Origin of the sequence: Pseudomonas chlororaphis subsp. piscium (assembly GCF_003850345.1) — a bacterium.
Lineage (GTDB): Bacteria > Pseudomonadota > Gammaproteobacteria > Pseudomonadales > Pseudomonadaceae > Aquipseudomonas > Aquipseudomonas piscium.
Genome location: NZ_CP027707.1, coordinates 5,817,740 through 5,874,817, shown reverse-complemented (window position 1 = coordinate 5,874,817; position 57,078 = coordinate 5,817,740). Strand labels below are relative to the sequence as shown.

Genomic DNA, 57,078 nt, shown 5'->3' with positions numbered 1-57,078 from the left:
TTGCCTTGCGCTACTGCCTGTCGTTCGGCGCCAGCGCCACGGCGATTCCGTTGATTGCCTTTGTCGAGCCGCGCCAGGGGCTGGCCGGGTTGTATCTGATCCTGGGCGGTTTCGCCGCGCTGACCTTCGCCGCGGCGTTGATCTTCCCGCGTACCCCGGCGGAGGCCGCGGCGGGGCAGGCAGCTTGAGGGGCATATGAGTGTCTTCGCGTGAATCCCCGGTCGCACGAATGCTGGCTTGGAGCTAGCATTCGTACGGCTCTGCAAATCATTCCTTTGGCTGATTTGGCAGAGCCAGCGGCGCTCTAGAGTGAGCGTTCTTCAGCCACGACCGTGCAGTCACGAAAAGGGATGCTTATGTTGCAGACTCGCGTTATTCCGCCAGCCGAAGGCGCCTATCAATACCCGCTATTGATCAAACGGCTGCTGATGTCCGGCACCCGTTACGAGAAGACCCGTGAAATCGTTTACCGGGACAAACTGCGTTACAGCTACCCAACCCTGATCGAGCGCGTGGCCAGGCTGGCGAACGTGTTGACGGCTGCCGGGGTCAAGGCCGGGGATACCGTGGCGGTGATGGACTGGGACAGCCATCGCTACCTGGAGTGCATGTTCGCCATCCCGATGATCGGCGCGGTGATCCACACCATCAACGTGCGCCTGTCGCCGGAGCAGATCCTGTACACCATGAACCACGCCGAGGACCGCTTCGTGCTGGTCAACAGTGAGTTCGTCGGGCTCTACCAGGCAATCGCCGGGCAACTGACCACGGTAGAGAAAACCCTGCTGCTGACCGACGGCCCGGATAAGAGCGCCGACCTGCCGAACCTGGTGGGCGAATACGAGCAGCTTCTGGCGGCTGCCAGCACCCAGTACGCCTTCGAGGACTTCGACGAAAACTCGGTGGCCACCACTTTCTACACCACCGGCACCACCGGCAATCCGAAGGGCGTGTACTTCACCCACCGCCAGCTGGTGCTGCACACCATGGGCGTGGCGGTGATCATGGGCAGCATCGACAGCGTGCGCCTGCTGGGCACCAGCGATGTGTACATGCCCATTACACCGATGTTCCACGTGCATGCCTGGGGCCTGCCTTATGTGGCGACCATGCTCGGCCTCAAGCAGGTCTATCCCGGCCGTTACGACCCGGAACTGCTGGTGGAGCTGTGGCGCAAGGAAAAGGTCACCTTCTCCCATTGCGTGCCGACTATCCTGCAGATGCTGCTCAATGCCAAGGCGGCCCAGGGCACGGATTTCGGTGGCTGGAAGATCGTCATCGGCGGCAGCGCGCTCAACCGCGCACTGTATGAAGCCTCCAAGGCCAAGGGCATTCAACTGACGGCGGCCTATGGTATGTCGGAAACCGGGCCGCTGGTGTCCTGCGCCCACCTCAACGAAGAGCTGCTGGCGGGTACCGAGGATGAGCGCACCTCCTACCGGATCAAGGCCGGCGTGCCCGGGCCTCTGGTGGAGGCGGCGATTGTCGATGGCGACGGCAACTTCCTGCCGGCCGATGGCGAGACCCAGGGTGAGCTGGTGCTGCGCGCGCCCTGGCTGACCGAAGGCTATTTCAACGAGCCGCAGAAGGGCGCGGAGCTGTGGGAGGGCGGCTGGCTGCACACCGGCGACGTGGCAACCCTCGACGGCATGGGCGTGATCGATATTCGCGACCGGATCAAGGATGTGATCAAGACCGGAGGCGAGTGGGTATCGTCCCTGGCCCTGGAGGACCTGATCAGCCGCCACCCGGCGGTACGCGAAGTAGCAGTGGTGGGTATCCCCGATCCGCAATGGGGCGAGCGCCCGTTTGCCTTGCTGGTGGTCCGCGAGGGGCGTGCGATCGAGGCCAAGGAGCTCAAGGAGCATCTCAAGCCGTTTGTCGAACAGGGGCACTTGAGCAAGTGGGCGATTCCCAGCCAGATCGCCCTTGTTACTGAAATTCCCAAGACCAGTGTCGGCAAGCTCGACAAGAAGCGCATCCGCCTCGACATCACCGAATGGCAGGCCAACAACAGCACCTTTCTTTCGACGCTGTAAACACCTCCTACCGTGCCCGAAAGGGCACGGTAGAGCCCACCAAGCAAGCGCTTGCCTTGTCAAATCCGAATTTTCAGCCATCCTTGCCGTGCCGGCATTTGCCGGACTGGCGAAAGGACCGTTCCAGAGTGGTTGGAGGCTGCAAATCACACTTTAGAGGGATCAAGCCGTACCACCTGCTGGCTATAGTCCGCCCAAGGATTTTTAAGAACGGGGCAACCGCACAACATGGGGCGATGCAACTTTGAACGACTTCGGGGCTGACTGGGTTCCGCCCGTTCAGAGCGTTTTTAAAAGTGCTCACTGCCATAACAATAAAGCACATGGAGTAGCGTCGATGACATCAGTAAACCAGTTCTGGCGCCGGGCGAAACTGCCTCTGGCCGTCAGTCTCGCCTCTACGCTCGCCGGACCTGCCTTCGGCGTCAGTTTCAACATCGGTGAAATCGAAGGTCAGTTCGACTCTTCTCTATCGCTGGGTGCGAGCTGGTCTACCCAGAGCCCCAACAAGAATCTGATTGGTGTCAACAACGGCGGTCATGGCCTGTCCCAGACCTCCGACGATGGCCACGCTAACTTCAAGAGCGGCGAAACCTTCTCCAAGATCTTCAAGGGCATCCATGACCTTGAACTGAAATACGGCGACACCGGGGTCTTCGTCCGCGGCAAATACTGGTATGACTTCGAGCTCAAGGACGAAAGCCGCGAGTTCAAGGACATCAGCGACAGCAACCGCAAGGAAGGCGCCAAGTCCTCCGGCGGGCAGATCCTCGACGCCTTCGTCTACCACAACTACTCGATCGCCGAGCAGCCGGGTTCCGTGCGTCTGGGCAAGCAAGTCGTGAGCTGGGGTGAAAGTACCTTCATTGGCGGCGGCATCAACTCGATCAACCCGATCGACGTGTCCGCTTTCCGCCGTCCTGGTGCGGAGATCAAGGAAGGTCTGATCCCGGTCAACATGTTCTACGTCTCCCAGAGCTTGACCGAGAACCTCTCGGCCGAAGCCTTCTATCAGCTGGAATGGGACCAGACCGTCGTCGACAACTGCGGCACCTTCTTCTCCCAGCCGGACATCATCGCCGACGGTTGCAGCGACAACCTGCGGGTGCTGAACAAACGCTCGACCATTCCATCGATTGCCCTGGGGCCACTGGCCGCCGCGGGCGTCGACGTCAACCAGGAAGGCGTGCTGGTACGTCGTGGCCCGGACCGCGATGCACGGGACAGCGGGCAGTGGGGCGTGTCCTTCAAGTACATGTACGAGCCGCTCGACACCGAGTTCGGCGCGTACTTCATGAACTACCACAGCCGTGCGCCGATCTTCAGCGCCACCGGTGCTCCGCAGGCGGTCTTCGACCGTGTCGCGGCCTTGCCAGCGGCGTTCCGCGCCCTGGGCCCACTGGTAGTGGCAGGCAGCTCCGAGTACTTCGTCGAGTACCCTGAGGACATCCGCCTCTACGGCCTGAGCTTCTCCACCACCTTGCCTACCGGTACCGCGTGGAGCGGTGAGATCAGCTATCGCCCGAACGCTCCGGTGCAGTTGAACTCCACCGATATCCTGTTCGCCGGTGTTCGCCCACTGGGCGGCACCCTGGCCAATGCATCGCTGCTCGACGGCGCTCCGGGTCAGGACCTGCATGGCTATCGCCGTAAAGAGATCACCCAGCTGCAGACCACCTTCACCCACTTCTTCGATCAGGTCATGGGCGCCAGCCGCCTGACCCTGGTCGGTGAAGTCGGCCTGACCTACGTGGGCGGCCTGGAAAGCACCTCCAAGGTTCGTTACGGCCGCGATCCGGTTTATGGCCCGGGCGAACTGCCTGCCACCGGCAGCCTGGACACCTGCTCGCAGATCCTCAACACCAGCACCATCAACGGCGCGGGGGCGGGCGCGGCGACCAACAATCGCAGCCGCAACTGTAACGACGACGGCTTCACCACCTCGACTTCCTGGGGTTATCGCGGTCGTGCCATCTGGGAATACAACGACGTGTTCGCCGGTGTGAACCTCAAGCCGAACGTGGCATGGTCCCATGACGTCAGCGGTTACTCGCCTGGCCCTGGCGGCAACTTCGAGGAAGGTCGCAAGGCCATCAGCCTGGGCGTGGATGCCGAGTACCAGAACACCTACACCGCGAGCCTGGCGTACACCAACTTCTTCGACGGCAAGTACACCACCGTGGATGACCGTGACTTCGTGGCCCTCAGTTTCGGCGTGAACTTCTAAGCACTGCATTTTCAGGAAGAACAAGAATATGAAAGTAACCAAGAGTCTGTTGCAGGTCGGTGTCCTCGGGCTGTCGCTGCTGGCGACCGGGGTCATGGCCGCGGTCTCGGCCGATGAAGCGGCCAAGCTGGGTACCTCCTTGACGCCGATGGGCGCGGAAATGGCCGGTAACTCCGCCGGTACCATTCCAGCCTGGAAAGCCTTGCCGACCAACGCCGGCAGTGTGGACAGCAAGGGCTTCCTGTCCAACCCGTACGCCAGCGAGCAGCCGCAGTTCACCATCACCGCGCAGAACGTCGAGCAGTACAAGGACAAGCTGGCGCCGGGGCAGTACGCGATGTTCAAGCGTTACCCGGAAACTTTCAAAATGCCGGTCTACCCGTCCCACCGCGGGGCTACGGTACCTGCTGACGTGTTCGCCGCGATCAAGGAAAACGCCACCAAGACCAACCTGGTCAGCGGCGGCAACGGCCTGGAAAACTTCAAGACCGCCATTCCGTTCCCGATTCCGAAAAGCGGTGTGGAAGTCATCTGGAACCACATCACCCGCTATCGCGGCGGCAGTGTGACCCGTCTGGTGACCCAGGCGACGCCACAGGCCAACGGCTCGTTCAGCCTGGTGTACTTCCAGGACCAGTTCGTGTTCCGCGACAAGATGAAGGACTACGATCCGGCGAACCCGGGCAACATCCTGTTCTACTTCAAGCAGAAAGTGACCGCGCCGGCGCGTCTGGCCGGTGGTGTGCTGCTGGTGCACGAAACCCTCGACCAGGTGAAGGAACCGCGTTCGGCGTGGGTCTACAACGCCGGCCAGCGCCGTGTGCGTCGCGCCCCGCAAGTGTCGTATGACGGTCCGGGTACCGCGGCCGACGGCCTGCGTACCTCCGACAACCTCGACATGTACAACGGCGCGCCGGACCGCTACGACTGGAAGCTGGAAGGCAAGAAGGAGATGTACATCGCCTCCAACAGCTACAAGCTCGACTCGCCGCAACTGAAGTACGCCGAGATCATCAAGGCCGGCCACATCAACCAGGACCTGGCTCGCTACGAGCTGCGCCGTGTCTGGCACGTGGTCGCGACCCTGAAGGAAGGTCAGCGTCATATCTACGCCAAGCGTGACTTCTACATCGATGAAGACACCTGGCAGGCCGCGGTGATCGACCACTACGACGGTCGTGGCCAGCTGTGGCGCGTGGCCGAGGCGCATGCCGAGAACTACTACGACAAGCAAGTGCCGTGGTACGCCCTGGAAACCCTCTACGACCTGCAGTCCGGCCGTTACCTGGCACTGGGCATGAAGAACGAAGAGAAATCGGCCTATGACTTCGGCTTCACCGCCACCACCAGCGACTTCACCCCGGCGGCCCTGCGCCAGGATGGCGTTCGTTAACCCGCGGTAAATCGAGGCGCATCCTCGATCGACGCCCCGACTGGTTCGGGGCGTTTTTTATTGTCTGGATTTTTCTACAAAACACGGGTTGGCCCCTGTAGGAGCGAGCTCGCTCGCGAAAAATACGCCAGATAATGCCTCTTCCCGGTAAAACCGCGCTGCCCTGATCGTGAGCAAGCTCGCTCCTGCAGGTACGTGGGGAGCACTGACAAACCTGGTTGTATTCTTTTTCTAGCCATCTGTAGCAAAAATCTTCAACAGGGGGCTTTTTACCGATAGTCTGCCGACATCTGTATTGCCGACAACAGCACTTCAATAAGAGTTGGCCATGACTGATCTGTCCCGTATCCAGGGGCCTGCCGGTGCGCTCATTGCCGCGCCGGAAGGGCGCTTCTACCGACCACCCTTGCCCGACGGCTACGTACTGCGGCCGCGTCTGTGCGAGCGCTTGAGCGCAGGCCTCAATGGCCGGTTGCTGTTGGTCAGCGCACCGGCCGGTTTTGGCAAGAGTTCGCTGGCGGTGGAGTTCTGCCAGAGCCTGCCGCCGCACTGGCGCAGCCTGTGGCTGGGGCTCAGTCGTCGGGACAGCGATCCGGGTCGTTTTCTCGAACGCCTGCTCGAGGGGCTGCAACAATATTTCGCCCAGTTGGGCAGCCAATCCCTCGGGCTGCTGAAGATGCGCCAGCGCCACCAGCCCTTCGCCTTCGAGGAGTGGTTGGACGGCCTGCTCGATGAATTGGCGACCCACCTTTCCAGTGCTTCTCCCTTGTTGCTGGTGCTGGACGATTACCACCTGGCCCAGGGGCCGGTGCTCGATCGTTGCCTGCAGTTCTTCCTCAATCATTTACCCGACGGCCTGCTGGTGCTGGTGACCAGCCGTCAGCGCCCGGACTGGCACCTGGCGCGTCTGCGCCTGTCGCGGCAGTTGCTGGAACTGCACGAGCAGGACCTGCGCCTGACCTACGACGAATCCCTGACCCTGCTCGACCGGCACAGCAGTTCGCTGCGTGGCGAGGCGCTGGAAAGTCTGATCCTGCGTAGCGAAGGCTGGGTAGCGGGCCTGCGCTTCTGGTTGTTGGCGGCCTCGGAGGCAGGCAGCAGTGGAGCCTTGCCGCAGTCGCTGAATGGCGGCGAAGGCCTGATTCGCGATTATCTGCTGGAAGAAGTCATCGATTGCCTGCCTGCCGAAGTGCAGTCGTTTCTTTATGACACGGCGCCCCAGGAGCGTTTCTGCAGCGAACTGTGCGATGCGCTGCGCGAGTCCCACGACAGTGCCGAGATCCTGCGTTACCTGTTGGCCCACCAGGTGTTCCTGGTGCCGCTGGACGAGCAGGGGCACTGGTACCGTTATCACCATCTGTTTTCCGACCTGCTGCGCACCCGGCCCACCGCCAACGCGGTATTGCCGCCGGCCAGCCTGCACTTGCGGGCCTGTCGCTGGTTCAACGCCCAGGGGCTGCTGGACGAAGCGGTGGAGCAGGCGTTGCGCGCCGGGCACCTGGATGTGGCGGCGAACCTGGTACAAAACCTGTCCGAGGAACAGTTGCTGGCGGAACAGAACGTCGGCATGTTGCTGCGCTGGAAAATGGACTTGCCCGACAGCCTGCTGATCAGCACCCCGCGGCTGATCGTGCTGTACAGCTGGGCGCTGGGGCTGGCGTGCCAGCTGGATGCCGCCGAGGAACTGGCCAGCCATTTGAGTCGCTTCCTGCCGGCCCCCTCGGCCACCGCGCAGAAATCCATGCTGGCGCAATGGCTGGCCTTGAGCGGGATTGTCGCCCGTGGGCGGGGGAATCGCGAACTGACCCTGCTGTATTGCACCGAAGCCCTGGAAACCTTGCCCCAGAAACGTTACGGGCAGCGGCTGGTGTGCCTGTCGACCCTGTCCAACCTGGCGATCGCCGATGGCGATTTGTGGCGCGCCAGGGGGCTCAACCGCGAGTCCCTGGAACTGGCGCAGCGGGTCGGCAACCCCTTGTTCGAGGCCCTGGCCCATTACGACCGGGCCCGGGTGCTGCAAGCCCGCGGTGAGATCCTGCGGGCGCTGGATGAAGTCCGCCAGGGTTTGCAGCGCTTGTATGGCCTGTCCACGCAGCGTCTGTATGCGGTACGGGCGCGGCTGACGCTGTATGAGGGTTATCTGTTGATGTTGCGCTGCCAGCCCGAGACCGGGCTGGCCCGCTTGCGGGCGGGCCTGGTCGAGGCCCGGGCCTGTCGCGATATCAGCGTGCTGATCGGCCATTGCGTGATCGCCAACCTGGAAGGGCACAACGGTGAGTTTGCCAAGGCCTTTGCCGAGCTGGCCGAGGCCGAGCGCCTGATGCACATCTGGGACGTCCCGCCGATCTACTACCTGGCGATGATCACCCTGGTCAAATGCGAGCTCTGGCTGGCCCAGGGCCGCACCGACCTGGCGCAGGCCTGGCTGGCTCGCCTGGGGCAGACCTACACCGGCGACCAAGCCGCCGCGGCGCCGGAGTTTCATCCACAGCTGCCGCTGCATATCGAGTTGCAGCAGGCCTTGCTCGACAGTATCCAGGGCGCGCCGGCCCTGGCCGAACAGCGTCTGGACAAACTGGTGGAGCATGGCCGGGAGAGCGGGCGGCAGATGCTCAATGTGATGGCGTTGAATCAGAAGGTCGCGCTGTTGCTGGCCCAGGGGCGCGACCCCGAGGCCCGGCAGGCCTTTGCCCAGGCGCTGGAAGCTGCCGTGGGCGGGGCATTGCAACCGTTCGAATGGGCAGTACGGGCGCATCCGGCCTGGGTCCGCGAGCAACTTCAGCAGGGGCCGGCGACGCCATTGCGCCAGACCTTGCTCGAACGTCTGCCGGCCGCCGTGGCGCGCGAACCTCTGGAGCAGCATCACGGCGAAGCCCTCAGCTCCCGCGAACTGGCGGTGCTGCAACTGATCGCCCAGGGCTGTTCCAACCAGGAAATCAGCGATCAGTTGTTTATCTCGCTGCACACCGTGAAGACCCACGCCAGCCATATCAACAGCAAGCTGGGGGTGGAGCGTCGCACCCAGGCCGTGGCCCGGGCCCAGGAACTGGGCTTGCTGGGTTAATCGGGCTGTCGGTTGATCTCGCTGGCATCGCCCTCGGCGCGCTTCTGGGGCGAAGCTGGAGGCTCAGTGGTGGTGAAGTCCAGGGTCACCGTGAAGCGCTGCTGTTCGGTGACGACCTGGATTTTCCAGCCCAGCCTGGCGCACAGCTGGCGCATCAGTTCCAGGCCCAGGCCGTAGCCGAAGTCGCTGGATTCTTCCGGCTGGCTGGTATCACGGATGCGGTTGACGATGCGCAGTTGCAGCTGCTCGAAGGTGATTTCAATGCTGCCTTCGTCGGCATATTGCAGGGCATTGCGCAGAAAGTTACCGACCACGATCCGGCAGGCGGTCGGGGGCAGGCGACAGGGTTCGTTGCTGATGTCGAGGATCAGTTCGATGTCCCGCTTGCCGATCAGGTAGCGATGCTCCTGGATCAGTTCGTTGAACAACTCGACCATGTCGATGGCTTCTTCCGGCAAGGGTTCAAGGCGCTCGCGGCTCATCCACAGCAGAGTCTCGGCAATGCGTTGCATGTTCAGTACCGAGCGTTCGATACGTTGCAGGGGTGGGGGCAACGTGCCCCCGGACTGCAGGGCCAGCAGTTCCAGGTTGGCCTTGAGCACCGCCAGCGGCGTGCGCAACTCATGGCTGGTGTAGCGCAGCAGGCGTCCCTCGCGCAGGCTGGCGGCCTGCACCTGCTGCACGCTCTGGGCCAGGGAGTCGGCCAGTACATTGAATTCCTTGAAGCGGAAATTCGGGCGTTGGCTGGACACCGCATTCGGATCCTTCAGGGTGGTGGACCACTGGGCCAACCGGCCGAGAGGACGTACCAGCCACCAGACCAGCAGAACGATGATGATCAGTGCCGGGACGAATACCGCCAGACTGATGAAGTTGACGCTGTTCAGTTCGTGATCGAGATAGGCATCGGACAACGGGGTCTCGACCTCGCCGCCTTCTTCATGGTCGTGGTCGACATCGAACATATACAGGGTTTTGCCGTCACCCAGGGGTTGGGCCAGGATCGCTTTGACTTCATCCTGCCCATCGGCGTCCAGTTCACCGAACACCTGCACGGCACCGAAGGACAGGGTTGGCGGCGTATCCAGCAACTGGCGAATTTTCGGCGGCAACGCCTCCTTGCCGATAACGCTGCTGAAGAAATAGTTCTGCGGTGGGGGCAGGCTCGGGTCTTTCTTGTAATGCCTGACGAAGTACAGGGCTTCCTCTTCCATCATGGCGCTGGCGGTATAGAGCAGGCCACGGACGCTGTAGCTCGATAGCAGTTGGCTGTAGATCAGCAGCACCACGGCGATCAACAGCAGGAAACTGCCGCTGATCACCCATTTCAGACTCAGCCCCTTACGCATGGGGCCTCAGCTGTACGCCGATGCCGGAAATAGTGTGGATCAGCGGTTGGCTGAAATCCTTGTCCACTGCCTTGCGCAAGCGGTGCATATGCACCTTGAGGGTATTGCTGTCCGGTGGCTCGTCGCCCCAGACCGTGGCCTCGAGACGTTCGCGACCCACCGGCTCGGGACTGGCACGCATCAGGCACTCCAGCAAGGTCCAGCAGATGGGCGACAGGTGCAGTTCCTGTCCGGCGCGGCTGACCTTGCGGGTGGACAGATCCATGGTCAGGTCGGCCACCTGCAGGCGGCTGGCCTGGCCGCTGCGCCGCAGGCTCAGGGCGCGGATCCTGGCCACCAGTTCGGCCAGCTCGAAGGGCTTGACCAGATAGTCGTCGGCGCCCATGGCAAAGCTGGCGAGCTTGTCCGGCAGGGCATCCAGCGAGGTGAGCATCATGATCGGTGTCTGTTTGCCCTGTTCGCGCAGCTGTTTGCACAGCTGTTGGCCGTCCAGGCGCGGCAGCATGATGTCCAGCAGGATCACATCATAATGCTGGTCCAGCGCCAGGCTCAGGCCGGTCCGGCCATTGCTGGCGTGATCGCAGACGATCCCGCTGATCTCCAGGTATTCGATGACGGTGTTGGCCAGGTCGAGGTTGTCCTCGACCAGCAGCAGGTGGATATGCACGGGAACGTCCCCTTGGACCCTTGTCGCTCAGTGGCCCAGAGGATAGCGGAGTCGGGCGTTTTTTTACCGATGTTTACCTGGCGTTAACCTGTCGGACTCTAGGGTGGCGGCTTTTACAGCAAGAGAGCGCCACCATGAACCTGTCTCCTTTGATCAAAGACATTCTGCTGGTCTTGATTGTCATCGGCCTGATGACCTATGGCTTGCTGTCCAGAACGCCTGCGGTGCGCCTGGGCGAGGGTGGGCCGCGGGCAGGATTCTTGATCGGGTATGAGAGGGAGCTGACAGCAGGATCGGACGCTATTGCCTATGCATCCTGAAAAGGCCGGCGCGGGCTACACCGATCAGTTGGTGTTTTGCTTGTTGCTGATTCTTTGCGTGTCGCTTGCGCTGGGCATCTATATCGTCCGGCTCAATGCGCGCATCGATCAACAGCGTGAACTGTCGCCGGTGCATCTGCTCGAGTGCGGCAATGGGCGCGGCGCTTTTATCGTCTATCCCCACGGGCAGCGCAGCAGCAGTGACAATTGTTATCTGATCGAAGAGGATGAGTAGCCAGCGTAGCGGCACCCAGGAAGATCCGGCACTGAATTCAAGCACAAGAAACGTAGTTCTTGCGCTTGAATGTCGATCTACAGTGCAGGCGTACTGAGATGACGGCCAGGCCCGGCCTGATCTCCCTGGAAGATAAAGGAGGCTTACTATGTCCTGCGTATTCAAATTGATGAACTCGCCCGTCGGTCAACTGACCCTGGTTGCCAGAGGCACGAAGCTCGCCGCGATTCTCTGGGAGAACGAACGCGAAAACCGCGTGCGTCTCGGCCCGTTGCAGCCAGCCGAGGATCATCCGGTCTTGCTGGAAACCGAACGCCAGCTCAATGAGTACTTTGCCGGCAGCCGCGATTGCTTCGAGCTGGAACTGGACTTTGTCGGCACCGAGTTCCAGTGCAAGGTCTGGCAGGCGCTGCTGACCATTCCTTTCGGTGAAACCCGCAGCTACAGCCAGATTGCCGCGCAGGTGGGCAGTCCCAAGGCCGTGCGCGCGGTCGGCGCGGCCAACGGCCGGAACCCGATCTCGATCATTGCCCCTTGCCACCGGGTGATCGGCGCCTCGGGCAGCCTCACCGGTTTTGCCGGCGGGCTCCAGGCCAAGCAGTTCCTGCTGGCGCTGGAGGGTGAGGAAACCCTGCAGTTGGCGTTCTGACTGGGATGGCTGCCGCCCGGGACCTAGGGCGGCAGTCATTGTCTGCATTGAGCGGCAAAGCAGCGGCCGCAAGCTGTGCGAGAATGGCCCATCGTTTTTTCAGGAACATCCCATGGAAGCCGCCAAGCCCGCCCTTATTCGCGAAACCTTCCCCGTCGGCCCCTTGCAGTGCAACTGCACGATCATCGGCGACCCTGTTACAAAAAAGGCCATAGTCGTTGACCCGGGCGGCAATCCCGACCTGATCATGGCGCGGCTCGACGCGCTGGGGCTGAAGGTGGTGAGCATCATCCACACCCATGCCCACCTGGATCACTTCCTGGCGTCCGGGCAGATGAAGGAGAAAACCGGCGCGACCCTGCACCTGCACAAGGAGGATCAGTTCCTCTGGGACAACCTGGAGATGCAGTGCGGCATGTTCGGCGTGCCTTACACTCCAGTACCGGCGCCGGATCGCTGGCTGGCGGACGACGAAGAACTGGCCTGCGGCTGCGGCGTGGCCCTGCATACGCCGGGGCATACCCCAGGTTCCATGAGCTTCTGGTTCGCAGAGGCTAAGCTGCTGATTGCCGGCGACACGTTGTTCAAGCGCGGGGTAGGGCGCACGGATCTGTGGGGTGGCGACCAGGCCACCATCGTGCGTTCGATCAAGCAGCGTCTGTACACCCTCGATGAAGACGCGACCGTGGTGGCCGGGCATGGTCCGGACACCCGCCTGGGCGATGAAATGCGTGAGAATCCCTTTGTCAGGGCCTGACCTTTGCTGTCAAAAGTTTCACGGAATTTTTGTCATTGGCCGTGTTCAAACGCCTGCAAAGGTCTGTTGCCAACGTCCGCTGCATCACAGAATGAAAAAAGTAGGAGCTTCTCCATGTTCACCTCGCGTCGTTTGATCGTTGTTGCTACTGCTGTGGCCTTGTTGTCCGGCTGTGCTTCGCCTAACCCCTATGACAATCAGGGGCAGGCCGACGGCTCCACGGGCATGAGCAAAACTGCAAAATACGGTGGCCTGGGTGCCTTGGCCGGTGCGCTGGCCGGTGCCGCCATCGACCACAACAACCGTGGCAAAGGCGCGCTGATCGGCGCCGCGGTAGTTGGTGCTTCCGCCGCCGGTTACGGCTACTACGCCGACCAGCAGGAAAAGAAACTGCGTGCCAGCATGGCCAATACCGGGGTCGAAGTGCAGCGCCAGGGCGATCAGATCAAACTGATCATGCCGGGTAACATCACCTTCGCCACCGATTCGGCGAACATCGCCCCAAGCTTCTATCAGCCGCTGAACAACCTGGCCGGCTCCCTCAAGGAGTTCAGCCAGAACCAGATCGAAATCGTCGGCTACACCGACAGCACCGGCAGCCGTCAGCACAACATGGACCTGTCCCAGCGTCGCGCCCAGAGCGTGGCGAGCTACCTGACCTCGCAAGGTGTCAGCGGTGCCAACCTGTCGGCGCGTGGCGCTGGCCCGGATAACCCGATCGCCAGCAACGGCGACGTCAATGGCCGCGCGCAGAACCGTCGGGTGGAAGTCAACCTGAAGGCGATTCCGGGTCAGCAGTATGGTGGTCAGCAGCAACAGCCGGGTACGGTTCAGCAGTATCCGTAACTGATCGTTTGAATGAAGAAATGCCCGATCCTGTGATCGGGCATTTTTGTGTGTGGCCTTTGCCCGCGAAGAGGTCCGATCAGTCGCTATCCAATCACCAGATACAAAAAAGCCCCCGGACAACCGAGTTGTCCGGGGGCTTTTTATTGGGCGCGAAGCCTGATTACTTCTTCAGACCATAATGCTCGTCGAGCATGCCCGGCGCGTTAGGCGTCTTTGGCGCGTAGTCCCGTGGCGGTTCCTGGTCGCGCGGCGGCGTCAGGCGTTCCCGTGGAGCCTGCACCGAGTCGGAGTGCAGCGCGGCCAGCAGGCGTTGGCGGGTCAGTTCGTCCAGGGCCAGGCGGTTGGCGCCCTCGGCGAGATGGTCCTGCACTTCCTGATAGCTTTGAGTGAGTTTTTTCACCAGGGTGGCGGTGCTGTTGAAGTGGGTGACCACTTCGTTCTGATAGCTGTCAAAACGTTCCTGAATATCATCCAGCTGACGTTGCGTGCGGTTAGGCGCGGCATTCGGCAGCAGGCGAGCGACCAGAAATCCAATGGCGACACCCGCGATCAGGGCAAGAGTCGGCAACAACCAAACTAAGAGCGAGTGTTCCACGAGTCCTTCCTCTATAAACGGCTTTGCTTTACGTTAACGGCTCGAACCTGCGCTGTATACCGCGATTCACTCGCAATAGATTGGCACAGACAATTTGCTAGACGAGTCGACCCGATTCGAGGTCACGGAGTTCCTTCCTTGCTTATGCGTGAAACCCCCGTAGTGATTGCCGGCCCGGTCGGCCAACTGGAAGCCCTGTATCTGGATGTCGCCGACGCCCGTGGCGTGGCGCTGATCTGCCATCCGAACCCGGTGCAGGGCGGCACCATGCTCAACAAGGTGGTCTCGACCCTACAGCGTACGGCACGCGACGCCGGCCTGATCACTTTGCGTTTCAACTACCGTGGCGTCGGCGCCAGCGAAGGCAGCCACGACATGGGCAGCGGCGAAGTCGACGATGCGCAGGCGGCCGCAGAGTGGCTGCGGGCCAGGCACCCGGACCTGCCGATGACCCTGCTCGGTTTCTCCTTCGGCGGCTTCGTCGCCGCCAGCCTTGGCGGGCGCCTGGAAGCCCGCGGTGAACAACTCAAGCACCTGTTCATGGTCGCCGCCGCGGTGATGCGTTTGCGCGACACCGACCAGCTACCACAGAACTGCCCGCTGACCCTGATCCAACCGGAAACCGACGAAGTGGTCGACCCGCAACTGGTCTACGACTGGTCCGACGCGCTTGAGCGCCCCCATGAGCTGCTGAAAGTGGCAGAATGCGGACACTTTTTTCATGGCAAGCTCACCGATCTCAAGGATCTAGTGCTGCCACGACTCTCGAATTGATTGCAGTCTGATAAGCGATTACCCATGACTACTCGTACGCGCATCCTCACCGGCATCACCACCACCGGCACGCCGCACCTGGGCAACTACGCCGGCGCCATCCGTCCGGCGATTCTCGCCAGCCGCGACAGCAATGCCGATTCGTTCTACTTCCTGGCCGACTATCACGCCCTGATCAAGTGCGACGACCCGCTGCGTATCCAGCGCTCGCGCCTGGAAATCGCCGCGACCTGGCTGGCCGGTGGCCTGGATGTGGAGCGCGTGACGTTCTATCGCCAGTCGGACATCCCGGAAATCCCGGAACTGACCTGGTTGCTGACCTGCGTGGCGGCCAAGGGCCTGCTCAACCGCGCCCATGCCTACAAGGCTTCGGTGGATAAAAACGTCGAAACCGGTGAAGACCCGGATGCCGGCATCACCATGGGCCTGTACAGCTACCCGGTGCTGATGGCCGCGGACATCCTGATGTTCAACGCGCACAAGGTGCCGGTCGGCCGCGACCAGATCCAGCACGTGGAAATGGCTCGTGACATCGGTCAGCGCTTCAACCACCTGTTCGGCCAGGGCAAGGAGTTCTTCACCATGCCCGAGGCGCTGATCGAGGAAAGCGTCGCCACCTTGCCGGGCCTCGATGGCCGCAAGATGTCCAAGAGCTACGACAACACCATCCCGTTGTTCAGCAGCGCCAAGGACATGAAGGACGCGATCTCGCGCATCGTCACCGACTCCCGTGCTCCTGGCGAAGCCAAGGACCCGGACAACGCGCACCTGTTTACCCTGTTCCAGGCCTTCGCGACACAGGCCCAGGCTGACGAATTCCGCAGCGAACTGCTGCAGGGCCTGGGTTGGGGCGAGGCGAAGAGTCGTCTGTTCCAACTGCTGGACAACCAGCTGGGCGAGGCGCGCGAGCGTTATCACCAGTTGATCGAGCGCCCTTCGGACCTGGAAGACATCCTCCAGGCCGGCGCCAAGAAAGCCCGAACGGTGGCCACGCCCTTCCTCAACGAGCTGCGCGAGGCCGTGGGCCTGCGTTCGTTCGTCAACCAGGTGCAAGTGGCGGCGACCACCAAGAAGAAAGCAGCCAAGGCCGCGCGCTTCGTCAGCTTCCGCGAAGACGACGGCAGCTTCCGTTTCCGCCTGCTGGCCGCCGATGGCGAGCAACTGTTGCTGTCGCGCAACTTTGCCGACGGCAAGACCGCGGGTGCCGTGACCAAGCAACTGCAAGCCGGCCAGGCTCTGGATCTGCGCAGCGAAGCGCTGAGTTTCAGCCTGTGGCTGGAAGGTGAGTGCGTGGCCGACAGCCCGGCCTTTGCCGACGCGGCGGCCCGCGATGCGGCAATCGATGTGCTGCGCGTCGCCCTGACGCCTGTGCAGGACTAACCGCAATCTCCCGACCAAGGGCTGATTGCCATTCTCAAGGGCCGTCGCTACAGTGACGGCCCGTTTTTGTTGCCTTGCTAACGAATTATGACGCCCCTAGAACGATACCAAGCTGATCTGAAACGCCCGGAGTTCTTCCACGACGCTGCGCAGGAAACCGCCGTGCGTCATTTGCAGCGCCTGTACGACGATCTGATCGCCGCGTCGAACAACAAGCCGGGCCTGCTGGGCAAGCTGTTTGGCAAGAAAGACCAGGTGCCGGTCAAGGGCCTGTACTTCTGGGGCGGGGTAGGGCGTGGCAAGACCTATCTGGTCGATACCTTCTTTGAAGCCCTGCCGTTCAAGCAGAAGGTCCGTACTCACTTCCACCGCTTCATGAAGCGTGTGCACGAAGAGATGAAGACCCTGGGCGGCGAGAAGAACCCGCTGACCATCATCGCCAAGCGTTTCGCCGACGAGGCCCGGGTGATCTGCTTCGACGAGTTTTTCGTCTCCGACATTACCGACGCCATGATTCTCGGCACGCTGATGGAAGAGCTGTTCAAGAACGGCGTGACCCTGGTGGCCACCTCGAACATCGTGCCGGACGGTCTGTACAAGGACGGCTTGCAGCGTGCGCGTTTCCTGCCGGCCATTGCCCTGATCAAGCAGCACACCGAAATCGTCAACGTCGACAGTGGTGTGGATTACCGTCTGCGTCACCTGGAGCAGGCCGAACTGTTCCACTTCCCGATGGACGAAGCGGCCCACGAAAGCCTGCGCAAGAGCTTCCGCGCGCTGACGCCGGAGTGCACCCAGGCGGTGGAAAACGATGTGCTGATTGTCGAGAACCGTGAAATCCGTGCCCTGCGTACCTGCGATGACGTGGCCTGGTTCGACTTCCGCGAACTGTGCGACGGTCCGCGCAGCCAGAACGACTACATCGAACTGGGCAAGGTCTTCCACGCCGTGCTGGTCAGCGGTGTCGAGCAGATGAGCGTCGCCACCGACGACATCGCCCGTCGCTTCATCAACATGGTCGACGAGTTCTACGACCGTAACGTCAAGCTGATCATTTCCGCTGAAGTCGAGCTCAAGGATCTGTACACCGGCGGTCGCCTGACCTTCGAGTTCCAGCGCACCCTCAGCCGTCTGCTGGAAATGCAGTCCCACGAGTTCCTCTCGCGGGCGCACAAGCCTTAAGGGTTGTCCGGATAAAAGAAGGGCCTGCATTGCAGGCCCTTTTTCATTCACGCGGCTTGTTGGTGAAACTGTTGCCGGTACTGGTTCGGCGACAGCTCGGTGTGCTGGCGGAACAGACGGGCGAAGAAGCTCGCATCGTCATAGCCGACTTCATAACTGATGGTCTTGATGCTCTTGCGCGTCCCCGAAAGCAGGCCCTTGGCGGTTTCGATACGCAGGCGTTGCAGGTAATGCAGTGGCTTGTCGCCGGTGGCGGTCTGGAAGCGCCGCATGAAATTGCGAATGCTCATGCCATGTTCGCGGGCCACGTCCTCGAAGCGGAACTTGTCGGCGAAATGCTCTTCGAGCCAGTGCTGGATCTGCAGGATGATCACGTCCTGGTGCAGCTTCTGGCCGCCGAAGCCGATACGGCCCGGGGAATAGCTGCGCTGCACTTCATAGAGAATGTCACGGGCCACGGCCTGGGCGACGTTGGCGCCGCAGAAACGCTCGATCAGGTAGATGTATAGATCGCAGGCCGAGGTGGTGCCGCCGGCGCAATACAGGTTGTCGGCGTCGGTCAGGTGCTTGTCCTGATTGAGCTGAACCTTGGGGAAGCGCTCGCTGAAGGCATTGAAGAAGCGCCAGTAAGTGGTGGCTTCCTTGCCGTCGAGCAACCCGGCCTCGGCCAGCCAGAACACCCCGGTGGCCTCGCCGCAGAGCACCGCGCCGCGGGCATGTTGCTGGCGCAGCCAGGGCAGGATCTGTGGATAACGTTGGCAGAGGGTTTCGAAATCGTCCCAGAACGCCGGGAGGATGATCACGTCGGTATCTTCCAGGGCGCCGTCCACCGGCATGATCACGTTGCTGAAACTGCACACCGGTTTTCCGTCCGGGCTGACCAGGCGGGTTTCGAACGCCGGGGTCAGGCCCTGGCCCAGCTGCTTGCCGTAGCGCAGGCTGGCCAGATGGAAGAAATCCTTGGCTTGCATGAGGGTGGAGGCGAAAACCCGGTCGATAGCCAGGATGCTGACGCGCCGCAAGGGCGTGGAGGTTTGGTTAGACATAATTCAATTGTTCTTATAGGGGAAAGTGGTCACCAGACGGCTGGATCGTCTTATTTTTTGTCGGATGTGTCCAGTGTCCTGTGTCGTACGCGTGGGCTTAGGCTCTGTGGGCCAATCCCGGCTAACAATAACGACAGGTGGCCCCATGATCCCAAGAACCTTGTTCAGCTCCGAGCACGAACTCTTTCGTGACAGCGTACGTACCTTCCTGGAAAAGGAGGCCGTGCCGTTCCATGGGCAATGGGAAAAGCAGGGCTACATCGACCGCTCCTTGTGGAACAAGGCCGGTGAGGCGGGAATGCTCTGCTCCCATCTCCCTGAGGAGTACGGCGGACTGGGGGCTGACTTTCTCTATAGCGCGGTGGTGATCGAGGAGGTGGGGCGTCTTGGCCTGACCGGCATCGGCTTCTCCCTGCATTCTGATATCGTCGCGCCCTACATCCTGCATTACGGCAGCGAGGAGCTGAAGCACAAGTACCTGCCGAAACTGGTGTCCGGCGAGATGGTCACGGCCATTGCCATGACCGAGCCGGGCGCCGGTTCCGACCTGCAGGGGGTGAAGACCACCGCGGTGCTGGACGGTGACGAATATGTGATCAACGGCTCCAAGACCTTTATCACCAACGGTTATCTGGCCGATCTGGTGATCGTCGTGGCCAAGACCGATCCCAAGGCCGGCGCCAAGGGCACCAGCCTGTTCCTGGTGGAGGCGGATACGCCCGGTTTTTCCAAGGGCAAGCGCCTGGAAAAGGTCGGCATGAAGGCCCAGGACACGTCCGAGCTGTTCTTCCAGGACGTTCGCGTACCCAAGGAAAACCTGCTGGGGCAGGCCGGCGCGGGTTTTGCCTATCTGATGCAGGAGCTGCCCCAGGAGCGCCTGACGGTGGCTGTGGGTGGCCTGGCATCAGCCGAGGCGGCATTGCAGTGGACCCTGGAATACACCCGCGAGCGCAAGGCTTTCGGCAAATCGATCGCCGATTTCCAGAACACCCGCTTCAAGCTGGCGGAAATGGCGACCGAGATTCAGATCGGTCGGGTGTTCGTCGACCGCTGTCTGGAGTTGCACCTGCAAGGCAAACTCGATGTGCCGACCGCCGCGATGGCCAAGTACTGGGGCACGGACCTGCAGTGCAAGGTGCTCGACGAGTGCGTGCAGCTGCACGGCGGTTACGGCTTCATGTGGGAGTACCCGATAGCCCGGGCCTGGGCGGATGCGCGCGTGCAGCGGATCTATGCCGGGACCAACGAGATCATGAAGGAAATCATCGCGCGTTCCCTGTAACGCATTGTCTGTCGGGTAGGGGCGAGCCTGGCGGGCTCGCTCCCACAGGAGGATGGGTTACGGCGCCGGGTTCGGGTGATCCTTGTGGATCGCCTCGATGCCGGCCAGCACCTCATTCGACAGCTTCAGCTCGAGACTGGCGATGTTGCTGTCCAGTTGCTCGAGGGTGGTCGCGCCAATGATGTTGCTGGTGACGAACGGCTGCTGGGTGACGAACGCCAGGGCCATTTGCGCCGGGTCCAGGCCGTGCTCGCGGGCCAGGGCGACATAACGGCTGCAGGCCGCTTCCGACTGTGGATTGAAGTAGCGGCTGAAGCGGCTGTACAGGCTCAGGCGGCCTTTGGCCGGGCGCGCGCCACCTTCGTATTTACCGGAGAGGAAGCCGAACGCCAGGGGCGAATAGGCCAGCAACCCACATTGTTCGCGAATGGCGATTTCCGCCAGGCCCACTTCAAAGCTGCGGTTGAGCAGGTTGTAGGGGTTCTGGATCGATACTGCCCGTGGCCAACCGCGGCTCTCGGCCAGGGCCAGGAACTTCATGGTGCCCCAGGGCGTTTCGTTGGACAGGCCGATGTGGCGGATCTTGCCAGCCTTGACCTGTTCGTCCAGGGCTTCGAGGGTTTCTTCCAGCGGGGTGAAGTCTTCTTCCTTGTGCTTGTAGCCCAACTGGCCGAAGAAGTTGGTGCTGCGCTCCGGCCAATGCAACTGGTAGAGGTCGATCCAGTCGGTCTGCAGGCGCTTGAGGCTGGCGTCCACGGCTTGGACTATGTGCTTGCGGTTGTGTTTGAGCTGCTTGTCGCGGATGTAGTCGATGGTGTTGCCGGGGCCGGCGATCTTGCTGGCGAGGATCCAGTCGGCGCGATCGCCGCGAGCCTTGAACCAGTTACCGATGTAGCGCTCGGTGGTCGCGTAGGTTTCGGCCTTTGGCGGCACCGGGTACATCTCGGCGGTGTCGATGAAGTTGATCCCCGCAGCCTTGGCTCGTTCGATCTGGGCGAAGGCCTCGAACTCGCTGTTTTGCTCGCCCCAAGTCATGGTTCCCAGACATATTGCACTCACGTTCAGGTCGGTCCGGCCTAGCTGGCGATAGTCCATCGGGTGCTCCTTCGGCAAAACAATCATAAAAGCAGGTTGAATTTTTTTTCGCAATCTGCATAATTCCGCAGCTCTTTCTGCAGTGGAAGTGATGCGCCGCCTGCCGAAGAATCTTGCCGTATAACGGACGCGCTGACCCGAGCCCCCGATAGCGTCTGTATCCGGCTGCCTTTGACTTGTCAAAGTACGCACTATTCAGTAAGATCCGCCGTCTAATTTACAGGGCGGCCCCTGAGGCTATAAAGAATGAAAACTTTTACTGCTAAACCGGAAACAGTTAAGCGCGACTGGTTTGTCGTCGACGCTGCTGGTCAGACCCTGGGTCGTCTGGCCACCGAAATCGCGAGCCGTCTGCGTGGCAAGCACAAGCCTGAGTACACCCCTCACGTCGACACCGGTGACTACATCGTCGTGATCAACGCTGAGCAAGTACGTGTTACTGGCGCTAAAACCACTGACAAAATGTACTACTCCCACTCCGGTTTCCCGGGCGGCATCAAGTCGATCAACTTTGAAAAGCTGATCGCCAAGGCCCCTGAGCGCGTGATCGAGACCGCGGTAAAAGGCATGCTGCCTAAGAACCCGCTGGGTCGCGACATGTACCGTAAGCTGAAAGTCTATGCGGGCGCTGCACACCCTCATACTGCTCAGCAGCCCCAAGAACTGAAGATTTAACGGAATAGTTCATTATGTCGGCGACTCAAAATTACGGCACTGGCCGTCGCAAGACTGCAACCGCACGCGTTTTCCTGCGTCCGGGCACTGGCAACATCTCCATCAACAACCGCTCCCTGGATAACTTCTTCGGTCGCGAAACTGCCCGCATGGTAGTTCGTCAGCCGCTGGAACTGACCGAGACCGTCGAGAAGTTCGACATCTACGTCACCGTTATCGGCGGTGGTGTGAGTGGCCAAGCTGGCGCTATCCGCCACGGCATCACTCGCGCTCTGATGGATTACGACGAAACTCTGCGCAGCGCTCTGCGTAAAGCTGGCTTCGTAACCCGTGACGCACGTGAAGTTGAACGTAAGAAAGTTGGTCTGCGTAAAGCGCGTAAGCGTCCGCAGTACTCGAAGCGTTAATTCGCTTTCGCGTTCAAAAAACGCCCAGTCTCCTCGCGGAGCTGGGCGTTTTTTTATGGGCGATTATTTTGCGCTGTGACAACTTGCCACATCCGCAGAGCCCCTATACTACAGGGCTTGGGGCAGGGCCAAGTTGGTAATTACCTTGTCAGAGTAGGGGCTTTTCATTACCATTCGGCAAAATTTTTATAAGTTCAGATTTTTACTTAGTAGATGCCTGATTTAACAGGCCACAAAGCTGATGGGAGAGGACTGAATGAGCAATGACGGCGTGAATGCAGGCCGGCGTCGCTTCCTTGTAGCAGCCACATCCGTGGTGGGTGCTGCAGGAGCGGTGGGGGCTGCGGTCCCGTTCGTGGGGTCATGGTTTCCCAGTGCCAAGGCGAAAGCCGCAGGGGCACCGGTGAAAGTGAATATCAGCAAGATCGACCCAGGTCAGCAGATGATTGCTGAGTGGCGTGGTCAGCCGGTATTCATCGTCCGCCGTACACAGGAAATCCTGGGGAATCTCAAGAAGATCGAGGGTCAACTGTCCGACCCAGACTCCAAGAACTCTGTTCAACCAACCTACGTCGACCCGGAAGTGCGTTCGATCAAGCCAGAGATTCTGCTGCTGATCGGTATCTGCACCCACCTGGGTTGCTCACCGACTTTCCGCCCTGAAGTGGCGCCTGCGGATCTGGGCAAGGATTGGGTAGGTGGCTATTTCTGCCCTTGCCACGGTTCCCACTACGATCTGGCTGGCCGCGTCTACAAGTCGCAACCCGCGCCTTTGAACCTGCCAGTACCCCCGCATTCCTATGAGTCGGACGACCTTATTGTCATCGGCGTCGATACGGAGAAAGCGTGATGAGCAAGTTCATGGATTGGGTTGATGCGCGCTTCCCTGCGACCAAGATGTGGGAAGACCATCTCAGCAAGTATTACGCTCCGAAGAACTTCAACTTCTTCTATTTCTTTGGTTCCCTGGCTCTGCTGGTTCTGGTTAACCAGATCGTCACCGGTGTCTGGTTGACCATGAGCTACACCCCATCGGCTGAAGAAGCTTTCGCTTCCGTCGAATACATCATGCGCGACGTCGAGTACGGCTCGATCCTGCGTCTGCTGCACTCCACCGGCGCTTCGGCGTTCTTCATCGTGGTCTATCTGCACATGTTCCGTGGCCTGCTCTACGGTTCCTACCAGAAGCCGCGTGAGCTGGTGTGGCTGTTCGGCATGCTGATTTACCTGGCGCTGATGGCCGAAGCCTTCATGGGCTACCTGCTGCCTTGGGGGCAAATGTCCTACTGGGGCGCCCAGGTGATCATCTCGCTGTTTGGCGCGATCCCGGTCATCGGCAACGACCTGACCCAGTGGATTCGTGGTGACTACCTGATTTCCGGTATTACCCTGAACCGCTTCTTCGCCTTGCACGTAGTGGCCCTGCCGATCGTGATTCTCGGTCTGGTGGTGCTGCACATCCTGGCGCTGCACGAAGTGGGTTCGAACAACCCGGATGGCGTGGACATCAAGAAGCACAAAGACGAAAACGGCATACCGCTGGATGGCATCGCTTTCCACCCGTACTACACCGTGAAAGACATCGTCGGTGTGGTGGTGTTCCTGTTTATCTTCTGTTCGATCGTGTTCTTCTTCCCGGAAATGGGTGGTTATTTCCTCGAGAAGCCGAACTTCGAACAGGCCAACCCGTTCAAGACGCCTGAGCATATTGCCCCGGTTTGGTACTTCACCCCGTTCTACGCGATTCTGCGTGCGGTTCCGGACAAGCTGCTGGGTGTAATTGCGATGGGCGCGGCGATCGCTGTGCTGTTCGTGCTGCCATGGCTTGATCGTAGCCCGGTCAAATCCATGCGCTACAAGGGCTGGCTGAGCAAGATCTGGCTGGTGGTGTTCTGTATCTCGTTCGTGATCCTGGGGATCCTGGGCGTTCTGGCACCGACTCCGGGTCGTACGCTGCTGTCGCAGGTATGTACCTTCCTGTACTTCGCCTACTTCATTCTGATGCCGTTCTACACCAGGCTCGAGAAGACCAAACCGGTTCCGGAAAGGGTGACTGGCTGATGAAAAAGTTATTTGCTGTACTGATTCTTGCTGCTATGCCTGTATTGTCCTTCGCGGCTGAACACGGTGGCCCCGAGCTGGAAAAAGTCGACATCGACCTCTCCGACAAAGCCGCCATGCAGGATGGTGCGCGGACATTCGCCAACTACTGCATGGGCTGCCACAGCGCCAAGTTCCAGCGCTATGAGCGCGTTGCCGATGATCTGGGGATTCCTCACGATCTGATGATGAGCAAGCTGCTGTTCACCGGTGCGAAAATCGGTGATCACATGAACATCGGCATGCAGCCGGCTGACGCCAAGACCTGGTTCGGTGCGGCTCCGCCCGACCTGACCCTGGTGGCTCGTGTGCGTGGTACCGACTGGCTCTATGGCTACCTGCGCTCCTTCTACGAAGACCCTGCGCGCCCGTGGGGCGTGAACAACAAGGTCTTCCCGAACGTGGGCATGCCTAACGTTCTGGTCGGTCTGCAGGGCCGTCAGGTTGTGGGTTGCAAACAGGTGCAGATCGTCGAAGACGGCAAGAAGCAATACGATCCGCTGACCGGTACCGCCTTGACCCATGAAGCCTGCGACCAGCTGACCGTGCTGCCAAAAACCGGCACGCTCAACGAGGAGCAGTTCAACGAGAAGGTCAAGAATCTGGTGACCTTCCTGGCCTACTCGGCCAACCCGGTCAAGCTGGAGCATCAACGCATCGGCACCTATGTGTTACTGTATCTGGCCTTCTTCTTCGTGTTCGCCTATCTGCTCAAGCGCGAATACTGGAAAGACGTTCATTGATAAAGCTGTAATTCATTGCTGTTAATCGTGCGCGCCCAAGGGCGTCTCTGAAGGTGTAACGAGTCTGGATCATCCAGGCGTTACGGGAGGCGCCCTCTGGGCGCGCTCGTTTTTCTGCTTCCGATAATTTCAACAAGCGAGGAGGACCGCCATGGGCGTGACCAATCGGTTGGCCTGTTACTCCGACCCCGCCGACCACTATTCCCACCGGGTACGTATCGTGCTCGCAGAGAAGGGTGTCAGCGCCGAGATCATCAGTGTGGAGGCGGGGCGTCAGCCGCCGAAGCTGATCGAAGTGAACCCTTACGGCAGTCTGCCCACCCTGGTCGATCGTGACCTGGCGTTGTGGGAGTCGACCGTGGTGATGGAATATCTGGATGAGCGTTACCCGCACCCGCCACTACTGCCGGTTTACCCTGTGGCGCGTGCCAATAGCCGTCTGCTGATCCATCGGATCCAGCGTGACTGGTGTGGGCTGGTGGACTTGATCCTGGATTCCCGGACCAAGGAAGCGGCCCGCGCTCAGGCTCGTAAAGAGCTGCGCGAGAGCCTGACCGGCGTTTCGCCGCTGTTCGCGGAGAAGCCGTTTTTCCTCAGTGAGGAACAAAGTCTGGTGGATTGCTGCCTATTGCCAATACTCTGGAGATTACCGATTCTGGGTATTGAATTGCCACGGCAAGCCAAGCCGTTGCTTGATTATATGGAGCGCCAGTTCGCCCGTGAGACGTTCCAGGCGAGTCTGTCTGGTGTCGAACGCGACATGCGCTAAGGCTTAAGGAGCCGCTATGAACTCCAGTCGACCTTATCTGGTCCGCGCGCTCTACGAGTGGATTGTGGACAACGATTGCACCCCGCATATGCTGGTCAATTCCGAATACCCGGCGGTGCAGGTGCCTCAGGGTTTTGCCAGTGACGGACAGATCGTCCTGAATATTTCGCCGAGTGCCGTGCGTCATCTGCACATGGATAACGAGGTGGTGACTTTCGAGGGGCGCTTCGGTGGCGTTCCGCATAGTCTGTACGTCCCTGTACCAGCGATCCTGGGCATTTACGCCCGGGAGAATGGTCAGGGTATGGTGTTCGATCTGGAGTCGCCCGTGGATGATGAGGACGATGAAATCGAGCCGGATGATGATATTCCACCACCGGATAACGAGCCGCCGCGTCCAAGCGGTCGACCCAGTCTGAAGGTCGTGAAGTAATAAAAAAGGCGATCCATCCGGATCGCCTTTTTTGTGCCCGTACCTTTCGTCTACATCAGTCGATGTATTCGAACAGTTTGACGATTTTCTGCACGCCGGAAACGCCCTGTACCAGGTTGGTCGCCTGGGTGGCTTCCTGTTGGGTCAGCAGGCCCAGCAGGTAGACGATGCCGTTTTCCGTCACGACCTTGATGCGTGAGCCTGGAATACTGGCATCGGTCAGCATCTGGGTTTTGATCTTGGTGGTCAGCCAGGCATCGTTCTGCCGGGCCAGCAGGGAAGAGGGCGGCAGAACCTGCAGTTCGTTATGGACCTTCTTCACTCGTTGCACGGTGCTGGCGGCCTGTTCGGCGAGTGTCTTGAGGTCGGCGCGCGGGGTCTGGCCGGCCAGCAGGACGATGCCGTTGAAGCTGGTCACCACGATGTGCGAATTGTGGTCCAGGTCCGGACTGGCCTTGGCCACGTTCACTTCGACTTTGGTCTGGATCAGCGAGTCATCGATCTTGCTGCCGAAGGTGCGGGTGCCGCGGTCATCTTCGATCGGGCTTTCACGGGTGGCGGTAATCACCGAGCTGCAACCGCTGATGCTCAAGGCTAGGGTCAGGGCCAGTAGGCCAAGGCGATTAGGGGTCATTCTTCACTCCCGAACAGTTGGCTGTCGATCAAGTCGCAGAGGCAGTGGATCGCCAGCAGGTGGACTTCCTGGATACGTGCAGTGACATTGGCCGGTACGCGAATCTCGACATCTTCCGGCAATAGCAGGGATGCCATGCCGCCGCCATCGCGACCGGTCAATGCTACGACAATCATTTCGCGATCATGTGCGGCCTGGATCGCTTGAATAATGTTCGCCGAGTTGCCGCTGGTGGAAATCGCCAGCAGGACGTCGCCGGGCTGGCCCAGGGCGCGAATCTGCTTGGAAAAGACTTCGTTGTAGCTGTAGTCGTTGGCGATCGAGGTGATCGTCGAGCTATCGGTGGTCAACGCAATGGCTGGCAGGCTCGGGCGCTCGCGCTCGAAACGGTTGAGCAGCTCGGAAGAAAAGTGCTGGGCATCGCCGGCCGAGCCGCCGTTGCCGCAGGAAAGCATTTTCCCTTCGTTGAGCAGGGCGTTGACCATGACCTGGCTGGCTTGCTCGATGTGCGGTGCAAGTACGTCCATCGCCTGCTGCTTGGTGTCGATACTGGCCTGAAAAAGCTGGCGAATTCGGGATTGCATGTCCATCTGTGTGACCTTAAGTGGCGCGGCTTTCTGGCACGTGAATGTGCTGCCCGCAAAGCAAAGAGCAAAAATGTTGAGTGAAAATGTCCGGCTCGGCCCGAGAGCGTCGATCAGCTTTCAAAGGCATTCCGTAGCCAGTTCAAATGAGTTGTCGTGCCTGGGGCGCTGTCTATGGCGACCACATCGAAACGGCAAGGGTGGTTGGACCAGCGCGACTCGCGCTGCAGGAAAAACTGTGCGGCGAGTATCAGTTTCTGACGCTTGCGTGCGTCGATACTGCCCAGTGCGCCACCCCATTGCGTGTGTTGTCTGTAGCGGACTTCGACGAATACTACTGTATCGCCGTCAAGCATGACCAGATCAAGCTCGCCGCGTTTGCACAACCAGTTCTGCGCCAGCAGGCGCAGCCCCTGTTGTTCAAGATGCCGGAGCGCTTGGGCTTCGGCATCCTGACCGCTTTGCTGGCGTGATCGCTGTGGCATTAACGCTGGGTGTCAGGCAGGCGAGTGATCTGGCCGCTGACGAACTCGGCCCACGGCAACTGGCGTTGAACGCGTTGGCTCGGGCTCATGGTCAGGCTGCCCGACAGGCCTTCGATGCGGCTGTCCGGCAGTGCCTTGAGTTGCCCCAGGCGTGGCGCCAGTCGGTAGGCGTCGGCGCCCATCGCATACAGTCGGCCCAGGCTGCCACCGGCTTGTGGCCACTGCGCGGCGACCTGGCGACGCAGCGGGTCATTGGCGTCCAGCAGCCAAGGCGTTTCGCAGAAACGTACGCCGTTCATGTCGTTGTACTGGTTCTGGTCGCCGCTGGCGCTGAAGACATGGGAGGTGGCATAGACAGGTACGTCACCGGCGTACTGAAAGTTCAGGGTCGGCTTGATCTGCTGTGCCTGTTGCGGAGTGGAGGCCAGGAAAATGAATTCGATGTCCTGGCGACGCGAAGGTTGTGCGGCCACCTGAGTGCCGGCGGCGTTCTGCAGGCTCTTGGCGCGGGCTTCGCTCTGGCGCAGTTGGAACAGGTCGGCAATCTGTTGGGCCAGGGCTACCGGCTGATCGACGCGTTCGATACCGACTACGCTGCCGCCGTTGCTTTCCCAGTCCTGACGGAAAGCCTTGAGCACACGATCACCCCATTCGCCGCGTGGCACCAGGACAGCGGCCCGGTGCAGGCCGTCGGCGCGGGCGCGGCGGGAGACTTCGCGAGCTTCGTCTTCAGCGGCCAGGCCGAACTGGAACAGTTGCGCAGGGCCTTGTTCACCTTCGCTGTAGTTCAGTGCCAGGGTGGTGATAGGCAGTTGCGGGCGGGCGGCGAGCTGTTTGACCAGCGGTTTTTCCAGGGGGCCGACGACCAGTTGCACGCCATCTGCCTGGGCCTTGCGATAGAAGTCATCCAGCGAAGTCAGGCGCGAGCTGTCGTAGAACTCGATGCTGGGTGGTTTCTGCCCGGCTTGCTGGGCTTGATAGTGCGCGGCCATGAAGCCGTCGCGCAGGGCCTTGGAGACCGTGGCCAATGGGCCGTCCTGCGGCAACAGCAGGGCGATCTTGGACAGCGGCTGGCTGGCCAGTTCCTTGAGTTTGGTCAGTGGCAGCGGCAGCTGGATGGCGGCCGGATGCTTGGGGTTCTGTGCGCGCCAGTTGTCGATGGCGGCCTGCTGTTGTTCCAGGGTGCCGGCAGTCTTCACCGCCAGCGCCAGGCTCATCCAGCCGCCCAGGTCATCGTTGCTGACGGCTTGCAGTTGATCGCTCGGCAAGCTGGCAATCAATGCCCAGATGGCTTCATGGTTCTTGCTCGCGGCGTCGTCCTTGAGCAGTGGCGCAATGAAAATGCGTTCCCGCGCCGCGGCGAGGGCCTGGCCGTCGGCCTCGAGAGCACGAGCGTGGACAGTGCCGGTGCGGATCTGCTGGCCTTCCGGCAGTTCGCTCAGGCGTTGCAGGCTTGGGTGGCTCAGGGCAGTCAAAGCGGCCTTTGGCTGGTTGCGAGTCATGGCCAGTTCGGCGGCCAGGGTGCTGGCGAAAACCTGCTGGCCGGGCTTGAGTTGCTCCATCGGCACTTGTTGCAGGATTTGCGCGGCCTGGCCGGCGTTGCCCTGGCGGTAGGCCAGGTCGGCAGCGCTCAAGCGCAGCAGGGCTGCCTTGTCGGGTGTTTTGCTGTTGGCGGCCTGTTCGAGCAGTTGCTCGATGCTGGCATCCGGGGTCCGTGGAAGTTCGCCAAGGCTGGAGGAGGGCGAGCTGGCGCAAGCTGCCAGGAGGGCAGCAAGGCATAAGGCAGAGAACAGCCGCAGGCAAGCGATCATGTAGTGTTCCTGATACTCGATCAAATTAGCGTGGAATTGTACCCAAGCACTGGCCGGGGCGCGATGTTACTGGCAATAAACCGTCTATTTTAGGTCGTGCAAATGTTGCAGTGCTTTAGAACGGCTGGCGTTGTCACGGGCACAAGGTGCCTGTGACGCGCATTCCGGAGGCTTCTACGCGCTACAATGTCGCTTTTACCGATCAAGAGGTGTGCGCTTTGACTGCTCCAGGTCCTTTGAATTCCGCTGCTGGCTCGCTTTATGTGGTGGCGACGCCCATCGGCAACCTGGACGACATCAGTGCCCGGGCCTTGAAGATCTTGCGTGAGGTGGCGTTGATCGCCGCCGAGGACACGCGCCACTCGCAACGCTTGATGCAACACTTCGGGATTTCCACGCCGCTGGCCGCCTGCCATGAGCATAACGAACGGGATGAAGGCAGTCGCTTTCTCACGCGTCTGTTGGCAGGAGACAGCGTTGCGCTGATTTCCGACGCGGGCACACCGTTGATCTCCGATCCGGGTTACCACCTGGTGCGTCAGGCGCGGGCGGTGGGTATCAATGTCGTTCCGGTTCCTGGAGCCTGCGCTCTGATTGCCGCCTTGTCGGCGGCAGGGTTGCCTTCCGATCGTTTTATCTTCGAGGGTTTTCTGCCGGCCAAGGCGGTGGGGCGGCGCGGGCGTCTTGAGCTATTAAAGGAAGAACCGCGCACGCTGATTTTCTATGAGGCGCCACACCGCATTCTCGAGTGCCTGCAGGATATGGAATTGGTGTTCGGTGGCGAGCGTCCGGCATTGTTGGCTCGGGAGCTGACCAAGACCTTTGAAACCCTCAAGGGGCTGCCGCTTTCGGAGTTGCGGGCTTTCGTCGAGGCGGACAGCAATCAGCAGCGCGGCGAATGTGTGGTGCTGGTGGCGGGATGGTCGGCACCGGAAAGTGATGAGACCGTGAGCGGTGAGGTGATGCGGGTTCTCGACCTGCTGCTCAAGGAGATGCCACTCAAGCGGGCTGCGGCATTGGCGGCGGAAATTACCGGCGTGCGCAAGAATGTTCTCTATCAGGTGGCGCTGGATAAACAGAAAGGCGAGTAAACGCGATCGGCGGAATGGCAAAAGGCTTTTATCACTTGTTCTTCCGCCGCTCTGCCGTTAACCTGCGCGGCGGAGAGTCGATTGGACAGTCGCTGCCCTCTATGAAAATTAGAGGGGGGAGGAAAGTCCGGGCTCCATAGGGCGGAGTGCCAGGTAATGCCTGGGAGGCGCGAGCCTACGGAAAGTGCCACAGAAAATAACCGCCTAAGTACTTCGGTGCCGGTAAGGGTGAAAAGGTGCGGTAAGAGCGCACCGCACGTCTGGCAACAGTTCGTGGCTAGGTAAACCCCACTCGGAGCAAGACCAAATAGGGTTCCAAGGCGTGGCCCGCGCTGGAACCGGGTAGGTTGCTAAAGATGTCCAGTGATGGCCATCGTAGAGGAATGACTGTCCTCGACAGAACCCGGCTTACAGATCGACTCTCCACCTTTTCCCTCCCTGCTTGAATCAATAGCAGAAGCGCTTTTGTAATACCGAAAAGATCTTACTCTTAACAAATTACTTTAACTTCGCGATACAGCTTCTTGAGCTGATTGAAGTTATTGCGTCAAATCCCTCGCCAAATTCCCGTTACCCCTCCTTTTAGTCTCCTAAATCTCCGTTCTATAAGGCTTTTCCGTCGCTCCGTGCCTTGACGGTGTGGTGGGCGCATTCCTATAGTGTGCGCAAGTGGCGGAAAGTGGCATGAAGTGGGTTTTTTTGACGTAAAACGCTAAAATTTGGAGAAACGCTGACGTGTTTCGCGGAGCTAACGCTATCAGTCTCGACGCAAAGGGCCGTCTCGCCATGCCGAGCCGGTACCGTGACGAGCTCGTTTCGCGTAGTTCCGGGCAACTTATCGTCACTATTGATGCCGTTGATCCGTGTTTGTGTGTCTACCCCCTCGATGAGTGGGAAATTATTGAAACCAAGCTGCGTGCCCTGCCTTCGCTACGGGAAGAAAACCGTCGCTTGCAGCGTTTGCTGATTGGTAATGCCGTCGACCTCGAGCTCGATGGCAGTGGTCGTTTTCTGGTTCCGCCGCGTCTGCGCGAATACGCCAAATTGGATAAGCGCGCGATGTTGGTAGGCCAACTGAACAAGTTCCAACTGTGGGACGAGGATGCCTGGAATGCTGTTTCCGCAGCGGACCTGGCAGCTATTCAACAACCGGGCGCCATGCCTGATGAACTGCGTGATTTGATCCTGTGACTATTGATAGCGGCTTTAACCACATCACCGTACTGCTTGACGAAGCCGTCGAGGCTCTCGCCGTACGTCCTGATGGCTGCTATCTGGATGGCACCTTCGGTCGCGGCGGTCATAGTCGTCTGATCCTCAGCAAGCTCGGGCCGGATGGCCGGCTGCTCGGATTCGACAAAGATCCTCAAGCGATTGCCACCGGGCAAGCGCTAGCGGCCGAAGACGGCCGCTTTGTCGTTGTGCAGCGCAGCTTTGCCGAGCTGGGTTCGGAAGTGGCCGAGCGTGGCCTGGATGGCAAGGTCAGCGGCGTGTTGCTTGACCTGGGCGTGTCCTCGCCGCAGCTCGACGACCCTGAGCGCGGCTTCAGTTTTCTCAATGATGGTCCTCTGGACATGCGCATGGACCCGTCCCGCGGCATCAGCGCGGCGGAGTTCGTCAACACCGCGCCGGTGGAAGAAATCGCCCGTGTGTTCAAGGAATACGGCGAAGAGCGTTTCTCCGGTCGCATGGCTCGCGCCGTGGCTGAGCGCCGCGACATCAAGCCGTTCGAGCGCACCGCCGACCTGGCGGAAGTCTTGAAAGTCGCCAACCCGGCGTGGGAAAAGGGCAAGAACCCGGCTACCCGCGCATTCCAGGGGTTGCGCATTCACGTCAACAACGAGCTGGGCGATCTCGAGGCCGGCCTCGAAGCGGCGCTGGAATCTCTCGAAGTGGGCGGTCGCCTGGTGGTGATCAGCTTCCATTCCCTGGAAGATCGCATCGTCAAATTGTTCATGCGCAAGCTGGTGAAGGGCGAGGCGGACAACCTGCCTCGCAATCTGCCGGTGCGCCACGTGGCTTTCGAGCCGAAAATCAAAGTCCATGGCAAAGCGCAGACGGCCTCCGATGCCGAGCTCAAAGCCAACCCGCGTGCCCGGAGTGCTGTCATGCGCGTTGCGGAGAAGCTGCGGTGAGCAAGCTCTTCGCCAAGCCACTTCCAGGCGGAAGCTTTTTCATGCTTCTGCTGTTCATCGGCGTTCTTGTGTCCGCGATTGCGGTGTCCTACAGCGCCCACTGGAATCGTCAGCTGCTCAACACGCTGTACGGCGAGTTGAGTGTGCGCGACAAGGCGCAAGCGGAGTGGGGCCGGCTGATTCTCGAACAAAGCACTTGGACCGCCCATAGCCGGATCGAAGTGCTGGCCACCGAACAGCTGAAAATGCGTATTCCCGGTGCGGCGGAAGTCCAGATGGTGGCGCCATGATGAAGCTTGAAGGCGCACTCTTTCCCTGGCGGTTCCGCCTGGTGCTGGGTTTGCTCGGCATCATGGTGGCGGCGATTGCCTGGCGCATCATCGATCTGCAGGTGGTCGATCGCGACTTCCTCAAGGGGCAGGGCGATGCGCGTAGCGTTCGGCATATTCCGATCCCGGCTCACCGTGGCCTGATCACCGACCGTAACGGCGAGCCACTGGCCGTCAGTACGCCGGTGACCACCCTGTGGGCCAACGCCAAGGAAATGCAACTGGCCAAGGACAAGTGGCCAGCATTGGCTGCTGCCTTGGGACAAGATCCCAAAGCGCTGGCCGAGCGCCTTGAAGCTCAAGCCAATAAAGAGTTCATCTACCTGGTGCGCGGCCTGACGCCCGAGCAGGGCCAGCAGGTTCTCGATCTCAAGGTGCCGGGGGTTTATGGCATCGAAGAGTTCCGGCGTTTCTACCCGGCCGGCGAAGTGACCGCGCACATGGTCGGCTTTACCGACATCGACGACCGCGGTCGCGAGGGGGTCGAGCTGGCCTATGACGAGTGGCTGGCCGGGGTGCCGGGCAAGCGTCAGGTCATCAAGGACCGGCGCGGCAGACTGATCAAAGATGTCCAGGTCACCAAAAACGCCAAGGCCGGCAAGCCCTTGGCGTTGTCGATTGACCTGCGCCTGCAATACCTGGCCAACCGCGAATTGCGCAATGCCATCGTCGAGAACGGCGCCAAGGCCGGCAGCCTGGTCATCATGGACGTGAAGACCGGCGAGATCCTGGCCATGGTCAACCAGCCGACCTACAACCCGAACAACCGTCGCAACCTGCAACCGGCGATGATGCGCAACCGCGCCATGATCGACGTGTTCGAGCCGGGTTCGACCATGAAAGCCATCTCCATGAGCGCGGCGCTGGAAACCGGCCGCTGGAAACCGAGCGACACCGTCGAGGTTTATCCAGGCACGCTGCAGATCGGCAAATACACCATTCGCGACGTATCCAAGAGCGAAGGCGCGGTGCTTGACCTGACCGGGATTCTGATCAATTCCAGTAACGTCGGCATGAGCAAGATCGCCTTCGACATCGGCGGCGAAGCCATCTTCCGCCTGGCCCAGAAAATCGGCCTCGGCCAGGACACCGGTCTCGGTTTTCCTGGCGAACGTGTCGGCAACCTGCCGAACTACCGTGAATGGCGCAAGGCCGAGACGGCCACGCTGTCGTACGGCTACGGCATCTCGGTGACGGCGATCCAGTTGGTTCACGCCTTCTCGGCACTGGCCAACAACGGTCGCATCGCACCGCTGACTCTGATCAAAACCGACAAGACCCCGGAAACCACCCAAGTGATTCCGGAAAAGGTCGCCAAGACCATGCAAGGCATGTTGCAGCAGGTGATCGAGGCTCCGCGCGGCGTGTTCCGTGCCCAGGTGCCGGCGTATCACGTGGCCGGCAAGAGTGGTACCGCACGCAAGACTTCGGTCGGCACCAAGGGTTATGCCGAGAACTCCTACCGTTCGCTGTTCGCCGGTTTCGGCCCGATGAGCGATCCGCGCTACGCCATAGTCGTGGTGATCGACGAGCCGAGCAAGGCCGGCTACTTCGGTGGCCTGGTATCGGCACCGGTGTTCAGCAAAGTGATGTCCGGCACCCTGCGTCTGATGAATATCTCGCCGGACAACCTGCCACCTACCCAACAAGCCAATGCGGCACCAGCTAAAGGAGGGCGCGGCTGATGTCTCTTAGCCTGAACAAGATTTTCGCCCACGCTGGTCGTGATCTGCTGATTCGCGAACTGACCCTGGACAGCCGCAATGTGCGCGCCGGCGATTTGTTTCTCGCGGTGCCTGGCGGCAAGTTCGATGGCCGTGCGCACATCGCCGATGCCTTGCAGCGCGGTGCGGCTGCCGTGGCTTATGAAGTCGAAGGCGCGACCGTCCTGCCGATTACCGACGTGCCGCTGATTCCGGTCAAAGGCCTGGCGGCGCAGTTGTCGGATATCGCCGGGCGTTTTTACGGCGATCCGAGTTGCAACCTCAACCTGATTGGCGTGACCGGTACCAACGGTAAGACCAGCGTGACCCAGTTGGTGGCGCAAGCGCTCGACCTGCTGGGCCAGCATTGCGGCATTGTCGGCACCCTCGGCAGCGGTTTTTATGGCGCGCTGCAAAGCGGGATGCACACCACGCCGAACCCGATTGCCGTGCAGGCCACCCTGGCCGACCTGAAAAAGGCCGGTGCCAAGGCCGTGGCGATGGAAGTGTCGTCCCATGGTCTCGACCAGGGGCGGGTCAGTGCTCTGGCCTTCGATGTGGCGGTGCTGACCAACCTGTCGCGTGACCATCTGGATTATCACGGCACCATGGAAGCCTACGGCTCCACCAAGGCCAAGCTGTTCGGTTGGACCGACCTGGGTTGCCGAGTCATCAACCTCGACGATGAGTTCGGTCGGCTGTTGGCCAGTGACGAACAGGATTCGCGGCTGATTACCTACAGCCTCGAGGATCCGCGGGCCTATCTGTACTGCCGCGAAGCGCAATTCGACGACGAAGGCGTGCGTGCGACCCTGGTGACTCCGCAGGGCGAACATCATCTGCGCAGCACCTTGCTCGGCCGTTTCAACCTGAGCAACGTGCTGGCCGCTGTCGGCGCCTTGCTTGGCCTGGATTACGCCCTCGACGAAATCCTTCACGTGCTGCCGAAACTGGAAGGTCCGGCCGGTCGCATGCAGCGCCTGGGCGGCGGTTCGCAACCGCTGGTGGTGGTCGATTACGCCCATACCCCGGACGCCCTGGAAAAAGTATTGCTGGCCCTGCGTCCCCACGCCAAGGGCCGTTTGCTGTGCCTGTTCGGCTGCGGCGGCGATCGCGATCGCGGCAAGCGTCCGCTGATGGCGGAAGTGGTCGAGCGCCTGGCCGACGGTGTGCTGGTTACCGACGACAACCCGCGTACGGAAGATCCGGCGCAGATTTTCGACGACATTCGTGCCGGTTTCAGTGCAGTGGACAAGGTCGAATTCGTTTCCGGTCGCGGCCTGGCCATCGCCCAACTGGTCGCCGGTGCTTCGGCAGATGACGTCATTGTCCTGGCCGGTAAAGGCCACGAGGACTATCAGGAAATCAACGGCGTACGCCTCGACTTCTCCGACCTGGTGGAAGCCGATCGGGCGCTGACCGCGTGGGAGGTGGCCCATGCTTAAGGCCCTGAAACTCAGTGAACTGAGCGGACCGCTGGCGGGTCGCCTGCTGGCTGGCGATTGCAGTTTCGATGGCGTGAGCATCGACAGCCGGGCGATCAAGCCGGGCCAACTCTTTATTGCCCTGGCCGGCCCGCGTTTCGACGGGCATGACTACCTGAATGAAGTCGCCGCCAAAGGCGCCGTCGGAGCCTTGGTCGAACGCGAAGTGCCAGACAGTACGCTGCCGCAGTTGCTGGTCAGCGATACCCGGCAGGCACTTGGCCAACTGGGGGCGTTGAATCGTGCCGCTTTTACCAAACCTGTCGCGGCAATCACCGGCTCCAGCGGCAAGACCACGGTCAAGGAAATGCTGGCCAGCATCCTGCGTACGCGCGGGCCGGTGCTTGCCACGCGCGGCAATCTGAACAACGACCTGGGCGCACCCTTGACCCTGCTGGAACTGGCCCCGGAGCACACCGCGGCCGTGATCGAGCTGGGGGCTTCGCGCATCGGCGAAATTGCCTACACCGTGGCGATGACCAAGCCGCAGGTCGCCATCATCAATAACGCCGGTACCGCCCATGTTGGCGAGTTTGGTGGGCCGGAAAAAATCGTCGAGGCCAAGGGCGAGATCCTTGAAGGGCTGGATGCTTCCGGTATCGCCGTACTCAATCTCGACGACAAGGCCTTCCCGATCTGGAAAGCCCGCGCCGCTGGCCGTCAGGTGCTGAGTTTTGCCCTGACCAACAATGCCGCCGACTTTTACGCCTCGGATATCCAGCGCGATGCCCGTGGCTGCCCGAACTTCACCCTGCACGCTGGCAACGGCTCCGAGTGGATCCAGTTGAACCTGCTGGGCACCCATAACGTGGCCAATGCCCTGGCCGCCGCCGCTGCCGCTCATGCCCTGGGCGTGTCGCTGTTCGGCATCGCCACCGGGCTCAACGCGGTGCAGCCGGTCAAGGGCCGCACCGTCGCCCAGTTGGCGAAAAACGGCATGCGGGTAATCGACGACACCTACAACGCGAACCCCACGTCAATGTGCGCGGCCGTTGATATACTCGCCGGCTTTTCCGGCCGCACCGTCCTGGTGCTCGGAGATATCGGCGAGTTGGGCGATTGGGCGGAGCAGGGGCACCGCGAAGTGGGTGCTTATGCCGCCGGCAAGGTGTCGGCGCTCTACGCCGTGGGCCCGATGATGGCCCACGCGGTCGCCGCCTTTGGTGAGCACGCCCGACACTTCGCCAGCCAGGCCGAGCTGATCGCAGCCCTGGGCGCCGAGCAAGATACAAACACCACTATTTTGATCAAGGGATCGCGCAGCGCGGTGATGGAAAACATCGTCGCGGCTTTGTGTGGTTCCAGCACGGAGAAACATTGATGCTGCTGCTGCTAGCGGAGTACCTGCAACAGTTCTACAAAGGCTTCGCGGTCTTTCAGTACCTGACCCTGCGCGGGATTCTCGGGGTACTGACTGCACTGGTGCTGTCCTTGTGGCTGGGGCCGTGGATGATCCGCACTTTGCAGACCCGTCAGATCGGCCAGGCCGTGCGTAATGATGGTCCGCAATCGCACCTCTCCAAGTCGGGCACCCCGACCATGGGCGGCGCGCTGATCCTTTCGGCAATCGGTATCAGCACCCTGCTGTGGGCTGACCTGAGCAACCGGTATGTGTGGGTGGTGTTGCTGGTCACCCTGCTGTTCGGCGCCATCGGCTGGGTCGATGACTATCGCAAGGTGATCGAGAAGAACTCCCGTGGCCTGCCTAGCCGCTGGAAGTACTTCTGGCAGTCGGTATTTGGCCTGGGCGCGGCGATCTTCCTGTACGTCACCGCGCAAACCCCGGTCGAAACCACCTTGCTGATCCCCATGCTCAAGGATGTCAGCATTCCGCTGGGCATCGGCTTCGTGGTCCTGACCTATTTCGTGATCGTCGGCTCCAGCAACGCGGTCAACCTGACCGACGGCCTCGACGGCCTGGCGATTATGCCGACCGTGATGGTAGGCGGTGCCCTGGGCATCTTCTGCTACCTGTCGGGTAACGTGAAGTTCGCTGAATACCTGCTGATTCCTTACGTTCCGGGCGCGGGTGAGCTGATCGTGTTCTGCGGCGCGCTGATCGGCGCCGGGCTGGGTTTCTTGTGGTTCAACACCTATCCGGCACAAGTCTTCATGGGCGACGTCGGCGCGCTGGCGCTGGGCGCGGCCCTGGGCACCATCGCGGTGATCGTTCGCCAGGAAATCGTCCTGTTCATCATGGGCGGCGTGTTCGTGATGGAAACCCTGTCGGTGGTCATTCAGGTTGCTTCCTTCAAGTTGACCGGTCGTCGTGTATTCCGCATGGCGCCGATTCACCACCACTTTGAACTCAAGGGCTGGCCCGAGCCGCGTGTGATCGTCCGTTTCTGGATCATCACCGTGATTCTCGTGCTGATCGGCCTTGCCACCCTGAAGCTGAGGTAGAACGAGTGTCTCTGATCGCTTCTGACCACTTCCGCATCGTTGTCGGCCTCGGCAAGAGCGGCATGTCCCTGGTTCGCTTCCTGGCGAACCGGGGCGTGTCGTTTGCCGTCGCCGATACGCGGGAAAATCCACCGGAGCTGGCCACGCTGCGCCGTGACTATCCGCATGTGGAAGTGCGTTGTGGCGAGCTGGACGTCGACTTCCTGTGCCGTGCCGACGAGCTCTACGTGAGCCCTGGCCTGGCCCTGGCGACCCCGGCCCTGCAAGCCGCCGCTGCCCGTGGGGTGAAACTCTCCGGCGATATCGAGCTGTTCGCGCGTAACGCGAAGGCGCCGATCGTCGCCATCAGCGGTTCCAACGCGAAAAGCACCGTGACCACCCTGGTGGGAGAAATGGCTGCGGCCGCGGGCAAGCGGGTCGCCGTGGGCGGCAACCTGGGTACCCCGGCCCTGGACCTGCTCAGCGACGACGTCGAGCTGTACGTCATGGAACTGTCCAGCTTCCAGCTGGAAACCACCGATCAGCTGGGTGCTGAAGTGGCCACCGTGCTGAACATCAGCGAAGACCACATGGACCGCTACAGCGGCCTGCCGGCGTACCACCTGGCCAAGCACCGGATCTTCCGTGGCGCCCGGCAAGTGGTGTTCAACCGCCAGGATGCCCTGACCCGGCCATTGATCGGCGAAGGCCTGCCGTGCTGGACCTTCGGCCTGAGCAAACCCGACTTCAAGGCATTCGGCCTGCGTGAAGAGAATGGCGAGAAATACCTGGCCTTCGAATTCCAGAACCTGATGCCGGTGCGCGAGCTGAAGATCCGCGGCGCCCATAACCAGTCCAACGCCCTGGCGGCGCTGGCCCTGGGGCATGCGGTCGGCCTGCCATTCGACGCCATGCTCTCGGCCCTGCGCAGCTTCGCCGGCCTCGAGCACCGCTGCCAGTGGGTTCGCGACCTGGATGGCGTGGGTTATTACAACGATTCCAAGGCCACCAACGTTGGCGCCGCACTGGCGGCCATCGAAGGCCTGGGCGCGGACATCGAAGGCAAGATCGTGCTGATCTCCGGTGGCGACGGCAAGGGTGCCGAGTTCAAGGACCTGCGCGATCCGGTGGCGGCCAACTGCCGCGTCGTGATCCTGATGGGCCGCGATTCCGACAAGATCGGCGAGGCCATTGGCGATGCCGTGTCGCTGATTCGCGTCGGCTCCCTGGTCGAAGCCGTGGCGCAATGCCGTGCCACTGCCCAAGCTGGTGATGTGGTGCTGCTGTCGCCAGCCTGTGCCAGTTTCGACATGTTCAAGAATTACGAAGACCGTGGTCACCAGTTCGTCCGCGCCGTGGAGGATCTGGCATGAACCTGAGAGACATCATCAAGCCTTATCCATCGCCGATCATCACCGGGCGCGGCGTCGACCTCGACTTCCCGATGCTCGCCGGCTGCCTGACGCTGCTTGGCCTCGGGTTGATCATGATTGCCTCGGCCTCCACCGAAGTGGCGGCGGTGCAGTCGGGCAGCGCCCTGTACTACATGATTCGCCACCTTATCTACGTGGTGCTGGGCCTGGGCGCCTGCATCGTCACCATGATGATTCCGATCGCCACCTGGCAACGCCTGGGCTGGATGATGCTGCTCGGTGCCTTCGGCTTGCTGGTGATGGTGATCATTCCGGGGATCGGCCGTGAAGTGAACGGTTCGATGCGCTGGATCGGCTTCAGTTTCTTCAACGTCCAGCCTTCCGAGATCGCCAAGGTATTCGTGGTGATCTACCTCGCCGGTTACCTGGTGCGTCGCCAGAAAGAAGTGCGCGAAAGCTGGATGGGCTTCTTCAAGCCGTTCATCGTGCTGCTGCCAATGGCTGGCCTGCTGCTGATGGAGCCGGACTTCGGTGCCACCGTGGTGATGATGGGGGCCGCGGCGGCGATGCTGTTCCTCGGCGGGGTCGGGCTGTTCCGTTTTTCCTTGATGGTGGTGCTGGCGGTCGCGGCGGTGGTCCTGCTGATTCAGATGCAGCCCTATCGAATGGCGCGTCTGACCAACTTTGCCGACCCCTGGGCCGACCAGTTCGGCGCTGGCTACCAGTTGTCCCAGGCCTTGATTGCTTTCGGCCGCGGCGAATGGCTGGGCGTTGGCCTGGGCAACAGCGTGCAGAAGCAGTTCTACCTGCCGGAAGCCCACACCGACTTCGTGTTCTCGGTCCTGGCCGAAGAGCTGGGCGCCGTGGGTTCCCTGTGCACGGTCGCGCTGTTCGTCTTTGTCTGTATCCGTGGCATGTACATCGGCCTGTGGGCCGAGAAAGCCAAGCAGTTCTTTGCCGCCTATGTCGCTTATGGCCTGTCGTTCCTGTGGATCGGCCAGTTCCTGATCAACATCGGGGTGAACGTCGGCCTGCTGCCGACCAAAGGTCTGACTTTGCCGTTCCTCAGTTATGGCGGCAGTTCGTTGGTGATCTGCTGCGCCTGTCTTGGCCTGTTGCTGCGCATCGAGTGGGAGAGTCGGACCCACCTGGGCAGCGAAGAGATGGAGTTCAGCGAGAGCGACTTCGCCGAGGAGCCAAGCCATGGGCGCTAATGTGCTGATCATGGCCGGTGGCACCGGCGGACATGTGTTCCCGGCGCTGGCCTGTGCCCGTGAGTTCCAGTCGCGCGGTTATACCGTGCACTGGCTCGGCACCCCGCGCGGTATCGAAAACGAGCTGGTGCCGAACGCCGGCCTGCAACTGCACCTGATCAACGTCAGCGGCCTGCGGGGCAAGAGCAAGCTGTCGCTGCTCAAGGCGCCATTCGTACTGCTCAAGGCGGTGCTGCAGGCGCGCCGGATCATTCGTCAGCTCAAGCCGGTCTGTGTGCTGGGCTTTGGCGGTTATGTGACCGGCCCTGGTGGCGTCGCGGCAAAACTGTCCGGTGTGCCGGTGATCGTTCATGAACAGAACGCGGTCGCCGGTACCGCCAATCGGCTGCTGGTGCCGTTGTCGGCCCGAGTCTGCGAAGCTTTCCCGGACACCTTTGGTGCCTCCAGCAGCCGGCGTACCACCGGCAACCCGGTGCGCACCGAGCTGTTCCTCGATACACCGCGCGAGGCTTTGGCCGGACGCAAGGCGCGTTTGCTGATCCTGGGCGGAAGCCTGGGAGCAGAGCCGTTGAACAAGTTGCTGCCTGAAGCCCTGGCGCTGGTCTCCCCCGAGCTGCGTCCGGAAGTGTTTCATCAGGCCGGCAAAAACCACGATGAAGTGACTGCAGAGCGCTATCGCGTCGCCGGCGTCGAGGCGCAGGTGCAGCCGTTCATCAAAGACATGGCCCAAGCCTACGGCTGGGCTGACCTGGTGGTCTGTCGCGCAGGCGCGTTGACCGTCAGTGAACTGGCTGCCGCCGGTCTGCCTTCGATGCTCGTGCCTTTGCCTCACGCCATCGACGATCACCAGACCCGCAATGCCGATTATTTGGCTCGTGAAGGCGCCGCTTTCCTGATGCCGCAAAGAACGACTGGCGCAGCGGACCTTGCCGCTCGCCTGACAGAGGTTTTGATGCAACCGGAACGACTCAACAGCATGGCCGACGCAGCTCGTCGCCTGGCCAAACCCGATGCCACCCGTAGCGTGGTCGATATCTGCCTGGAGGTGGCCCATGGTTGAGAATCAGAAAGCCATGCCACAACCGGAAATGCGCCGCATCCGTCGCATCCACTTCGTCGGTATCGGCGGCGTGGGCATGTGCGGGATCGCCGAAGTGCTGCTGAACCTGGGCTACCAGGTCTCCGGCTCCGACCTCAAGGCTTCGCCGGTTACCGAGCGCCTCGAGTCCTTCGGTGCGCAGATCTTTATCGGCCACCGCGCCGAGAACGCCGCCAACGCCGATGTACTGGTGGTGTCCAGCGCCGTGAACACCTCCAACCCGGAAGTGGCCACCGCCCTGGAACGCCGTATCCCTGTAGTGCCGCGCGCGGAAATGCTGGCCGAGCTGATGCGCTACCGCCACGGTGTCGCCGTTGCCGGTACCCACGGCAAGACCACCACCACCAGCCTGCTGGCCTCGGTGTTTGCCGCCGGTGGCCTGGACCCGACCTTCGTCATCGGTGGCCGGCTGAATGCAGCGGGTACCAATGCCCAGCTGGGCACCAGCCGCTACCTGATCGCCGAAGCCGATGAAAGCGACGCCAGCTTCCTGCACCTGCAGCCGCTGGTAGCCGTGGTGACCAACATCGACGCCGACCACATGGCGACCTACGACGGTGACTTCAACAAACTGAAGAAAACCTTCGTCGAATTCCTGCACAACCTGCCGTTCTATGGCCTGGCCGTGCTGTGCCTGGACGACCCGGTGGTGCGCGAGATCCTGCCACAGGTCAAGCGTCCGACCGTCACCTACGGTTTCAACGAAGGCGCCGACGTGCGGGCGATCAATGTCCGTCAGCAGGGCATGCAGACCTTCTTCACCGTGCTGCGTCCCGATCGCGAGCCGCTGGATGTCTCGGTGAACATGCCGGGCAACCACAACGTGCTGAACGCCCTGGCGACCATCTGCATCGCCACCGACGAAGGCATCAGCGATGAAGCCATCGTCCAGGGCCTGTCGGGCTTTCAGGGCGTGGGTCGACGCTTCCAGGTCTACGGCGAGCTGCCGGTGGAAGGCGGCAATGTGATGCTGGTGGACGACTACGGCCACCACCCGACCGAAGTCGCGGCGGTGATCAAGGCCGTACGCGGTGGCTGGCCTGAGCGCCGCCTGGTGATGGTCTATCAGCCGCACCGTTTCAGCCGCACCCGCGACCTGTACGACGATTTCGTCCAGGTGCTGGCGGACGCCAACGTCCTGCTGTTGATGGAAGTCTATCCAGCGGGCGAAGAGCCGATCCCGGGGGCGGACAGCCGTCAGCTGTGCCACAGCATCCGTCAGCGCGGTCAGCTGGATCCGATCTACATCGAGCGTGGGGTCGACCTCGCGCCGTTGGTCAAGCCGTTGCTGCGCGCCGGCGACATCCTGCTGTGCCAGGGGGCCGGTGATATCGGCGGCCTTGCGCCGAAACTGCTGAATAGTCCGTTGTTCGCGGGTGCCGTGCCTGCCGGTCAGGGGAAGTCGAAATGACCGCCGCCTACGCCTCTCTGTTTTCGACCCTCGCGCCGAAGGATTTCGGTCGCGTCGCCGTGCTGTTCGGCGGCAAGAGCGCCGAGCGCGAAGTCTCGCTGAAGTCCGGCAACGCCGTACTCGAAGCCTTGCTGAGCGCCGGTGTGGATGCCTTTGGCATCGACGTCGGTGACGACTTCCTGCAGCGCCTGCTGAACGAGAAGATCGACCGCGCCTTTATCATCCTCCACGGTCGTGGCGGCGAAGACGGCAGCATGCAGGGCCTGCTGGAATGCCTGGGCATTCCCTACACCGGCAGCGGCATCCTGGCCTCGGCGCTGGCGATGGACAAACTGCGTACCAAGCAGGTCTGGCACAGCCTCGGTATTCCGACGCCACGCCACGCCGTACTTGGCTCCGAGGCCGATTGTATTTGCGCGGCTACGGAACTGGGCATGCCTTTGATCGTCAAACCGGCGCATGAAGGTTCCAGTATTGGTATGGCCAAAGTGACATCCGCGTCCGAACTGATCGACGCATGGAAAGCGGCCAGCACCTACGACTCGCAAGTTCTGGTCGAACAATGGATCCAAGGTCCGGAGTTCACCATTGCCACGCTGCGCGGCCAGGTATTGCCACCGATCGCCCTGGGCACGCCCCACACGTTTTACGATTACGACGCCAAGTACCTGGCTTCCGATACCCAGTACCGGATCCCGTGCGGCCTCGACAGCGACAAAGAGCAGGAGCTCATGGACCTGACGGCGAAAGCCTGCGGGGCGCTTGGTATCGCCGGTTGGGCGCGTGCCGACGTGATGCAGGACGCCGATGGCCAGTTCTGGTTCCTGGAAGTGAACACCGCTCCCGGCATGACCGATCACAGCCTGGTTCCGATGGCGGCCCGCGCCGCCGGTCTGGATTTCCAGCAGCTGGTTCTGGCCATCCTGGCGGAGAGTGTCGTCAGTAACGCAGAGCCGCGAGGTTAAGGCCATGCAAGGCGCCCAGCTACGTCATCAGCAACCCGCTCCCGGCCGCAAGCCGGTGCCGCGTGGTGCCAGCCGGATGGTGGCCAAGGAGCCGATGTCGGCGCGCCTGCCGAAAGCCAACTTTGGCGTGCTGAAAAGCCTGATGTGGCCGGTGTTGCTGGTCGCGCTGGGCTTCGGGACTTACGAAGGCGCGCAACGCCTGCTGCCTTATGCCGACCGGCCGATCACCAAGGTCGCGGTGCAGGGCGACCTGAGTTACATCAGCCAGCAGGCGGTGCAGCAGCGGATCGCGCCCTACGTCGCGTCGAGCTTCTTCACCATCGACCTGGCGAGCATGCGCACCGAGCTGGAACAGATGCCGTGGATCGCTCATGCCGAGGTACGGCGTGTGTGGCCGGACCAGGTGGTGATTCGCCTGGAAGAACAACTGCCGGTGGCCCGTTGGGGCGACGAGGCGCTGTTGAATAACCAGGGCCAGGCCTTCACTCCGCGTGAGCTGGCGAACTATGAGCACTTGCCACAGTTGTTCGGCCCGCAGCGGGCCCAGCAGCAGGTGATGCAGCAGTACCAGGTGTTGAGCCAGATGCTTCGCCCGATGGGTTTCTCCATCGCCCGTCTGGAGTTGCGCGAGCGCGGCAGCTGGTTCCTGACCACGGGGGCCGGCAGCGCCGGTCCTGGCATCGAGTTGTTGCTTGGACGCGATCACCTTGTGGAGAAGATGCGCCGCTTCATTGCCATTTATGAAAAAACGCTGAAAGAACAGATTACGAACATCGCGCGCATCGATCTGCGTTATGCCAACGGCCTGGCCGTCGGCTGGCGGGGACCTGTAGCGCCCACGACGGCCCAACCCGCCGTCGCGAAGAATTAAGAAGAGGCAGGACCATGGCAAACGTGCAAAGCGGCAAAATGATCGTCGGTCTGGATATCGGCACCTCCAAGGTGGTGGCGCTGGTAGGCGAGGTCGCGGCCGATGGCACGCTGGAAATCGTCGGTATCGGCACCCATCCATCGCGCGGCCTGAAGAAGGGCGTGGTGGTGAATATCGAGTCCACCGTTCAATCGATCCAGCGCGCGGTAGAAGAAGCGCAACTGATGGCCGGTTGCCGTATCCACTCGGCGTTCGTCGGCGTGGCGGGCAATCACATTCGCAGCCTGAACTCCCACGGCATCGTGGCGATTCGTGATCGTGAAGTGAGCTCGGCGGACCTGGAACGGGTACTCGACGCGGCGCAGGCCGTGGCGATTCCGGCCGACCAGCGGGTGCTGCACACCCTGCCGCAGGATTACGTGATCGATAACCAGGAAGGCGTGCGCGAGCCCCTGGGCATGTCCGGCGTGCGTCTGGAAGCCAAGGTGCACGTGGTGACCTGCGCGGTGAATGCCGCACAGAACATCGAAAAGTGCGTGCGTCGCTGCGGCCTGGAAATCGACGACATCATTCTCGAACAGCTGGCCTCGGCCTATTCGGTGCTGACCGACGACGAGAAAGAGCTGGGCGTGTGCCTGGTGGATATCGGTGGCGGTACCACCGACATCGCGATCTTCACCGAAGGTGCGATCCGCCATACCGCGGTGATCCCGATTGCCGGCGACCAGGTGACCAACGACATCGCCATGGCGCTGCGTACGCCGACCCAGTACGCCGAAGAAATCAAGATTCGTTACGCCTGCGCCCTGGCCAAGCTGGCCGGTGCCGGTGAAACCATCAAGGTGCCAAGCGTCGGCGACCGTCCACCGCGCGAGCTGTCCCGCCAGGCCCTGGCCGAAGTGGTCGAGCCGCGTTACGACGAGCTGTTCACCCTGATCCAGGCCGAACTGCGTCGCAGCGGCTATGAAGACCTGATCCCGGCCGGCATCGTGCTGACCGGCGGTACTTCGAAAATGGAAGGCGCGGTCGAACTGGCTGAAGAGATTTTCCACATGCCGGTCCGCCTGGGCGTGCCGCACACCGTCAAGGGCCTGTCCGACGTGGTGCGCAACCCGATCTATTCCACCGGCGTGGGCTTGCTGTTGTACGGGCTGCAGAAGCAGTCCGACGGTATCTCGTTCTCCGGCATCGGCAGCCGGGACAGCTACAGCAGCGACGAACCCAAGGCTGCTTTGCTCGATCGCATCAAGAGCTGGGTGCAGGGCAACTTCTGAAGATTTACCGCAACACCGTTGTAAGCAGTAGGCGAAAAAACTAGAGAAATGAAAGGAGAGGGAAAATGTTCGAACTCGTAGACAACGTCCCCGCAAGTCCGGTAATCAAGGTTATCGGTGTCGGCGGTGGCGGCGGCAACGCCGTCAATCACATGGTCAAGAGCAACATCGAAGGCGTCGAATTCATCTGCGCCAACACTGATGCTCAAGCGCTGAAAAACATCGGCGCGCGGACCATCCTGCAACTGGGTACCGGCGTGACCAAGGGCCTGGGTGCTGGCGCCAATCCTGAAGTCGGCCGCCAAGCCGCTCTGGAAGACCGCGAGCGTATCGCTGAAGTGCTGGCGGGCACCAACATGGTGTTCATCACCACCGGCATGGGCGGTGGTACCGGTACCGGTGCTGCGCCGATCATCGCCGAAGTGGCCAAGGAAATGGGCATCCTTACCGTTGCGGTAGTGACTCGTCCGTTCCCGTTCGAAGGCCGCAAGCGTATGCAGATCGCCGATGAAGGCATCCGCGCGCTGAGCGAAAGCGTCGATTCGTTGATCACCATTCCCAACGAAAAGCTGCTGACCATCCTCGGCAAGGACGCCAGCCTGCTGTCGGCTTTCGCCAAGGCCGACGACGTTCTGGCCGGTGCCGTTCGCGGTATCTCCGACATCATCAAGCGTCCGGGCATGATCAACGTCGACTTCGCCGACGTGCGTACCGTGATGAGCGAAATGGGCATGGCGATGATGGGCACTGGCTGCGCCAGCGGTCCAAACCGTGCACGTGAAGCGACCGAAGCGGCGATCCGCAACCCGCTGCTGGAAGACGTGAACCTGCAAGGCGCACGCGGCATCCTGGTGAACATCACCGCAGGTCCCGACCTGTCCCTGGGTGAGTACTCCGACGTGGGTAGCATCATTGAAGCCTTCGCTTCCGAGCACGCCATGGTCAAGGTCGGTACCGTTATCGATCCGGATATGCGCGACGAGCTGCACGTGACCGTGGTTGCCACGGGTCTGGGCGCGAAAATCGAGAAGCCTGTAAAGGTCATCGACAATACCGTGCAAACCTCCATGGCCGCTGCACAGGCGCCAGCACCTGCCCGTCAGGAACTGCCGTCGGTCAACTACCGTGATCTGGACCGTCCGACCGTCATGCGCAACCAGGCCCAGGCCAGTGCTGCGACTGCGGCGAAGCTGAATCCGCAAGATGATCTGGACTATCTGGACATCCCGGCTTTCCTGCGTCGCCAGGCCGATTGATGGAATGTATCAGGGGTATTAGGGTGATTGGTGTTCAGCAAAGGTCTGGTCTGCTATTATCGCCAGCCTTTGTTGATACCAGTTCGCAATTTGCGCTGAAGCGGCCCAAGCCATGATTAAACAACGCACCCTGAAGAATATTATCCGTGCCACAGGTGTAGGCCTGCACTCTGGGGAGAAGGTTTACCTGACCCTCAAGCCTGCGCCTGTCGACACCGGCATTGTGTTTTGTCGTGCCGACCTGGACCCTGTGGTGCAGATTCCTGCTCGCGCGGAAAACGTTGGTGAAACCACTATGTCGACCACACTGGTCAACGGTGACACCAAAGTGGACACGGTGGAGCACTTGCTCTCGGCCATGGCTGGCCTGGGCATCGATAACGCCTACGTCGAGCTCTCCGCGTCCGAAGTCCCGATCATGGATGGCAGCGCTGGACCCTTCGTATTCCTGATTCAATCTGCCGGCCTGGAAGAACAGGACGCAGCCAAGAAGTTCATCCGCATCCTTCGTGAGGTGACGGTGGAAGACGGCGACAAGCGCGCCACTTTCGTGCCTTTCGACGGTTTTAAAGTGAGCTTTGAGATCGATTTCGATCACCCGGTTTTCCGTGACCGCACCCAGAGTGCAAGCGTGGACTTTTCCAGCACGTCGTTCGTGAAGGAAGTCAGCCGCGCCCGTACCTTTGGTTTCATGAGTGATATCGAGTACCTGCGCAAGCACAACCTCGCACTCGGCGGCAGCGTGGAAAACGCCATCGTGGTCGACGCGGATGGTGTACTGAACGAAGACGGCCTTCGCTACGAAGACGAATTCGTGAAGCACAAGATCCTCGACGCAATTGGTGACCTCTACCTGCTGGGCAACAGCCTGATAGGTGAGTTCAAAGGCTTCAAGTCGGGCCATGCACTGAACAACCAGCTTCTGCGCAAGCTCATTGAGCAGAAAGACGCTTGGGAAGTCGTGACCTTCGAAGATGCCAGCACTGCACCGATCTCTTACATGCGTCCAGTTGCGGCCGTGTAAGTAACACTCTCTTTCCTTTTGTTTTTAAAGGCTGCCTTCGGGTGGCCTTTTTTTATGTCCGCAGATTGTTGCGTGGCTGATGACGCTATCGCGGGCAAGCCTCGCTCCTACAGACGAGGCAAGGCTTGCCCGCGATGAGGTCCCTTAACCCACCACCCGATTTCGCCCTTCGGCCTTGGCCTGGTACAGCGCCTTGTCGGCCATCGAGCACAGCGCTTCCAGGCTGGACTTCGGCGTGCCTGCCCAGGTGCTGAGACCGATGCTGATGGTGATCGGCGAGGCGCCGTCCTGGATAGGCGGCAGGCGTTCGACCCCCAGGCGAATATGCTCGGCGATACGTCGGGCGCCTTCGTTGTCGGTCTCCGGCAGGACCACGGCGAACTCCTCGCCGCCGTAGCGCGCAGCCAGGTCGCCGGGGCGACGGATATTGTCACTGATCACCCGGGCCACGATGCGCAGGGCTTCATCGCCGAGCGGGTGGCCGTAGCGGTCGTTGAAGGCCTTGAAGTGATCCACGTCGAGCATCAGCAGCGACAGGGCGCTGTGGGAGCGCTGCGCGCGTCCCCATTCGCGGGCCAGGGTCTGATCCAGGCTGCGGCGGTTGTCGAGGCCGGTGAGGGCGTCGGTAGCGGCCAGTTGCGCAAGTTCCTGCTCGGCGCTCTGGCGGCGACGCAGTTCCCGGCACAGCAGCCAGGTCAGCCACAGCAGGCCCAGGCACAGCGCACCGGTGGCGCCACCGACTACCAGCGCGGTGCGCTGCCAGGAGGCGAAGACTTCATTGCTGGAGAGCGCCACGATTACGATCAGCGGCAGGTCACCGACCTGGGAGAAGGTATACAGGCGTGGCTGCTGGGTGCTGGACAGGCCTTTGAAGCTGCCATTCCCCTCGCTCAGGATGCGGATGAAATTGGGCCGTTGGCTGAAGTCCTGGCCGATCAGGTTATCCGCTCGCGGCGGTTCCTGGGCCAGCAGGATACCGTCGCGACTGATCAGGTTGACCGAGCTGTCGCGGCCGACATTCAGGCTTTTGAACAATTGGCTGAAGTAGTCCAGGCGCATGGCCGCTTCGGCCACGCCGAGGAACTCCCCGCGCTCGTTGGAAACCCGCCGGCTGAAACTGATGCGCCAATCCAGCTCGGGCGGGCGGGCGCGGAACGGTCGGCTGATCAGCATGCCCGGATCGGGGTTATCCACATGGGACTGGAAGTACTCTCGATCGGCAAAGTTGCCCTTGCGCGGTTCGACCGAAGCGGAGTCGGCGAGCACGTCGCCACGGGAGTCGAGCAGCAGGATATTGCCCTTGTAGGGCGCAGCGGTGGCCCGGTCGAACAGCGCCATATGGCGAATGGTCGGCGAGACCTGCTTCAGGTCCTCGCGTTGCGAGGCGCTGATCAGGCCACGCAGGGATACGTCGTACAACTCGACGTTGCGCAGCACGTCGGCGTCGATCAATTGCACGATGTTGGAAGCCGCACGGGTGGCGGCCCTTTCGACGCTGCCGCGCTCGCGAATCAGCAAGAAAGTCACGATGCTCAGGATGGAGATGACCATCAATGAGCTTCCAAGAATCAGCATCCTTTCCGACCGGGTCGAAGTGGTCGTGTTGCGGGGTGTCGCACTACTCACACTCATGGTTCTGACTTCTGCGATCTATACGTTGTAAGGGTATTTTCGGGTGAAGCGAGCAGAGTTGCAGAGACCGATCGCGCCTGCGGGCGCATGTATAAATCCCAGACAAAAAAAAGGCCAGCAAAATGATGCTGGCCTTTTGCTTAATCGCGCTTAGAACACATTGATCGGGTAGTCGAGGATCACCCGGTATTCGTCGGTGTCGTTGTCCAGCGCGCCATAACCATTGCCGCCCCGGTTGGTGGCCCACTGCAGGCGGACCGCGAGGTCCTTGGCCTTGCCGCCCTGGACCACATACTTGAGGTCGAGGTCGCGTTCCCAGTGCTTGGCGTGTTCGCCGCCGGCGCTGTACCAGTGGGCGTAGCCACGGCTGTGGGGATCGACCTTGGTCAGGTCCAGCTCGCCGCGCGAGTAGGAGAGCGCCGAGGTCAGGCCCGGCAGGCCGAGGCCGGCGAAGTCGTAGGCGTACTTGAGTTTCCACGAGCGCTCGTTGGGGCCGTTGAAATCCGAATACTGCTGGGAGTTGTCCAGGTAGATGCTGTCGCCCTGGTTGATGTAGTCGAACGGTGTGTTGCCGTTCACCCGCTGGTAGGCGGCGGTGAGGCTGTGATGGCCGACGCCCAGGGTAAAATGCAGGCTGTAGGTGTTGTTGTCGATGTCGCCCAGCAGAGCGTCGCCAGTGTCCTGGGTGTGATAGAAGTGCAGGCCCGGATTCAGGGTCACCAGCTCGTTCAGCGCATAGCTGTAGTCGAGGTCGTAGTAGTACTGGTTCCAGATGTCCTTGAGTTCGGCGGCGTACAGGCTGCTGGTCAGCCCGGTCATGCCGCTCCAGGCCACGCCAGCCCAATTCAGGTGCTGGCTTTCGGTGCCGTTCGCCGGATTGCTGTACGCGCTGCCGATACGCCGGCGGCCGCTCTGATTATAGGGTTTGGTGAAGCTGGCCTGGCCGCCTTCGAGCAGCCAGCCGTCAAAGCTGTGGTTGGTCAGGCTGACACCGCGGAAGGTCTGCGGCAGCATGCGGCTCTGGCCGCCGGCGATCACCGGATTGTTGAGGAACAAGTCGCCGGCCTTGAGCTCGGTGTCGAAGGCGCGGATTTTCAGGGTGGCGCCAGCGGTGGAAAACGACGTCGGCGCTTTGCCGCTGCCATCGCTGATCGGCAGGATGCTCGAGCTGTCGGTGCCGCCACCGCCATCGAGTTTCAGGCCGAGCATGGCGTTGGCATCGACACCGAAACCGACTGTGCCCTGGGTATAACCCGACTCGAAGATCCCCAGGAAACCCTGGCCCCACTCGATGTTGTCATCGTTCTGCTGGTGGCGGTTGCGATTCATGTAGTAGTTGCGGGCGTTGAGCTTGAGGCTTGCGCCTTCGACGAAGCCTTCCGGGCTGGCCTCATCGGCTGCCTGGACGCAGGGGGCGATAGTTGCAGCCATTGCAATGAACAACGGGCTGAGAGTTGACGTGACCTTCACCGGTATAAAGCTCCTTGGATAAATGGTGATCGTTGTTATTGTCGATTCGGGTGTTTCTTGTTCTGGGTGAAACGAATGAAACGGCCAGTTCTACATGGCAAAAAAAAGCCGCTGTTATCAGCGGCTTTAAGACAACTTACTCCAGGGTTAGAGCAGAGAAGTTGTCGAGGGAAACGAGTCGGTAGCAGGTATCAGCTGTCTTTCTGAACTTCCGGCTGGCGTTGTTCCGCCGTAGTGTTCTGCAGCTGCTCGGCGTTCTGTTGCTTGGCAGCCAGCGCTTCCTGGGCGTCCTGGAATGCAGCGGCGCGTGCGGCGTTATGCGCGGCGAAAGTCTGCGATTCTTCGGCCATGGCCATAGGGGCCAAGAACAGGGAGGACAAAACAAAGGCGCTGGCAATACCCATACTGTTGGACATTTCTGAAGACCTTCTTGCAGAGCAAGTTCAAATTAGGTGCGACAAAAATATAACTTCGGGGCTGCTGGAAAAAGCGCCGAATAGGATAAGCACTGTTACGCCAAAAGCAATAGTGACTGCCGCTTCTGTAGGAACCAGGCTTACCGGCGATGTAGGCAATGCGCTGTGCCTGACGTACCGCCATCGCGAGCAAGCTTCGCTCCTACAGGTTCGTGGTGAGACTGTTTCTGTAGGAGCCAGGCTTGCCGGCGATGCGGGCAATACGCCGTGCCTGACGTACCGCTATCGCGAGCAATCGAGCGTCGACCGGCTGCTCCTACGGAAGAAGAGGAGGGGTTCAGATCGGCAGGTAGATGCCGAAGGTGTTCATGCCGTCATCGCTGCGTACGAACACGTCGCCGCCGTGCATCAGGGCGATGGCCTTGACGATCGCCAGCCCCAGGCCGTGGTTGGCGCCGCTGTTGCTGCGGGAGGCATCGACCCGGTAGAAACGCTCGAACAACCGGGGCAGGTGCTCGCTGGCGATGGTCTGGCCGGGGTTGCTCACGGCGATGGCCACCTGGTGTTCCTGCACGTCGATCTGCACCCGGATCACCTGTCCCGGCGCGGTGTGCTGCACGGCATTGCTCAACAGGTTGATCAGTGCCCGGCGCAGGTGGGCGATCTCGATCTGCACCTGGGCATCGCCGCGTACCTCGACCTTGACCTGGGCGTCTTCGAGGATGAAGTCCAGGTAGTCCAGGGTAGTGGCCACTTCGCTGGCCAGGGAGGTGCTGGCGAGCTTGGTGGCCTTGCTGCCCTGGTCGGCGCTGGCCAGGAACAGCATGTCGTTGATGATCGAGCGCAGCCGCTCCAACTCCTCGAGATTGGATTGCAGCACCTCGAAATAATGCTCGGCGGAACGCCCGCGGGTCAGCGCCACCTGGGTCTGGCCGATCAGGTTGGTCAGCGGCGAGCGCAGTTCGTGGGCGACGTCGGCATTGAAGGATTCCAGGCGCGAATAGGCCTGTTCCACCCGTTCCAGGGTCGAGTTGAACGAGTTGGCGAACTGCGTCAGCTCCGGCGGCAGCGACGACAGTTGCAAGCGCCCGGACAGCCGCGGCGGGGCCAGGCGCTGGGCTTCTTCGGACAGCCCGATCAAGGGCTTGAGGCCGATGCGCGCGACCCAGTAACCCAGCGCCGAAGCCAGCAGCACGCCGACGATGGCCAGGCTGATCAGGGCAATCAACAACTGGTGCTGGGTCTCGTAGAAGGTCTCGGTGTCGATGGCGATCAGAAAGCGTAGCGGCGGGCGCAACTCTTTGGCCGGCAGCTGGCTGACCAGCACTTTCAGCGGATAGGGATGCCCGGGCAGGGTCAGGTCGCGCATGCCCAGCGGGCCCTGGGCGAAGCTGCGGATCTGCGGGTCGGGGTTGCCGTATTCGTAGGCGGGGTCGCCGCTGACCACCCAGAAATTGATGCGCTTGTCTTCTTCGCTGAGCAGCTTGAGCTTGTTGTTGATCTTGGCCCAGTGCTCCGGATTGCCGAAGCGCGTCAGGGCTGACTCCAGCACGCTGTAGCGTGCGTCCAGTTCGGCCTCGGGCAGCAGGCCCAGGCCCTTGTCCACCTGTTGATAGAGCGCGCCGCCGATCAGCAGGAACACCAGCAGGGCGACCAGGGTGAACAACCCGCTCAGGCGCAGGGCAATCGAGTTACGAGGCACCGCGGTTCTCCAGCACATAACCCATGCCGCGGATGGTGTGCAGCAGTTTCTGTTCGAACGGCCCGTCGAGCTTGGCCCGCAGGCGCTTGATCGCCACTTCGACGACGTTGGCGTCGCTGTCGAAATTGATGTCCCAGACCATCTCGGCGATCGCGGTTTTCGACAGGATCTCGCCCTGGCGCCGGGCGAGCACGCTGAGCAGCGAGAACTCCTTGGCGGTCAGGTCCAGGCGGGTGCCGGCGCGGCTGGCCTTGCGGCTGATCAGGTCGATCCACAGGTCGGCGATGCTGATCTGCACCGGCTCGTGACCACCGCTGCGGCGGGTTAAAGCCTGCAGGCGTGCCACCAGTTCGAGGAAGGAAAAAGGCTTGCCCAGGTAGTCGTCGGCGCCGTCGCGCAGGCCCTTGATACGGTCTTCGACGCGCTCGCGGGCGGTGAGCATGATCACCGGTGTCTGCTTGCGCGCGCGCAGGGCCCGCAGCACGCCGAAGCCGTCGATGCCGGGCAGCATCACGTCGAGCACTATCACCGCGTAGTCGCTTTCCAGCGCCAGGTGCAGGCCCTCGACGCCGTCGCGCGCGAGGTCCACGGTGTAGCCTTGTTCGGTCAGGCCGCGGTGCAGATAGTCCGCGGTTTTCTCTTCATCTTCGATAATCAGAACGCGCATGACCCCGCCTCAGGATGTGCTTGCCAGCGCCGGCGCTGGTGTGGGCCGATGGAATAGCCGCTCGAGCCACAAGTATATGACCGGAGTGGTGAACAGCGTCAGCGCCTGGCTCACCAGCAGGCCACCGACCACGGCGATCCCCAGTGGCTGGCGCAGTTCGGCGCCGGCGCCATAACCGAGCATCAGCGGCAGGGCGCCGAGCAACGCGGCGAGGGTGGTCATGATGATCGGCCGGAAACGGGTGATACAGGCCTGGTAGATCGCCTCCTGCGGCGACAGCCCGCCCTTGCGCTGGGCTTCGAGGGCGAAGTCGATCATCAGGATGCCGTTTTTCTTGACGATGCCGATCAGCAGTACCAGGCCGATCAGGGCCATGATCGAGAAGTCCTGGCCCAGCAGCCAGAGCATGATCAGCGCGCCAAGGCCGGCCGAGGGCAGGGTGGAAATGATGGTCAGCGGGTGGACGAAGCTCTCGTAGAGCACGCCGAGGATGATGTACACCGCCACCAGCGCCGCGAGGATCAGCCACGGCTGGCTGGCCAGGGAACTCTGGAAGGCCTGGGCCGCGCCCTGGAAGTTGCCGGCGATGGAGGCAGGCATGCCGATCTGGTTTTTCGCCTGCTCGAGCATGATCACCGCGTCGCCCAGGGCCACGCCGGGCGCCAGGTTGAACGACAGGTTGGCGGCTGGGAACATGCCGTCGTGGGCGATGGACAGCGGGCCGACGGTGGGCGGGTCGACCTTGGCCAGCGCCGACAGCGGCACCATCTCGCCGCTCAGGGGCGAGCGCAGGTAGAAGTAGTTCAGGCTCTCGGCCTTGCCGCGCTGCTTGGCGTCCAGTTCGAGGATCACGTTGTACTGGTTGGTCTCGGTCTGGAACTCGTTGACTTGGCGTTGGCCGAAGGCGTCGTAGAGCGCTTCGTCGACATCGGTGGCGGTCAGGCCGAAACGCGCCGCGGCGCTGCGGTCGATGCTGATGTGGGTGATGCTGCCGCCCAGTTGCAGGTCGTTGGACAGGTCGCGAAAGGCCGGGTTGGCCCGCAGTTTCTCCGTCAGGCGCTGAGTCCAGGTATTGAGGGTCGGCCCGTCGTTGCTCTTGAGCACGTACTGGTACTGGCTGCGGCTCGGCCCGGAGCTGAGGTTGATGTCCTGGCCGGCCCGCAGGTACAGGACGATGCCCGGGACCTTGGCCATCTGCGGGCGAATGCGGTCGATGAACTGGCTGGCGGAAACGTCCCGCTGGCCGCGGTCCTTGAGGGCGATCCAGAAGCGGCCGTTGGCGATGGTCTGGTTGTTGCCGGTGACGCCGACCGAATGGGAGAAGGTTTCCACCGCCGGGTCGGCGCCGAGGATCTTCGCCAGGGCCAGGTGTTTTGCCACCATGTCCGGGTAGGAGATGTCGGCCGCCGCTTCGCTGGTGCCCAGCACGAAGCCGGTGTCCTGCACCGGGAAGAAGCCCTTGGGAATGAATACATAGCCGGCGATGGCCAGGCCCAGGGTCAGGCCGAACAGGCCGAGCATCAGCCGCTGATGGGCCAGGGCCCGGCGCAGCCCACGCTCGTAGAGCGCCAGCAGGCGTTCGCCAAAGCCCGGGCGATCGTGGGGATGATGAGTAGGAGCGCGCATGAACAACGCCGCCAGGGTGGGCGCCAGGGTCAGCGACACCACCACCGAAATCAGGATGGTCGAGGTGGCAGTCAGGGCAAACTCCTTGAACAGCCGGCCGACCACGCCCCCCATGAACAGCAGGGGGATGAACGCGGCGATCAGCGAGAAGCTGATGGACACCACGGTGAAGCCGATTTCGCCGGCGCCCTTGATCGCTGCCTCGCGCATGCCGTCGCCGGCCTCCAGATGGCGATGGATGTTCTCCACCACGACAATCGCGTCGTCGACCACGAAACCCACCGAGATCACGATCGCCACCAGGGTCAGGTTGTTCAGGCTGAAGCCCATCACATACATCAGCGCAAAGCTGGCCACCAGCGACACGCCGAGCACGCTGGAGACGATCAGCGTCGCCGACAGCTGGCGCA

The 57,078-nt window shown here is 61.4% G+C and carries 53 protein-coding genes and 1 other RNA gene (2 of these 54 only partly in view); 39 read left to right on the top strand and 15 right to left on the bottom strand.

Annotated features, from left to right (window positions below; all coding sequences use genetic code 11):
• The 5 genes from C4K38_RS26535 to C4K38_RS26515 form a co-directional block, all read left to right on the top strand.
• Positions 1-188 carry the end of an MFS transporter gene (locus tag C4K38_RS26535; protein ID WP_053280824.1) on the top strand. Its footprint begins 997 nt before the window's first position, so 188 of the gene's 1,185 nt are visible here — the last part of the coding sequence; its start codon lies off the left edge, out of view; the stop codon is at positions 186-188.
• Positions 189-356: 168 nt separating this feature from the next.
• A complete protein-coding gene (locus tag C4K38_RS26530; protein WP_025806214.1) occupies positions 357-2,039 on the top strand; it encodes a fatty acid--CoA ligase in 1,683 nt (560 codons plus the stop codon).
• A 337-nt stretch (positions 2,040-2,376) separates the two neighbouring features.
• Positions 2,377-4,266: a DUF1302 domain-containing protein gene (locus tag C4K38_RS26525; RefSeq protein WP_025806213.1), complete on the top strand. Its 1,890-nt coding sequence runs from the start codon at positions 2,377-2,379 to the stop codon at positions 4,264-4,266.
• A gap of 28 nt (positions 4,267-4,294) precedes the next feature.
• Complete coding sequence (locus C4K38_RS26520; RefSeq protein WP_053280823.1) at positions 4,295-5,659, top strand: DUF1329 domain-containing protein; 1,365 nt, start codon at positions 4,295-4,297, stop codon at positions 5,657-5,659.
• Between the two features lie 328 nt (positions 5,660-5,987).
• Positions 5,988-8,723: a winged helix-turn-helix domain-containing protein gene (locus tag C4K38_RS26515; protein WP_053280822.1), complete on the top strand. Its 2,736-nt coding sequence runs from the start codon at positions 5,988-5,990 to the stop codon at positions 8,721-8,723.
• Here the strand turns inward: C4K38_RS26515 and C4K38_RS26510 are convergent.
• Both C4K38_RS26510 and C4K38_RS26505 read right to left on the bottom strand, forming a co-directional pair.
• On the bottom strand, positions 8,720-10,072 hold the full coding sequence (locus C4K38_RS26510; RefSeq protein WP_053280821.1) for a sensor histidine kinase: 1,353 nt from the start codon (positions 10,070-10,072) through the stop codon (positions 8,720-8,722). The two genes, C4K38_RS26515 and C4K38_RS26510, sit on opposite strands and share 4 nt — an antisense overlap.
• Positions 10,065-10,739, bottom strand: coding sequence for a response regulator transcription factor (locus C4K38_RS26505; RefSeq protein WP_053280820.1), 675 nt, complete (start codon positions 10,737-10,739; stop codon positions 10,065-10,067). Before C4K38_RS26505 ends, C4K38_RS26510 begins: the two co-directional genes overlap by 8 nt.
• Positions 10,740-10,873: 134 nt before the next feature.
• On the opposite strand from C4K38_RS26505, the gene C4K38_RS26500 reads away from it, so the two are divergent.
• The 5 genes from C4K38_RS26500 (at position 10,874) to C4K38_RS26480 (ending at position 13,546) form a co-directional block, all read left to right on the top strand.
• A complete protein-coding gene (locus tag C4K38_RS26500; RefSeq protein WP_053280819.1) occupies positions 10,874-11,059 on the top strand; it encodes a hypothetical protein in 186 nt (61 codons plus the stop codon).
• On the top strand, positions 11,049-11,294 hold the full coding sequence (locus tag C4K38_RS26495) for a hypothetical protein (RefSeq protein ID WP_053280818.1): 246 nt from the start codon (positions 11,049-11,051) through the stop codon (positions 11,292-11,294). The genes C4K38_RS26500 and C4K38_RS26495 overlap by 11 nt, the downstream gene beginning before the upstream one ends.
• Positions 11,295-11,442: 148 nt before the next feature.
• Positions 11,443-11,943, top strand: a complete 501-nt coding sequence (locus tag C4K38_RS26490; protein WP_053280817.1) for a methylated-DNA--[protein]-cysteine S-methyltransferase — start codon at positions 11,443-11,445, stop codon at positions 11,941-11,943.
• A 112-nt stretch (positions 11,944-12,055) separates the two neighbouring features.
• Positions 12,056-12,700, top strand: a complete 645-nt coding sequence (locus C4K38_RS26485) for an MBL fold metallo-hydrolase (RefSeq protein ID WP_053280816.1) — start codon at positions 12,056-12,058, stop codon at positions 12,698-12,700.
• A gap of 114 nt (positions 12,701-12,814) precedes the next feature.
• Entirely contained in the window at positions 12,815-13,546 is a 732-nt protein-coding gene (locus C4K38_RS26480; RefSeq protein WP_053280815.1) for a YiaD family glycine zipper/OmpA-like lipoprotein, read from the top strand.
• Positions 13,547-13,709: 163 nt separating this feature from the next.
• Here the strand turns inward: C4K38_RS26480 and C4K38_RS26475 are convergent, their stop codons facing one another.
• On the bottom strand, positions 13,710-14,144 hold the full coding sequence (locus C4K38_RS26475; RefSeq protein WP_007928428.1) for a Z-ring associated ZapG family protein: 435 nt from the start codon (positions 14,142-14,144) through the stop codon (positions 13,710-13,712).
• 144 nt (positions 14,145-14,288) lie between these two features.
• Between C4K38_RS26475 and C4K38_RS26470 the strand changes: the two genes are divergently transcribed.
• The 3 genes from C4K38_RS26470 (at position 14,289) to zapE (ending at position 17,480) form a co-directional block, all read left to right on the top strand.
• Entirely contained in the window at positions 14,289-14,918 is a 630-nt protein-coding gene (locus C4K38_RS26470) for an alpha/beta hydrolase (RefSeq protein WP_053280814.1), read from the top strand.
• A 24-nt stretch (positions 14,919-14,942) separates the two neighbouring features.
• Positions 14,943-16,298, top strand: coding sequence for a tryptophan--tRNA ligase (locus tag C4K38_RS26465; RefSeq protein ID WP_053280813.1), 1,356 nt, complete (start codon positions 14,943-14,945; stop codon positions 16,296-16,298).
• Positions 16,299-16,385: 87 nt separating this feature from the next.
• A complete protein-coding gene (gene zapE, locus C4K38_RS26460; protein ID WP_053280812.1) occupies positions 16,386-17,480 on the top strand; it encodes a cell division protein ZapE in 1,095 nt (364 codons plus the stop codon).
• A gap of 47 nt (positions 17,481-17,527) precedes the next feature.
• Here zapE and C4K38_RS26455 read toward each other — a convergent pair whose 3' ends face one another.
• Positions 17,528-18,427: a GlxA family transcriptional regulator gene (locus C4K38_RS26455; RefSeq protein WP_169914967.1), complete on the bottom strand. Its 900-nt coding sequence runs from the start codon at positions 18,425-18,427 to the stop codon at positions 17,528-17,530.
• A 244-nt stretch (positions 18,428-18,671) separates the two neighbouring features.
• On the opposite strand from C4K38_RS26455, the gene C4K38_RS26450 reads away from it, so the two are divergent.
• A complete protein-coding gene (locus tag C4K38_RS26450) occupies positions 18,672-19,808 on the top strand; it encodes an acyl-CoA dehydrogenase family protein (RefSeq protein WP_053280811.1) in 1,137 nt (378 codons plus the stop codon).
• 57 nt (positions 19,809-19,865) lie between these two features.
• On the opposite strand, the gene C4K38_RS26445 is transcribed toward C4K38_RS26450, so the two are convergent.
• Positions 19,866-20,903, bottom strand: a complete 1,038-nt coding sequence (locus tag C4K38_RS26445) for an NADP(H)-dependent aldo-keto reductase (protein ID WP_053280810.1) — start codon at positions 20,901-20,903, stop codon at positions 19,866-19,868.
• 246 nt (positions 20,904-21,149) lie between these two features.
• Between C4K38_RS26445 and rplM the strand changes: the two genes are divergently transcribed.
• The 7 genes from rplM (at position 21,150) to C4K38_RS26410 (ending at position 26,030) form a co-directional block, all read left to right on the top strand.
• Positions 21,150-21,578 carry a 50S ribosomal protein L13 gene (gene rplM / locus C4K38_RS26440; RefSeq protein WP_007928449.1) on the top strand — a complete coding sequence of 143 codons (429 nt, stop codon included), beginning with the start codon at positions 21,150-21,152 and terminating at the stop codon, positions 21,576-21,578.
• Positions 21,579-21,592: 14 nt separating this feature from the next.
• The gene (rpsI, locus tag C4K38_RS26435) at positions 21,593-21,985 is read left to right on the top strand and encodes a 30S ribosomal protein S9 (RefSeq protein ID WP_003228056.1); all 393 of its coding nucleotides are present in this window, start codon (positions 21,593-21,595) and stop codon (positions 21,983-21,985) included.
• Between the two features lie 256 nt (positions 21,986-22,241).
• Positions 22,242-22,835 (top strand): ubiquinol-cytochrome c reductase iron-sulfur subunit, encoded by a 594-nt coding sequence (gene petA / locus C4K38_RS26430; RefSeq protein WP_007928454.1) that lies wholly within the window; start codon positions 22,242-22,244, stop codon positions 22,833-22,835.
• Positions 22,835-24,046: a cytochrome b gene (locus C4K38_RS26425; protein ID WP_038635006.1), complete on the top strand. Its 1,212-nt coding sequence runs from the start codon at positions 22,835-22,837 to the stop codon at positions 24,044-24,046. The genes petA and C4K38_RS26425 overlap by 1 nt, the downstream gene beginning before the upstream one ends.
• Positions 24,046-24,828: a cytochrome c1 gene (locus tag C4K38_RS26420; RefSeq protein ID WP_053280809.1), complete on the top strand. Its 783-nt coding sequence runs from the start codon at positions 24,046-24,048 to the stop codon at positions 24,826-24,828. Before C4K38_RS26425 ends, C4K38_RS26420 begins: the two co-directional genes overlap by 1 nt.
• Before the next feature lie 151 nt (positions 24,829-24,979).
• On the top strand, positions 24,980-25,597 hold the full coding sequence (locus C4K38_RS26415; RefSeq protein ID WP_007928460.1) for a glutathione S-transferase N-terminal domain-containing protein: 618 nt from the start codon (positions 24,980-24,982) through the stop codon (positions 25,595-25,597).
• Between the two features lie 16 nt (positions 25,598-25,613).
• A complete protein-coding gene (locus tag C4K38_RS26410; protein ID WP_007928461.1) occupies positions 25,614-26,030 on the top strand; it encodes a ClpXP protease specificity-enhancing factor in 417 nt (138 codons plus the stop codon).
• Between the two features lie 55 nt (positions 26,031-26,085).
• Here C4K38_RS26410 and C4K38_RS26405 read toward each other — a convergent pair whose 3' ends face one another.
• The 4 genes from C4K38_RS26405 to C4K38_RS26390 all read right to left on the bottom strand — a co-directional run bounded on the left by C4K38_RS26405 (position 26,086) and on the right by C4K38_RS26390 (position 29,544).
• Positions 26,086-26,664 carry a BON domain-containing protein gene (locus tag C4K38_RS26405; RefSeq protein WP_053280808.1) on the bottom strand — a complete coding sequence of 193 codons (579 nt, stop codon included), beginning with the start codon at positions 26,662-26,664 and terminating at the stop codon, positions 26,086-26,088.
• Positions 26,661-27,254 (bottom strand): phosphoheptose isomerase, encoded by a 594-nt coding sequence (locus C4K38_RS26400; RefSeq protein WP_007928463.1) that lies wholly within the window; start codon positions 27,252-27,254, stop codon positions 26,661-26,663. The genes C4K38_RS26405 and C4K38_RS26400 overlap by 4 nt, the downstream gene beginning before the upstream one ends.
• Before the next feature lie 107 nt (positions 27,255-27,361).
• Positions 27,362-27,733 (bottom strand): YraN family protein, encoded by a 372-nt coding sequence (locus tag C4K38_RS26395; protein ID WP_007928464.1) that lies wholly within the window; start codon positions 27,731-27,733, stop codon positions 27,362-27,364.
• Complete coding sequence (locus C4K38_RS26390) at positions 27,733-29,544, bottom strand: penicillin-binding protein activator (RefSeq protein WP_053280807.1); 1,812 nt, start codon at positions 29,542-29,544, stop codon at positions 27,733-27,735. The genes C4K38_RS26395 and C4K38_RS26390 overlap by 1 nt, the downstream gene beginning before the upstream one ends.
• A 236-nt stretch (positions 29,545-29,780) precedes the next feature.
• Between C4K38_RS26390 and rsmI the strand changes: the two genes are divergently transcribed.
• The 18 genes from rsmI to lpxC all read left to right on the top strand — a co-directional run bounded on the left by rsmI (position 29,781) and on the right by lpxC (position 49,155).
• Positions 29,781-30,635: a 16S rRNA (cytidine(1402)-2'-O)-methyltransferase gene (gene rsmI / locus C4K38_RS26385; protein ID WP_172833191.1), complete on the top strand. Its 855-nt coding sequence runs from the start codon at positions 29,781-29,783 to the stop codon at positions 30,633-30,635.
• Positions 30,636-30,708: 73 nt separating this feature from the next.
• Positions 30,709-31,062: RNase P RNA component class A (rnpB, locus tag C4K38_RS26380), an RNA gene on the top strand.
• Between the two features lie 308 nt (positions 31,063-31,370).
• Positions 31,371-31,826, top strand: a complete 456-nt coding sequence (mraZ, locus tag C4K38_RS26375; RefSeq protein ID WP_003205355.1) for a division/cell wall cluster transcriptional repressor MraZ — start codon at positions 31,371-31,373, stop codon at positions 31,824-31,826.
• Complete coding sequence (gene rsmH, locus C4K38_RS26370) at positions 31,823-32,770, top strand: 16S rRNA (cytosine(1402)-N(4))-methyltransferase RsmH (RefSeq protein WP_053280805.1); 948 nt, start codon at positions 31,823-31,825, stop codon at positions 32,768-32,770. The genes mraZ and rsmH overlap by 4 nt, the downstream gene beginning before the upstream one ends.
• Complete coding sequence (gene ftsL / locus C4K38_RS26365; RefSeq protein WP_009050721.1) at positions 32,767-33,060, top strand: cell division protein FtsL; 294 nt, start codon at positions 32,767-32,769, stop codon at positions 33,058-33,060. The genes rsmH and ftsL overlap by 4 nt, the downstream gene beginning before the upstream one ends.
• Positions 33,060-34,784 (top strand): peptidoglycan D,D-transpeptidase FtsI family protein, encoded by a 1,725-nt coding sequence (locus tag C4K38_RS26360; RefSeq protein ID WP_016703540.1) that lies wholly within the window; start codon positions 33,060-33,062, stop codon positions 34,782-34,784. The genes ftsL and C4K38_RS26360 overlap by 1 nt, the downstream gene beginning before the upstream one ends.
• Complete coding sequence (locus C4K38_RS26355; RefSeq protein ID WP_053280804.1) at positions 34,784-36,247, top strand: UDP-N-acetylmuramoyl-L-alanyl-D-glutamate--2,6-diaminopimelate ligase; 1,464 nt, start codon at positions 34,784-34,786, stop codon at positions 36,245-36,247. Before C4K38_RS26360 ends, C4K38_RS26355 begins: the two co-directional genes overlap by 1 nt.
• On the top strand, positions 36,240-37,607 hold the full coding sequence (locus tag C4K38_RS26350) for a UDP-N-acetylmuramoyl-tripeptide--D-alanyl-D-alanine ligase (RefSeq protein ID WP_053280803.1): 1,368 nt from the start codon (positions 36,240-36,242) through the stop codon (positions 37,605-37,607). Before C4K38_RS26355 ends, C4K38_RS26350 begins: the two co-directional genes overlap by 8 nt.
• The gene (gene mraY, locus C4K38_RS26345; protein ID WP_007928475.1) at positions 37,607-38,689 is read left to right on the top strand and encodes a phospho-N-acetylmuramoyl-pentapeptide-transferase; all 1,083 of its coding nucleotides are present in this window, start codon (positions 37,607-37,609) and stop codon (positions 38,687-38,689) included. Before C4K38_RS26350 ends, mraY begins: the two co-directional genes overlap by 1 nt.
• Before the next feature lie 5 nt (positions 38,690-38,694).
• Positions 38,695-40,041: a UDP-N-acetylmuramoyl-L-alanine--D-glutamate ligase gene (murD, locus tag C4K38_RS26340; RefSeq protein WP_053280802.1), complete on the top strand. Its 1,347-nt coding sequence runs from the start codon at positions 38,695-38,697 to the stop codon at positions 40,039-40,041.
• Positions 40,038-41,255: a putative lipid II flippase FtsW gene (ftsW, locus tag C4K38_RS26335; protein WP_007928477.1), complete on the top strand. Its 1,218-nt coding sequence runs from the start codon at positions 40,038-40,040 to the stop codon at positions 41,253-41,255. Before murD ends, ftsW begins: the two co-directional genes overlap by 4 nt.
• The gene (murG, locus tag C4K38_RS26330) at positions 41,245-42,315 is read left to right on the top strand and encodes an undecaprenyldiphospho-muramoylpentapeptide beta-N-acetylglucosaminyltransferase (RefSeq protein ID WP_053280801.1); all 1,071 of its coding nucleotides are present in this window, start codon (positions 41,245-41,247) and stop codon (positions 42,313-42,315) included. Before ftsW ends, murG begins: the two co-directional genes overlap by 11 nt.
• A complete protein-coding gene (gene murC, locus C4K38_RS26325; RefSeq protein WP_025806185.1) occupies positions 42,308-43,765 on the top strand; it encodes a UDP-N-acetylmuramate--L-alanine ligase in 1,458 nt (485 codons plus the stop codon). Before murG ends, murC begins: the two co-directional genes overlap by 8 nt.
• Entirely contained in the window at positions 43,762-44,730 is a 969-nt protein-coding gene (locus C4K38_RS26320) for a D-alanine--D-alanine ligase (protein ID WP_053280800.1), read from the top strand. The genes murC and C4K38_RS26320 overlap by 4 nt, the downstream gene beginning before the upstream one ends.
• Positions 44,731-44,734: 4 nt before the next feature.
• The gene (locus C4K38_RS26315; protein ID WP_053280799.1) at positions 44,735-45,601 is read left to right on the top strand and encodes a cell division protein FtsQ/DivIB; all 867 of its coding nucleotides are present in this window, start codon (positions 44,735-44,737) and stop codon (positions 45,599-45,601) included.
• Positions 45,602-45,615: 14 nt separating this feature from the next.
• Entirely contained in the window at positions 45,616-46,875 is a 1,260-nt protein-coding gene (ftsA, locus tag C4K38_RS26310) for a cell division protein FtsA (RefSeq protein ID WP_007922131.1), read from the top strand.
• 65 nt (positions 46,876-46,940) lie between these two features.
• Positions 46,941-48,131: a cell division protein FtsZ gene (gene ftsZ, locus C4K38_RS26305; RefSeq protein WP_007922129.1), complete on the top strand. Its 1,191-nt coding sequence runs from the start codon at positions 46,941-46,943 to the stop codon at positions 48,129-48,131.
• Positions 48,132-48,243: 112 nt separating this feature from the next.
• A complete protein-coding gene (gene lpxC, locus C4K38_RS26300; RefSeq protein ID WP_009045509.1) occupies positions 48,244-49,155 on the top strand; it encodes a UDP-3-O-acyl-N-acetylglucosamine deacetylase in 912 nt (303 codons plus the stop codon).
• Between the two features lie 144 nt (positions 49,156-49,299).
• Here lpxC and C4K38_RS26295 read toward each other — a convergent pair whose 3' ends face one another.
• The 6 genes from C4K38_RS26295 to C4K38_RS26270 all read right to left on the bottom strand — a co-directional run.
• Positions 49,300-50,787, bottom strand: a complete 1,488-nt coding sequence (locus C4K38_RS26295) for a sensor domain-containing diguanylate cyclase (protein ID WP_053280798.1) — start codon at positions 50,785-50,787, stop codon at positions 49,300-49,302.
• 150 nt (positions 50,788-50,937) lie between these two features.
• Entirely contained in the window at positions 50,938-52,218 is a 1,281-nt protein-coding gene (locus tag C4K38_RS26290) for an OprD family porin (protein ID WP_053280797.1), read from the bottom strand.
• Positions 52,219-52,448: 230 nt separating this feature from the next.
• Complete coding sequence (locus C4K38_RS26285; RefSeq protein ID WP_053280796.1) at positions 52,449-52,673, bottom strand: hypothetical protein; 225 nt, start codon at positions 52,671-52,673, stop codon at positions 52,449-52,451.
• Positions 52,674-53,010: 337 nt separating this feature from the next.
• Positions 53,011-54,375, bottom strand: coding sequence for a heavy metal sensor histidine kinase (locus C4K38_RS26280; RefSeq protein ID WP_124345322.1), 1,365 nt, complete (start codon positions 54,373-54,375; stop codon positions 53,011-53,013).
• Positions 54,365-55,042, bottom strand: a complete 678-nt coding sequence (locus C4K38_RS26275; protein ID WP_009050709.1) for a heavy metal response regulator transcription factor — start codon at positions 55,040-55,042, stop codon at positions 54,365-54,367. The genes C4K38_RS26280 and C4K38_RS26275 overlap by 11 nt, the downstream gene beginning before the upstream one ends.
• A 9-nt stretch (positions 55,043-55,051) precedes the next feature.
• Positions 55,052-57,078, bottom strand: partial view of a multidrug efflux RND transporter permease subunit gene (locus tag C4K38_RS26270; RefSeq protein WP_053280794.1) — the 3' portion only. 1,069 nt of this gene lie beyond the right edge of the window; only the last 2,027 of its 3,096 coding nucleotides appear in the window; its start codon lies beyond the right edge, outside the window — the gene reads right to left on this strand; its stop codon occupies positions 55,052-55,054.

Coding starts and splice junctions, on each gene's coding strand:
- petA (WP_007928454.1), top strand. CDS start 22,242: ATGAGCAATGACGGCGTGAATGCAGGCCGGCGTCGCTTCCTTGTAGCA.
- C4K38_RS26480 (WP_053280815.1), top strand. CDS start 12,815: ATGTTCACCTCGCGTCGTTTGATCGTTGTTGCTACTGCTGTGGCCTTG.
- C4K38_RS26290 (WP_053280797.1), bottom strand. CDS start 52,218: ATGGCTGCAACTATCGCCCCCTGCGTCCAGGCAGCCGATGAGGCCAGC.
- C4K38_RS26520 (WP_053280823.1), top strand. CDS start 4,295: ATGAAAGTAACCAAGAGTCTGTTGCAGGTCGGTGTCCTCGGGCTGTCG.
- C4K38_RS26415 (WP_007928460.1), top strand. CDS start 24,980: ATGGGCGTGACCAATCGGTTGGCCTGTTACTCCGACCCCGCCGACCAC.
- murG (WP_053280801.1), top strand. CDS start 41,245: ATGGGCGCTAATGTGCTGATCATGGCCGGTGGCACCGGCGGACATGTG.
- C4K38_RS26320 (WP_053280800.1), top strand. CDS start 43,762: ATGACCGCCGCCTACGCCTCTCTGTTTTCGACCCTCGCGCCGAAGGAT.
- C4K38_RS26405 (WP_053280808.1), bottom strand. CDS start 26,664: ATGACCCCTAATCGCCTTGGCCTACTGGCCCTGACCCTAGCCTTGAGC.
- C4K38_RS26350 (WP_053280803.1), top strand. CDS start 36,240: ATGCTTAAGGCCCTGAAACTCAGTGAACTGAGCGGACCGCTGGCGGGT.
- C4K38_RS26275 (WP_009050709.1), bottom strand. CDS start 55,042: ATGCGCGTTCTGATTATCGAAGATGAAGAGAAAACCGCGGACTATCTG.
- C4K38_RS26515 (WP_053280822.1), top strand. CDS start 5,988: ATGACTGATCTGTCCCGTATCCAGGGGCCTGCCGGTGCGCTCATTGCC.
- C4K38_RS26395 (WP_007928464.1), bottom strand. CDS start 27,733: ATGCCACAGCGATCACGCCAGCAAAGCGGTCAGGATGCCGAAGCCCAA.
- murC (WP_025806185.1), top strand. CDS start 42,308: ATGGTTGAGAATCAGAAAGCCATGCCACAACCGGAAATGCGCCGCATC.
- C4K38_RS26420 (WP_053280809.1), top strand. CDS start 24,046: ATGAAAAAGTTATTTGCTGTACTGATTCTTGCTGCTATGCCTGTATTG.
- mraY (WP_007928475.1), top strand. CDS start 37,607: ATGCTGCTGCTGCTAGCGGAGTACCTGCAACAGTTCTACAAAGGCTTC.
- lpxC (WP_009045509.1), top strand. CDS start 48,244: ATGATTAAACAACGCACCCTGAAGAATATTATCCGTGCCACAGGTGTA.
- C4K38_RS26445 (WP_053280810.1), bottom strand. CDS start 20,903: ATGGACTATCGCCAGCTAGGCCGGACCGACCTGAACGTGAGTGCAATA.
- C4K38_RS26510 (WP_053280821.1), bottom strand. CDS start 10,072: ATGCGTAAGGGGCTGAGTCTGAAATGGGTGATCAGCGGCAGTTTCCTG.
- C4K38_RS26315 (WP_053280799.1), top strand. CDS start 44,735: ATGCAAGGCGCCCAGCTACGTCATCAGCAACCCGCTCCCGGCCGCAAG.
- C4K38_RS26495 (WP_053280818.1), top strand. CDS start 11,049: ATGCATCCTGAAAAGGCCGGCGCGGGCTACACCGATCAGTTGGTGTTT.
- C4K38_RS26425 (WP_038635006.1), top strand. CDS start 22,835: ATGAGCAAGTTCATGGATTGGGTTGATGCGCGCTTCCCTGCGACCAAG.
- C4K38_RS26390 (WP_053280807.1), bottom strand. CDS start 29,544: ATGATCGCTTGCCTGCGGCTGTTCTCTGCCTTATGCCTTGCTGCCCTC.
- rplM (WP_007928449.1), top strand. CDS start 21,150: ATGAAAACTTTTACTGCTAAACCGGAAACAGTTAAGCGCGACTGGTTT.
- ftsW (WP_007928477.1), top strand. CDS start 40,038: ATGAACCTGAGAGACATCATCAAGCCTTATCCATCGCCGATCATCACC.
- zapE (WP_053280812.1), top strand. CDS start 16,386: ATGACGCCCCTAGAACGATACCAAGCTGATCTGAAACGCCCGGAGTTC.
- C4K38_RS26295 (WP_053280798.1), bottom strand. CDS start 50,787: ATGAGTGTGAGTAGTGCGACACCCCGCAACACGACCACTTCGACCCGG.
- C4K38_RS26490 (WP_053280817.1), top strand. CDS start 11,443: ATGTCCTGCGTATTCAAATTGATGAACTCGCCCGTCGGTCAACTGACC.
- C4K38_RS26355 (WP_053280804.1), top strand. CDS start 34,784: ATGTCTCTTAGCCTGAACAAGATTTTCGCCCACGCTGGTCGTGATCTG.
- C4K38_RS26500 (WP_053280819.1), top strand. CDS start 10,874: ATGAACCTGTCTCCTTTGATCAAAGACATTCTGCTGGTCTTGATTGTC.
- C4K38_RS26525 (WP_025806213.1), top strand. CDS start 2,377: ATGACATCAGTAAACCAGTTCTGGCGCCGGGCGAAACTGCCTCTGGCC.
- C4K38_RS26285 (WP_053280796.1), bottom strand. CDS start 52,673: ATGTCCAACAGTATGGGTATTGCCAGCGCCTTTGTTTTGTCCTCCCTG.
- C4K38_RS26470 (WP_053280814.1), top strand. CDS start 14,289: ATGCGTGAAACCCCCGTAGTGATTGCCGGCCCGGTCGGCCAACTGGAA.
- rpsI (WP_003228056.1), top strand. CDS start 21,593: ATGTCGGCGACTCAAAATTACGGCACTGGCCGTCGCAAGACTGCAACC.
- ftsZ (WP_007922129.1), top strand. CDS start 46,941: ATGTTCGAACTCGTAGACAACGTCCCCGCAAGTCCGGTAATCAAGGTT.
- ftsA (WP_007922131.1), top strand. CDS start 45,616: ATGGCAAACGTGCAAAGCGGCAAAATGATCGTCGGTCTGGATATCGGC.
- C4K38_RS26530 (WP_025806214.1), top strand. CDS start 357: ATGTTGCAGACTCGCGTTATTCCGCCAGCCGAAGGCGCCTATCAATAC.
- C4K38_RS26450 (WP_053280811.1), top strand. CDS start 18,672: ATGATCCCAAGAACCTTGTTCAGCTCCGAGCACGAACTCTTTCGTGAC.
- C4K38_RS26410 (WP_007928461.1), top strand. CDS start 25,614: ATGAACTCCAGTCGACCTTATCTGGTCCGCGCGCTCTACGAGTGGATT.
- C4K38_RS26360 (WP_016703540.1), top strand. CDS start 33,060: ATGAAGCTTGAAGGCGCACTCTTTCCCTGGCGGTTCCGCCTGGTGCTG.
- C4K38_RS26400 (WP_007928463.1), bottom strand. CDS start 27,254: ATGGACATGCAATCCCGAATTCGCCAGCTTTTTCAGGCCAGTATCGAC.
- C4K38_RS26485 (WP_053280816.1), top strand. CDS start 12,056: ATGGAAGCCGCCAAGCCCGCCCTTATTCGCGAAACCTTCCCCGTCGGC.
- C4K38_RS26465 (WP_053280813.1), top strand. CDS start 14,943: ATGACTACTCGTACGCGCATCCTCACCGGCATCACCACCACCGGCACG.